Annotated in this window: 48 protein-coding genes and 1 pseudogene; 25 read left to right on the top strand and 24 right to left on the bottom strand. The window is 63.2% G+C overall.

Annotated elements, in window-relative coordinates; genetic code table 11:
* Positions 1–149: 149 nt before the first annotated feature.
* The 4 genes from J2Y48_RS10690 (at position 150) to J2Y48_RS10675 (ending at position 6,253) form a co-directional block, all read left to right on the top strand.
* Entirely contained in the window at positions 150–854 is a 705-nt protein-coding gene (locus J2Y48_RS10690) for an SDR family oxidoreductase (protein ID WP_310416971.1), read from the top strand.
* Positions 855–1,099: 245 nt separating this feature from the next.
* Positions 1,100–1,723, top strand: coding sequence for a DUF922 domain-containing protein (locus tag J2Y48_RS10685; RefSeq protein WP_310417765.1), 624 nt, complete (start codon positions 1,100–1,102; stop codon positions 1,721–1,723).
* Between the two features lie 159 nt (positions 1,724–1,882).
* Entirely contained in the window at positions 1,883–3,064 is a 1,182-nt protein-coding gene (locus J2Y48_RS10680; protein ID WP_310416969.1) for a hypothetical protein, read from the top strand.
* Between the two features lie 309 nt (positions 3,065–3,373).
* Positions 3,374–6,253 (top strand): DNA translocase FtsK, encoded by a 2,880-nt coding sequence (locus J2Y48_RS10675; RefSeq protein WP_405030204.1) that lies wholly within the window; start codon positions 3,374–3,376, stop codon positions 6,251–6,253.
* 122 nt (positions 6,254–6,375) lie between these two features.
* Here the strand turns inward: J2Y48_RS10675 and J2Y48_RS10670 are convergent, their stop codons facing one another.
* From J2Y48_RS10670 to J2Y48_RS10650, 5 genes are all read right to left on the bottom strand, one after another.
* Positions 6,376–7,806 (bottom strand): aldehyde dehydrogenase family protein, encoded by a 1,431-nt coding sequence (locus J2Y48_RS10670; protein ID WP_310416966.1) that lies wholly within the window; start codon positions 7,804–7,806, stop codon positions 6,376–6,378.
* A gap of 146 nt (positions 7,807–7,952) precedes the next feature.
* Positions 7,953–9,449, bottom strand: a complete 1,497-nt coding sequence (locus tag J2Y48_RS10665) for a S10 family serine carboxypeptidase-like protein (RefSeq protein WP_310416962.1) — start codon at positions 9,447–9,449, stop codon at positions 7,953–7,955.
* Positions 9,450–9,590: 141 nt separating this feature from the next.
* Positions 9,591–10,742, bottom strand: a complete 1,152-nt coding sequence (locus J2Y48_RS10660; protein WP_310416959.1) for an aromatic ring-hydroxylating dioxygenase subunit alpha — start codon at positions 10,740–10,742, stop codon at positions 9,591–9,593.
* A 95-nt stretch (positions 10,743–10,837) separates the two neighbouring features.
* Positions 10,838–11,248: a Cu(I)-responsive transcriptional regulator gene (gene cueR, locus J2Y48_RS10655; protein ID WP_310416957.1), complete on the bottom strand. Its 411-nt coding sequence runs from the start codon at positions 11,246–11,248 to the stop codon at positions 10,838–10,840.
* Entirely contained in the window at positions 11,245–13,752 is a 2,508-nt protein-coding gene (locus J2Y48_RS10650; protein ID WP_310416954.1) for a heavy metal translocating P-type ATPase, read from the bottom strand. The genes cueR and J2Y48_RS10650 overlap by 4 nt, the downstream gene beginning before the upstream one ends.
* A gap of 178 nt (positions 13,753–13,930) precedes the next feature.
* Here J2Y48_RS10650 and J2Y48_RS10645 point away from each other — a divergent pair, with 178 nt between their 5' ends.
* On the top strand, positions 13,931–14,671 hold the full coding sequence (locus J2Y48_RS10645) for a membrane-anchored protein (protein ID WP_405030213.1): 741 nt from the start codon (positions 13,931–13,933) through the stop codon (positions 14,669–14,671).
* Positions 14,672–14,702: 31 nt separating this feature from the next.
* Here J2Y48_RS10645 and J2Y48_RS10640 read toward each other — a convergent pair whose 3' ends face one another.
* Positions 14,703–15,653: a glycosyltransferase family 92 protein gene (locus J2Y48_RS10640; RefSeq protein ID WP_310416951.1), complete on the bottom strand. Its 951-nt coding sequence runs from the start codon at positions 15,651–15,653 to the stop codon at positions 14,703–14,705.
* 222 nt (positions 15,654–15,875) lie between these two features.
* Between J2Y48_RS10640 and J2Y48_RS10635 the strand changes: the two genes are divergently transcribed.
* From J2Y48_RS10635 to J2Y48_RS10625, 3 genes are all read left to right on the top strand, one after another.
* Positions 15,876–16,562 (top strand): glycosyltransferase, encoded by a 687-nt coding sequence (locus J2Y48_RS10635; protein ID WP_310416949.1) that lies wholly within the window; start codon positions 15,876–15,878, stop codon positions 16,560–16,562.
* A 14-nt stretch (positions 16,563–16,576) separates the two neighbouring features.
* Positions 16,577–17,440 carry a 3-deoxy-manno-octulosonate cytidylyltransferase gene (locus J2Y48_RS10630; RefSeq protein WP_310416947.1) on the top strand — a complete coding sequence of 288 codons (864 nt, stop codon included), beginning with the start codon at positions 16,577–16,579 and terminating at the stop codon, positions 17,438–17,440.
* Between the two features lie 180 nt (positions 17,441–17,620).
* Entirely contained in the window at positions 17,621–18,358 is a 738-nt protein-coding gene (locus J2Y48_RS10625; protein WP_310416945.1) for an SDR family oxidoreductase, read from the top strand.
* Between the two features lie 80 nt (positions 18,359–18,438).
* Here the strand turns inward: J2Y48_RS10625 and J2Y48_RS10620 are convergent, their stop codons facing one another.
* Complete coding sequence (locus tag J2Y48_RS10620) at positions 18,439–19,020, bottom strand: helix-turn-helix domain-containing protein (RefSeq protein WP_310416942.1); 582 nt, start codon at positions 19,018–19,020, stop codon at positions 18,439–18,441.
* Between the two features lie 184 nt (positions 19,021–19,204).
* Here J2Y48_RS10620 and J2Y48_RS10615 point away from each other — a divergent pair, with 184 nt between their 5' ends.
* The 4 genes from J2Y48_RS10615 (at position 19,205) to J2Y48_RS10600 (ending at position 24,833) form a co-directional block, all read left to right on the top strand.
* Complete coding sequence (locus tag J2Y48_RS10615; RefSeq protein ID WP_310416939.1) at positions 19,205–20,716, top strand: aldehyde dehydrogenase family protein; 1,512 nt, start codon at positions 19,205–19,207, stop codon at positions 20,714–20,716.
* Between the two features lie 15 nt (positions 20,717–20,731).
* Positions 20,732–23,188, top strand: coding sequence for an FAD-dependent oxidoreductase (locus J2Y48_RS10610; RefSeq protein WP_310416937.1), 2,457 nt, complete (start codon positions 20,732–20,734; stop codon positions 23,186–23,188).
* Between the two features lie 71 nt (positions 23,189–23,259).
* Positions 23,260–23,415, top strand: a complete 156-nt coding sequence (locus tag J2Y48_RS10605) for a hypothetical protein (protein WP_310416934.1) — start codon at positions 23,260–23,262, stop codon at positions 23,413–23,415.
* A 5-nt stretch (positions 23,416–23,420) separates the two neighbouring features.
* Positions 23,421–24,833, top strand: coding sequence for a cytosine permease (locus J2Y48_RS10600; protein ID WP_310416932.1), 1,413 nt, complete (start codon positions 23,421–23,423; stop codon positions 24,831–24,833).
* A gap of 357 nt (positions 24,834–25,190) precedes the next feature.
* Here the strand turns inward: J2Y48_RS10600 and J2Y48_RS10595 are convergent, their stop codons facing one another.
* Positions 25,191–25,898 carry a GntR family transcriptional regulator gene (locus tag J2Y48_RS10595; RefSeq protein ID WP_310416929.1) on the bottom strand — a complete coding sequence of 236 codons (708 nt, stop codon included), beginning with the start codon at positions 25,896–25,898 and terminating at the stop codon, positions 25,191–25,193.
* A gap of 110 nt (positions 25,899–26,008) precedes the next feature.
* Between J2Y48_RS10595 and J2Y48_RS10590 the strand changes: the two genes are divergently transcribed.
* The 4 genes from J2Y48_RS10590 to J2Y48_RS10575 are packed head-to-tail and all read left to right on the top strand — an operon-like array spanning position 26,009 to position 29,396.
* On the top strand, positions 26,009–27,007 hold the full coding sequence (locus tag J2Y48_RS10590; RefSeq protein ID WP_310416926.1) for an ABC transporter substrate-binding protein: 999 nt from the start codon (positions 26,009–26,011) through the stop codon (positions 27,005–27,007).
* On the top strand, positions 27,004–27,819 hold the full coding sequence (locus J2Y48_RS10585; RefSeq protein ID WP_310416924.1) for an ABC transporter ATP-binding protein: 816 nt from the start codon (positions 27,004–27,006) through the stop codon (positions 27,817–27,819). Before J2Y48_RS10590 ends, J2Y48_RS10585 begins: the two co-directional genes overlap by 4 nt.
* Positions 27,809–28,675, top strand: coding sequence for an ABC transporter permease (locus J2Y48_RS10580; RefSeq protein ID WP_310416919.1), 867 nt, complete (start codon positions 27,809–27,811; stop codon positions 28,673–28,675). Before J2Y48_RS10585 ends, J2Y48_RS10580 begins: the two co-directional genes overlap by 11 nt.
* Positions 28,676–28,697: 22 nt before the next feature.
* Positions 28,698–29,396 carry a fumarylacetoacetate hydrolase family protein gene (locus J2Y48_RS10575; protein ID WP_310416916.1) on the top strand — a complete coding sequence of 233 codons (699 nt, stop codon included), beginning with the start codon at positions 28,698–28,700 and terminating at the stop codon, positions 29,394–29,396.
* Positions 29,397–29,532: 136 nt separating this feature from the next.
* Here J2Y48_RS10575 and J2Y48_RS10570 read toward each other — a convergent pair whose 3' ends face one another.
* The 8 genes from J2Y48_RS10570 to J2Y48_RS10535 form a co-directional block, all read right to left on the bottom strand.
* A complete protein-coding gene (locus tag J2Y48_RS10570) occupies positions 29,533–31,056 on the bottom strand; it encodes a trimethylamine methyltransferase family protein (protein ID WP_310416913.1) in 1,524 nt (507 codons plus the stop codon).
* An 83-nt stretch (positions 31,057–31,139) separates the two neighbouring features.
* Positions 31,140–32,696, bottom strand: coding sequence for an ABC transporter substrate-binding protein (locus tag J2Y48_RS10565; protein WP_310416910.1), 1,557 nt, complete (start codon positions 32,694–32,696; stop codon positions 31,140–31,142).
* Between the two features lie 44 nt (positions 32,697–32,740).
* Positions 32,741–33,754: an ABC transporter ATP-binding protein gene (locus J2Y48_RS10560; protein WP_310416907.1), complete on the bottom strand. Its 1,014-nt coding sequence runs from the start codon at positions 33,752–33,754 to the stop codon at positions 32,741–32,743.
* Positions 33,751–34,713, bottom strand: a complete 963-nt coding sequence (locus tag J2Y48_RS10555; RefSeq protein ID WP_310416905.1) for an ABC transporter ATP-binding protein — start codon at positions 34,711–34,713, stop codon at positions 33,751–33,753. The genes J2Y48_RS10560 and J2Y48_RS10555 overlap by 4 nt, the downstream gene beginning before the upstream one ends.
* Positions 34,710–35,618 carry an ABC transporter permease gene (locus J2Y48_RS10550; protein WP_310416903.1) on the bottom strand — a complete coding sequence of 303 codons (909 nt, stop codon included), beginning with the start codon at positions 35,616–35,618 and terminating at the stop codon, positions 34,710–34,712. Before J2Y48_RS10550 ends, J2Y48_RS10555 begins: the two co-directional genes overlap by 4 nt.
* A gap of 1 nt (position 35,619) precedes the next feature.
* Positions 35,620–36,564 (bottom strand): ABC transporter permease, encoded by a 945-nt coding sequence (locus J2Y48_RS10545; protein WP_310416900.1) that lies wholly within the window; start codon positions 36,562–36,564, stop codon positions 35,620–35,622.
* Positions 36,565–36,664: 100 nt separating this feature from the next.
* Entirely contained in the window at positions 36,665–38,683 is a 2,019-nt protein-coding gene (locus tag J2Y48_RS10540) for a CocE/NonD family hydrolase (RefSeq protein WP_310416898.1), read from the bottom strand.
* 109 nt (positions 38,684–38,792) lie between these two features.
* Positions 38,793–40,883, bottom strand: coding sequence for an FAD-dependent oxidoreductase (locus J2Y48_RS10535; RefSeq protein WP_310416895.1), 2,091 nt, complete (start codon positions 40,881–40,883; stop codon positions 38,793–38,795).
* A 250-nt stretch (positions 40,884–41,133) separates the two neighbouring features.
* Here J2Y48_RS10535 and J2Y48_RS10530 point away from each other — a divergent pair, with 250 nt between their 5' ends.
* Positions 41,134–41,772, top strand: a complete 639-nt coding sequence (locus J2Y48_RS10530; RefSeq protein ID WP_310416893.1) for a TetR family transcriptional regulator C-terminal domain-containing protein — start codon at positions 41,134–41,136, stop codon at positions 41,770–41,772.
* 73 nt (positions 41,773–41,845) lie between these two features.
* Here the strand turns inward: J2Y48_RS10530 and J2Y48_RS10525 are convergent, their stop codons facing one another.
* The 5 genes from J2Y48_RS10525 to J2Y48_RS10505 all read right to left on the bottom strand — a co-directional run bounded on the left by J2Y48_RS10525 (position 41,846) and on the right by J2Y48_RS10505 (position 46,508).
* The gene (locus J2Y48_RS10525; RefSeq protein ID WP_310416890.1) at positions 41,846–42,829 is read right to left on the bottom strand and encodes a branched-chain amino acid ABC transporter permease; all 984 of its coding nucleotides are present in this window, start codon (positions 42,827–42,829) and stop codon (positions 41,846–41,848) included.
* 1 nt (position 42,830) lies between these two features.
* Positions 42,831–43,718, bottom strand: coding sequence for a branched-chain amino acid ABC transporter permease (locus tag J2Y48_RS10520; protein ID WP_310416887.1), 888 nt, complete (start codon positions 43,716–43,718; stop codon positions 42,831–42,833).
* Between the two features lie 64 nt (positions 43,719–43,782).
* Positions 43,783–44,988 carry an ABC transporter substrate-binding protein gene (locus J2Y48_RS10515; protein WP_310416884.1) on the bottom strand — a complete coding sequence of 402 codons (1,206 nt, stop codon included), beginning with the start codon at positions 44,986–44,988 and terminating at the stop codon, positions 43,783–43,785.
* Between the two features lie 31 nt (positions 44,989–45,019).
* Complete coding sequence (locus tag J2Y48_RS10510) at positions 45,020–45,760, bottom strand: ABC transporter ATP-binding protein (RefSeq protein ID WP_310416881.1); 741 nt, start codon at positions 45,758–45,760, stop codon at positions 45,020–45,022.
* On the bottom strand, positions 45,753–46,508 hold the full coding sequence (locus J2Y48_RS10505) for an ABC transporter ATP-binding protein (protein WP_310416878.1): 756 nt from the start codon (positions 46,506–46,508) through the stop codon (positions 45,753–45,755). Before J2Y48_RS10505 ends, J2Y48_RS10510 begins: the two co-directional genes overlap by 8 nt.
* A gap of 168 nt (positions 46,509–46,676) precedes the next feature.
* Between J2Y48_RS10505 and J2Y48_RS10500 the strand changes: the two genes are divergently transcribed.
* Positions 46,677–47,405 carry an IclR family transcriptional regulator gene (locus J2Y48_RS10500; RefSeq protein ID WP_310416876.1) on the top strand — a complete coding sequence of 243 codons (729 nt, stop codon included), beginning with the start codon at positions 46,677–46,679 and terminating at the stop codon, positions 47,403–47,405.
* 98 nt (positions 47,406–47,503) lie between these two features.
* Here J2Y48_RS10500 and J2Y48_RS10495 read toward each other — a convergent pair whose 3' ends face one another.
* Positions 47,504–47,980, bottom strand: a complete 477-nt coding sequence (locus J2Y48_RS10495; protein ID WP_310416874.1) for a low affinity iron permease family protein — start codon at positions 47,978–47,980, stop codon at positions 47,504–47,506.
* A 182-nt stretch (positions 47,981–48,162) separates the two neighbouring features.
* Between J2Y48_RS10495 and J2Y48_RS10490 the strand changes: the two genes are divergently transcribed.
* The 7 genes from J2Y48_RS10490 (at position 48,163) to gfa (ending at position 55,060) form a co-directional block, all read left to right on the top strand.
* The gene (locus J2Y48_RS10490) at positions 48,163–48,477 is read left to right on the top strand and encodes a low affinity iron permease family protein (protein ID WP_310416871.1); all 315 of its coding nucleotides are present in this window, start codon (positions 48,163–48,165) and stop codon (positions 48,475–48,477) included.
* A gap of 290 nt (positions 48,478–48,767) precedes the next feature.
* Complete coding sequence (locus tag J2Y48_RS10485; RefSeq protein ID WP_310416869.1) at positions 48,768–50,735, top strand: DUF2817 domain-containing protein; 1,968 nt, start codon at positions 48,768–48,770, stop codon at positions 50,733–50,735.
* A gap of 78 nt (positions 50,736–50,813) precedes the next feature.
* Positions 50,814–51,611, top strand: coding sequence for a transporter substrate-binding domain-containing protein (locus J2Y48_RS10480; protein ID WP_310416867.1), 798 nt, complete (start codon positions 50,814–50,816; stop codon positions 51,609–51,611).
* A gap of 117 nt (positions 51,612–51,728) precedes the next feature.
* Positions 51,729–52,436 carry an ABC transporter permease subunit gene (locus J2Y48_RS10475; RefSeq protein WP_310416864.1) on the top strand — a complete coding sequence of 236 codons (708 nt, stop codon included), beginning with the start codon at positions 51,729–51,731 and terminating at the stop codon, positions 52,434–52,436.
* 3 nt (positions 52,437–52,439) lie between these two features.
* Positions 52,440–53,132, top strand: a complete 693-nt coding sequence (locus J2Y48_RS10470; RefSeq protein ID WP_310416862.1) for an ABC transporter permease — start codon at positions 52,440–52,442, stop codon at positions 53,130–53,132.
* A 178-nt stretch (positions 53,133–53,310) separates the two neighbouring features.
* Entirely contained in the window at positions 53,311–54,438 is a 1,128-nt protein-coding gene (locus tag J2Y48_RS10465) for an S-(hydroxymethyl)glutathione dehydrogenase/class III alcohol dehydrogenase (RefSeq protein WP_310416859.1), read from the top strand.
* Between the two features lie 46 nt (positions 54,439–54,484).
* Positions 54,485–55,060: an S-(hydroxymethyl)glutathione synthase gene (gene gfa / locus J2Y48_RS10460; RefSeq protein WP_310416856.1), complete on the top strand. Its 576-nt coding sequence runs from the start codon at positions 54,485–54,487 to the stop codon at positions 55,058–55,060.
* A gap of 330 nt (positions 55,061–55,390) precedes the next feature.
* Here the strand turns inward: gfa and J2Y48_RS10455 are convergent, their stop codons facing one another.
* Complete coding sequence (locus tag J2Y48_RS10455) at positions 55,391–57,397, bottom strand: HutD family protein (protein ID WP_310416853.1); 2,007 nt, start codon at positions 57,395–57,397, stop codon at positions 55,391–55,393.
* An 85-nt stretch (positions 57,398–57,482) separates the two neighbouring features.
* Positions 57,483–57,671 (bottom strand): annotated as a pseudogene (locus tag J2Y48_RS10450) (urocanate hydratase); the annotation flags it as partial.

Here is a 57,671-nt window from a genome sequence, read left to right as displayed (position 1 = left end):
AACGGCGAACGATGGCGGCCATCCAATTGCATTTCTCATGTCAATTGCCTGCGAACCCGGCTCGACCTTAGGTTCGAGAATGGTATCATTGCCGTAAAACAGCGACTTGCACGCGCGTCTGCGTGCCGATCACAAGGAAGGTAAGGCCTATGGCGGTAGAAAAGGTGGCTCTTGTAACGGCGGGCGGCAGTGGCATGGGTGCTGCGACCGCCCGGCGCCTTGCGACCGATGGGTTCCGCGTTGCGATCCTATCCTCTTCGGGCAAGGGCGAAGCGCTCGCAAAGGAACTGAACGGCGTGGGAGTTACAGGCTCCAACCAGTCGAACGACGATCTGAAGCGCTTGGTCGATCTGGCGATGCAGGCCTGGGGGCGGATAGACGTCCTGGTCAACAGCGCCGGTCACGGGCCGCGCGCGCCCATCATCGAGATCACCGACGAGGACTGGCACAAGGGGCTCGACGTCTACCTCATGAACGTCGTCCGCGCCACGCGCCTCGTGACACCGATCATGCAGGCCCAGAAGGGCGGCGCGATCATCAACATTTCCACCGCCTGGGCCTTTGAGCCTGCGGCGATGTTTCCCACCTCGGCCGTCTTCCGGGCCGGGCTTGCCTCCTACAGCAAGATCTTCGCCGACACCTATGCTGCCGAAAACATTCGTATGAACAACGTGCTGCCGGGTTGGATCGACAGCCTGCCGGCAACCGAAGAGCGCCGCGCCGGCGTTCCCATGCAGCGCTATGGCCGCAGCGACGAGATCGCCGCCACCGTCGCATTCCTGGCCTCGGAAGGCGCCGGCTACATCACCGGACAGAACATTCGGGTCGACGGCGGGTTGACACGTTCGGTCTAAGGTCGGAGTCCCCGGCGGGACCTGCAACGCCTTCCTCGGGTTGGCCCCCAGGAGGGCGTTGTCGATCAAGATTGAGTCGGTTCGTGCCTTCCCTCTGTCGTGTGGCAGAAGGCAGACGGTGCCAGGCAGCTTCAGCGCCTCGGCAGCACGAAACCCAGTTGCAGGCAGTTCAGCGTTCATGATGATCCCTGTCGCAGTGCTTGAACGCGGCGCGGCTGGTGGGTAGTTTCCGCGCGAATGATTGTATGTCCTTGGGGGTCCCCTTGAATTCTGCTGTTGTGCGCGTCCTGATTTCTCTTTTGCTTTCAATGCCTGCGGTTGCACGCGCGGAATGGCAGGCGGTCGAACAAGTCCGAACCTACGCCATCAACGGAACCACCGGCATGGAACTCTACCACTCGATCGGCGAGCGGGGGCCGGAGGTCAGAGGCAGTCGGGCCATCGCGTTCACCGATTTCAAGCTGACCTGGTCACGCAAGTATGAACCGAGGAACGGCGGCTGCGTGCTCGCCTCCGCGCGTCCCAACCTAGTCATCACCTACATGCTGCCGAAACCCGCCAAGAAGCTGCCGACGCCGGTCCGCGCCAAATGGGAGACGTTCTTTGCAGGAGTTGAGGCCCATGAACGCGTGCACGGCGACTTCATCAAGGACATGGTGCGCCAAATCGAGGAAGTTTCTGTTGGCTTGGCCGTGGCCGACGATCCGGATTGCAGAAAGATCAGGAAGGAACTCACGCGGCGGCTCGGCCCAATCTCGCAAGCGAAAGGCAAGCGCGACAGCGACTTTGACCGTGCCGAACTGAAGAGCGGAGGCAACGTCCGCCAGTTGGTCGTCGACCTCGTGAACGACGGGCTCGGACCTCTGTAACCACAAAGCGCGTGCGTCCACCCGCTCTCTGGCGGCCGACCTGTGCCCGGTCTCCCGACTCGTCCTGAATACCGATTCCGATTTTTAAAGCAATGAGGTAGCATTGAGCCCGCCTCCTGCCGGAGGCCTCGCGGAATCCGCTGTCACGGGGAGGACATGATGGCCAAGCATGCTCCGCGCGAAAGCGTCCAGTTTGCCGACTATCCCGCCTATCAGGGAGGGCCGTTCTTCGAGCTGCAGGAATGGATGGGGCTTCTGAAAAAGGATGCCCTCAACGCACCCCGACGCGCGCTGATCTACATCGCCATAGCCTGGCTCGTCCCCTTGATCCTTGCCTTGCCCGACAGCCTGCGCCTTCAGCCCTTTGGCGAAACCTACCTCACCGATGTGAGCCTGTGGGGGCGGTTTGTGCTGGCAATCGGCGCACTTGTGCTTGCGGAGCAGCAGGTGGAGGACCGTCTGCGGGTGAAGCTGCGCCATTTCGCGGCTGCGCCGTTGATCGCCCCAGAAGCAATGCCGGCTGCGGCCACAGCCGTAAGCGATGCACTTCGGCTGCGCAGTTCGCGTCTTGCCGAAACCGTCTGCCTTGCGCTTGGATATCTCGCAGCGCTCTCGGCAGTCACGCATCATCTGGAGGGGGGCGGACTTCCATGGGCGGGGACTGCCGGCCACGTTACGCTCGCCGGCTGGTGGGCGCTGCTCGTAAGTCTCCCGCTCTTCTGGTTCCTATTGCTGCGCGGATTCTGGCGGCATTACGTCTGGTCGCGATTGTTGCGCGCAATCGCTTCGCTCGAACTGCGCCTGGTGGCAAACCATCCCGACGGCAAAGGTGGCCTTGCCTTTCTGGCAGACTATCCGAATGCCTATCGGACGTTCATGTTCGGTCTCAGTTGTGCCATAGCAGCCGCCTTCGCCAAGCACATCGCGGCAGAAGCACTTTCGATAAGGACGCTGACCACGATCATGGGGGGCTGGCTCGCGCTGGTGCTCGGTTTCTTTGCCTATCCGCTTTCGGCCTTCAGGGCGCCATTGCAGCGGCTGCGCGAGGCGACAATGCTGGTAGCGGCGACCCAGGCCACGCAACGCCTGCGCCAGGACGAGCGCAAGACGCTGTCGCGCAACATTGTCGCAGATAGCACGGAGGAACCTGCGGCCGACACTGAGATACCCGATCCGGGCAAGCTCTATGAAAGCGCCCGGAAGCTATCTCCGGGGCTCCTGTCCCGCGGCGCCATACTGCCGCTTTCGGCCATGACGCTGTTGCCGTTTGCCATTGTCGGCATCACCCAGATCCCTTTCGACGACGTGCTTTCGCTCGTCAAGAAACTGCTACTTTTGTGAACCCCGGCCGAACCGGCTGTGGTCCAGCCCGAAGCGCACGAAAATTTCACAAACCCCCATGCGCCGTCGGCTCAAGTGCCTGATTTTGAAAATTTAATAACACGCGCCCGGCCGATTTGGCGCCTTGTCCGGCAGGCTTCAGGGGCCTCGTTGGAAAGGGGCTGTTAACCTTTATTTTCTATTCCGGGGGCAGGGGTTTCATGCCTTCCGGTAGTTCCAGCGTTGCAGGTTTCCATGCGTCCTTCCCGTACAAATTTGTCCACCGCTCAAGACGTCTCCGCGACCCATAGCGTTAGCGCGAGCCAAGCCTTGCCAGAAACCGAAGTGACGCTCCCCGGCATGACCGTCACCGGAGAAGTGAAGGCCGGCGCAGATTTGCCAGCCTGGCAGAGCGCGTTCATTCTCGGGCCGAATGTCCGTTTCACGCGAACGCCGGAAAGTGCATATGCGCGCAAGCCTGGCCCGGCGATCGAGCCGACAAAGCCGGAAGAGGCTGTCGATGCCGCCGTCGACGAACTCGCGGTCGCGCAGGAAGTCACTCCTGCGCCGGTGCCGAATGTGGCTTCCGAAAACCTGGACAGCACGGTCATGCGCAAGATCGAAAGTGGGCATGTGCGCGCGCCGTCGACCGAGCCGCGCAGTGCGCTGCCGGAGGCCACCGCTGCGCAGAGCGTCGAAGGCGACAACGGCGCCTTGGCGCTCTACCTGCGCCTCAAGCGCGAGATGACCGAGGCCAGTCGCGAAGTGCGGCAGGCTGCTCCCCAGGGGCCGCATCCGGCCGCTCGCGAAGCGGCGCCGACAGACCCGCTCGCGGCGAAATCCAGCGCCGCCGCCGCCGTCGAGGTCCCGCCGGCTGGGGCATTCGGACTCTGCATTTCAGACTACGCCCTCTGGGAAATCATGAGCCCGGGTGTCGACCTCGCAAACCTCGCGCCGGCCGATCGCGTGACGCTGCCCCAATTCAGTGCAAGCCCTGAATCGCCCGCGTCACTCTACCGCGAGGTGGTGCTCAGGAACCTCAAGAGAGATGCCGCTGCACCGATCGATGCTGTACCAGCCACGCGGGCGACGCGGGCCGATGCGGTCCAGGCCGAACCTGCCAGCACGATGCCACGGTCGATTGCCCCCGGCGTCGTGGCCGCAGCGCGTCCGTCCGCGAGTGTCGCAAGCCATACGGTGCGGCCAAATCCCCTCGCAAACGCGACGGCGGCGAAGGCGCCCGCCCCACAGGCTTTGGCGTCAGCGGTCGCCTCGCGCGCCTCCGTCCCGCCGGGCTCCCGTCTGCACACGGAGGCGGCGCCCGAGGCAGCTGCTGCAGTCACGCAGATCGAGGTTGCCGCAAGTTATGCGTCATACTCGACGCTGCCGTCATTGGCGGCCTTCCAGGCTTCGACCATCAACGTGACGGCGACGGCCGGTGTGTGGCAAATGCCCCCGGTGCTGTCCGCCTTCGCGGCCTTGCCGGACGAAGTCCCGGCGGCCGTTCCTGCTGTTGAAGAGGTCGTGCCTGCGGCGGCTGAACACGGCAACGCGGTCACGCCGGCTGCTGCGGCTCCGGTTGCCAGGCCGGCGCTCACGCCCTCCCGTTCGCTCGCCCGCTCCGGCCTGTTCTTTGCGGTCGACAGCAATCCCGACTATGAATTCCCGCCCGTCGACCTCTTGCAGCAGCCGGCAGGCGAGCAGGCGCACACCATGACGCAGGAAGCGCTGGAGCAGAGCGCCGGCCTGCTCGAAAGCATCCTCGAGGACTTCGGCGTCAAGGGCGAGATCATCGACGTGCGGCCAGGTCCGGTCGTCACCCTCTACGAATTCGAGCCGGCACCCGGCGTCAAGTCCTCGCGCGTCATTGGCCTGTCCGACGATATCGCCCGCTCCATGTCGGCGCTCTCGGCGCGCGTTGCCGTCGTCCCCGGCCGCAATGTCATCGGCATCGAACTTCCGAACGCCGTGCGCGAAACCGTCTATTTCCGTGAACTGATCGAGTGCGAGAGCTACTGGGAGACGAAGTTCAAGCTTGCGGTGTGCCTCGGCAAGACGATCGGCGGCGAGCCGGTTATCGCCGAACTCGCCAAGATGCCGCATCTGCTCGTCGCCGGCACCACAGGTTCGGGCAAGTCGGTGGCGATCAACACGATGATCCTGTCCTTGCTCTACCGGCTGCGGCCGGAGGAATGCCGGCTGATCATGGTCGACCCGAAGATGCTCGAGCTTTCCGTCTATGACGGCATCCCGCACCTTCTGACCCCCGTCGTTACCGATCCGAAGAAGGCCGTGATGGCGCTGAAATGGGCCGTGCGCGAGATGGAGGACCGCTATCGCAAGATGTCGCGCCTCGGCGTGCGAAACATCGACGGCTTCAATGCCCGCGCCGCCACCGCTCGCGCCAATGGTGAAACGGTGATGTGCGACGTGCCGAAGGGGTTCGACCGTTCAACCGGCGAGCCGACCTACGAGCAGGAGGAAATGGACCTCACGCCGATGCCCTACATCGTCGTCATCGTCGATGAGATGGCCGACCTGATGATGGTCGCCGGCAAGGAGATCGAAGGCGCGATCCAGCGGCTGGCGCAGATGGCACGCGCCGCCGGCATCCACCTGATCATGGCGACGCAGCGTCCGTCGGTCGACGTCATCACCGGCACGATCAAGGCCAACTTCCCGACCCGCATCTCCTTCCAGGTCACGTCGAAGATCGACAGCCGCACGATTCTTGGAGAGCAGGGCGCGGAGCATCTGCTGGGGCAGGGCGACATGCTGCACATGATCGGCGGCGGACGCATCGCCCGCGTGCACGGCCCGTTCGTCTCTGACGCCGAGGTCGAGGCCGTCGTCGCCCATCTGAAGACGCAGGGACGGCCGGAATATCTCGGCACCGTCACCGAGGACGCAGACGAGGAGGAAGCAGCCGAGCCGGAAGACACTGCGGTGTTCGACAAATCGGCGATGGGCGAAGAGGACGGCAACGACCTCTATGACAAGGCCGTCAAGGTCGTGCTGCGCGACCGCAAGTGCTCGACCTCCTATATCCAGCGCCGCCTCTCGATCGGCTATAATCGCGCCGCCTCGCTGGTCGAACGGATGGAGCGCGACGGCTTGGTCGGCGCGGCGAACCATGTGGGCAAGCGCGAAATCCTGAACGGCAACCGCGACAGCGTGCCGTCCATGGAGATTGCAGATGACGAGGATTGAGGGGCTTGCCACGGCTTGATCCGTGGTAGTCCACCGCGCCGATCGCCATAGGGGCAGTCAAGGCGTGACGCGAACTGAATGGGCATCCGCCGCCTCGGTGTCGAAGCGGCGGACAATGTCAATCATGCATCCGGGCGATGCACCGTCTTGACCTCAAGGAAGTCCTCGAGCCCGAACATGCCGCCTTCGCGGCCGTTGCCCGACTGCTTGAAGCCGCCGAAGGGGCTGCCGTAGCGGTGCGGCCCGCCATTGATGTGGACCATGCCGGCGCGAAGGCGCGCGGCGACACGCTCGGCGCGATGCGGATCGCCTGTCTGGACATAGGCGGCAAGGCCATAGTTCGTATCGTTGGCGATCGCGATCGCTTCCTCTTCGGTATCGAAGGGGATGATTGCCAGGACCGGACCGAACACCTCTTCACGCGCGATGCGCATGTTGTTGTTGACGTCGGCGAAGATCGTCGGCTTGACGAAGTAGCCGGTCTCGAAGCCTTGCGGCTTGCCCGGGCCGCCAACCAGCACGCGCGCGCCCTCGGCAACACCCGCCTCGATCAGCGCCTGAACGCGGCCGAACTGGATGTGCGAGACGAGCGGCCCGATGTGGCCGCCTTCGTTCTCCGGATTGCCGACCGTGGCGGCCTTGCCTGCTTTCTCCGCGATCGCGACGGCCTTGTCGTAGACCGAACGCTGCACCAGCATCCGGGTCGGCGCATCACAGGACTGGCCGGAGTTGTTGAAGCACTCGGCCACGCTGCCGGCGACGCGATCCTCCAGGTCGGCATCCTCGAAGACTAGGTTCGGCGATTTGCCGCCGAGTTCGAGCGTCACGCGCTTGACGGTCTCGGCCGCATCCTTGCTGACGGCAATGCCGGCGCGGGTGGAGCCGGTAAACGACATCATGTCGATGTCCTTGTGCTTGGAGAGGGCCGCGCCGCATTCGATGCCGTCGCCGTTGACCAGGTTGAAGGTACCGGCCGGGAACCCGGCTTCATGGACCATCTCGGCGTAGAGGAGGGCGTTCAGCGGCGTGAATTCGGAGGGCTTAAGAACGCAGGTGCAGCCGGTCGCAAGGGCCGGCACGACCTTCAGCGCGATCTGGTTGATCGGCCAGTTCCAGGGCGTGATCAGGCCGCAGACACCGATCGGCTCGCGTCGAACGACGTCGCCGTTCGGAAGCACGTCACGGCTCTTCAGGCGCTTCAGAGCATCGATGAAGCCCTGCAGGTGACCGACGCCGACGTCCGCCTGCTGCTCGGTGCTCATGGTGATCGGCGCGCCGAGTTCGAGCGTGATCGTGCGGGCCATCTCGTCGTAACGGCGCTTGTAGATCGAAAGCAGCTTCTCCAGAAGCGCGATGCGCTCGTCCACACTCGTCTGGCTGTAGGTGGCGAATGCCTTTTTGGCCGCGGCAACAGCGCGATCGATATCGGCGGCCGTGCCCATCGAAATCCAGGCGATCGGCTTCTCCGTCGCCGGATTGATGACCTCAAGATCGTTGGCCTTCAGCGGATCGACCCACTTGCCGTCGATGTAGAACTTGCGCTTGTCGAGCATGTTTTCCTCCCGTCGCATTTTTTCCGAATTTCGCCCCACCGAGCCGGTTGGCGAGTCCGCGCGACTGTCGACTCCTCCGCGACAAAGAGCAATAGCTCGACGGAAATTAATTTGATCACATTATTCAAAGTGTGATGGGTTTTCGATCAGTCCTTGTCAGATCCGGCGTAGAAGTTCCGCACATCGGCGGTGAATTTCTGCCGCTCGTCGGGCTCGGTGTAGAACATGTGGCCGCCGCGATAGACCTGAAGGTCCGCTCGTCCGGAGGTGAGCGAAGGCGGCAGGTGATCGATGACATAGCGGCTGGCGCCGTAAGGGGTCAGCGTGTCACTGTAGCCGTGCGCCACCAGGAGCCGAAACGACGGCACCACCGACAAGAGGTCGCGTAGATCCCGCACGGCGCTGACGTCCGAACGCGTGCCATCCCAGTCCCAGCGCCGGTTCACGTCCTTGTTGAGGAGGCGATAGGACAACTCGGTGGAAAAGCGCAGTTCGTCATGGGCGTAGCTCGCGAAGGCCGCGCCATAGGCCCGTGTATACCCGTCCAGAATCGGGTCCGCCCCGCGGTCGTCCGCCGTTTCCGGGTAGGGGTCGTCCATCAGGACGGCGGCATCATAGGGACTCACGAATTTGCCCTCGGCTGCGGCGAGGTTCTTCGTGTAGATGTCACCGACAAAGCCCCTGGCCCGGGCGACGGCCTCCTGCTTGATGCCGGTCATTTGCGCAATGCGTGCGTAGAGGCGGTCGCCGGTCTCTCCCATGGGGGCTGGACCGGCAAGGGAGACGAGATAGTCGCCCATCGCGAATTTTTCCGCCTCGGCTACCGCCTGTTCACTGAAGGTAGCCTTGCGTTCCAGTTCCGCCGCGACCAACGACGGAAATTGCACCGCCGCACCCAACGGATCGTCGGATGAACCCAGGACAAGCCGGCCATCGATGAGCGGCGAGACCATGACGATTCCCGAGACGACGATCCCTTGTTCGTCCTTCAGCGCGGTTGCCACCTTCACCGCGCGAAGTCCGCCATAGCTTTCGCCAAGCAGGTATTTCGGCGAACCGACGCGGCCGTTTCGCTGAATATAGAGCGCTATCGCCTTTGCCAGGCTCTGGGCGTCCTGCCGCACGCCGCAATAGGCAGATTCCGCATCCTTTCCGGCCGCGCGGCTCCACCCCGTGCCTACCGGATCGATCAGAACGAGGTCCGTGAAAGCGAGCCAGCTGTCGGGGTTGTCGACAAGCCGCGGCTGCGTGCCGTTTCGATTGCGCGCATCGAATTCGACGATTCGCGGACCGACCAGCCCGAGATGCAGGTAGGCGGAGGCCGCACCGGGGCCACCGTTGAAAGCGAAGGTGATCGGACGATCTACAGAAGCACCTTCCGCCACGTAGGCGGTGTAGAAGACCTTGGCGTTGGTCTTGCCGTCCTGATCGCGCAGATCGAGCGTGCCCGCGGTGGCGGTATAGGCGAGCTCACCACTGGGGAGCTTCAAGACGTGCCGGGTGACGGCATCGGCGGGCAAAAGGCTCAGGATGCCGCCATTCTGCTCCTGGTTCTGGTCCTCGCCCCGATCCTGCGCGGGCAAGGATGAGGGAACGGCAAAGAAAAGCAGGGCAACGACGGCCAACAGGGATTTAAAACGCAAAGCCGGGCTCCTTTCGCTCGTCTCCCTTTCGGTACCAGTCTAGGGACGGCGCCGGCCTATCGAAATTCAACACTAATTGATCGCAGCGCGACCGGCGAAACGAAATCGGGCAGAGGCCGTGGCGAATCTGGAAATGCGCCGCTATTTCATCTCCATCGCGCCCTGTACCCATTGCTGGAAGCGGTAGACCTCGAATTCCTGCGGCATCAGGGTGCCGCGCTCGAATTTCTCGCTCTTCAACCCGCGCTGGTTCATCTCGCAGGCGTCGCCGTCCTGGCGCATGACCAGGCTGGCAAAGTTCACCACGTTTTCCAGGTTGAATCCCGGCGCCGCAAGCGTCTCGGGCAGGAAGAGCCATTCAGCCTTCAGTTCCGTCCGTTCCGGTCCGAGCGGGCGCAGCGAGACGACCCGGACATAATCGACGTGAGCCACGATGAACATCGTCGGCACCAGGGTGACGAACGTCTGCCCGGCGTCGCGCTGGGCGTCGGTGAGGCCTCCAAATTCCGGACCGCAAGGCTTGCCGTCCATGGTCCAGCTTTTCGCGCCCGCCTTCAGAACCGGATTGTGCCGATCGGTCTCGGGTCGCCAGTCCGGAGCCTCGTTCGGCGCCATGTAGCCCTTGGAGTAGATCGGCACCATCTCCGACAATTCAGGATGGATGCCCGGGCAGTGCAGGCACTCATTGTAATTCTCCCAGAAGATCTTCCAGTTGCAGGCAATTTCCTTGATCCAGGTGTGGCCGGTGACGAGGTTCCGCATCGGCCAGTTGTCGAGCGCGTCCGGGCCGAGATCGGGAGCCGCTGCGAAATCCGGCGGGTCGTCGGCAAGACAGACGAAGAGAAAGCCGCTCCATTCGCGGACATGCACCCGGAAGAGGCCGTGATCCTCTTTTCTGAAGTCGGACGTGGCGGACACGAAGGGCGTGCGCACCAGCTCGCCCGACAAACTGTAGCTCCATTGATGATAGGGGCAGGCAATGAGCTTCGACTTCAGGCTCTTTTCGTCGGAAGGACAAAGCTCGGCGCCGCGGTGGCGGCAGGTGTTGTGGAAGGCGGTGACGTTGCCGTCGCGGTCCTTGACGAGAATGAGGTTCTGCCCGCCGACGGCGAGCCGCCGCATGGTCATCGGCAGCAGGTCGTTGTCCCGCCCGACGTAGATCCAGTGCCGGCGCCAGATCGCCTTCTCTTCGGCTGCGTACCAGCCCGGATCGAAATAGGCGCGTGCGGGAAGAGAGGGCGGGCAGCGATCAAGGAGAGGGGACTCCGGCGGCAGCCCACTGATTTCGTTCATCGTTTACCTCCCCAACAGACATGTCATGGCGAACAAGCTGAAATCCGGAGATAAATCTCATCCGTATTGAATGAACTGTCAATCAATGTTGACTGCTAGTGGCACGCCCTGCCGTCCTCACCCGTCGCCAATCGATCGAGGATGGGGCAGTCCGGCCGGTCATCCCCCTGACAATGGGTCGAAAGGTGCTGCAGCGTCATCACCATCTCCTGCAACTGGCGCATCTTCGCGGTCAACTCGTCGATATGCGTGGCGGCGATGCGCTTGACGTCCGCCGATGCACGGCCGCGGTCCTGCCAGAGCGCCAGCAGGTCGCGGATCTGGGCAATGGAAAAGCCCAGGTCCCGGGCGCGGCGGATGAAGGTGAGGGTGGCGAGATCCTTTGGCCCGTAGGTGCGATAGCCCGAGCCGGTTCGACCGGCCTCGTTGATGAGGCCGATCGCTTCGTAGTGGCGGATCATCTTTGCGGTCACGCCAGTGGCCGCCGCCGCTTCGCCGATGTTCATGCCAAACTCTCCTTGGTCTTGCCGGCGTTCCCGGCCGGACGGAACCGCTTCAACCGGAGTGCATTGCTGACGACGAAGACGCTGGACAGCGCCATCGCGCCTGCCGCGATCGCCGGCGACAACAGGATGCCGAAGGCTGGATAGAGCACACCGGCGGCGACCGGGATTAGCGCAACGTTGTAGCCGAAGGCCCAGAACAGGTTCTGGCGGATGTTGCGCATCGTCGCCCTGGACAGGGCAATGCCGGTGGCAACCCCGCGCATGTCGCCGGCCATCAGCACGATGTCGGCGCTTTCGATCGCGACGTCGGTGCCGGTGCCAATGGCAATGCCGGTGTCGGCTGCGGCAAGCGCCGGGGCGTCGTTGATGCCGTCGCCGACGAACGCGACCTTCTTCCTGCCGCCTTCAGAGAGTGACTTCACCGCGGCGACCTTTCCGTCCGGCAGCACCTCGGCCATCATCTTGTCGATGCCGAGCATGGCGGCGACGGCCTCGGCGGTGCGACGGTTGTCGCCGGTGATCATCGCCACCTCGATGCCCAGCGCCTTCAATTGCGCGATCGCCTCCTTCGTCGTCGGCTTGACCGGATCGGTGACGGCGAAGAGGGCGGCAAGGTTGCCGTCGATGGCCGCATAGAGCGGCGAGGCGCCCTGCGCGGCCAGCCGTTCCGCATCCCTTGCGAACGGCGTGACGTCCAGCCCGAGCATTGCCATGAAGCCAACCGAGCCGGCGTCGACCTTGTGGCCGGAGACGATCGCCGAGATGCCTCGGCCGGAATTTGCCTCGAAGGCTTCCGCAGCCGGGATGTCCAGCCCTTCCGACTTCGCTGCCTGATGGATCGCGAGCGCAATCGGATGCTCGGAACGGACCTCCGCGGCGGCGACCAGCGAAAGCACTTCGTTGCGATTGAAGCCGCCATTGGGGATGATCTCCGTTAGCTCGGGCCGGCCCAGTGTCAGCGTGCCGGTCTTGTCGACGGCGACGACATTGGTCGATTCCAGCGTTTGCAGTGCGGTGCCCTGGCGGAACAGCACGCCGAGCTCGGCCGCGCGGCCGGTGCCGGTGATGATCGAGGTCGGCGTCGCAAGCCCCATCGCGCAGGGGCAGGCGATGATCAGGACGGCGACGGCTGCGACCAACGCATGCGCCAGCGCCGGGCTCGGGCCCAACGCATACCAGAGACCGAAGGTGGCGACTGCGACCACGATGATCACCGGTACGAACCATCCGGTGACACGGTCAACCAGCGCCTGGATCGGCAATTTCGCCGCTTGCGCGTCCTCGACCATACGGATGATCTGCGACAGCACCGTATCGGCGCCGACGCGGGTGGCGCGGAAGGAAAACGATCCGGTCGTGTTCATCGTGCCGCCGGTGACGAGGTCGCCCGCCTTGCGCTCGACCGGCATCGGCTCGCCGGTGATCATGGATTCGTCGACGTAGGAACGGCCCTCCGTCACCTCGCCATCGACCGCGACCTTCTCGCCCGGACGCACCAGCACGATGTCGCCTGGAACGACGGCCTCGAGCGGAACGTCCACCGGCTGTCCGTCCTTCAGGATTCGGGCGGATGTGGCGCGAAGGCCGGCCAGGTGGCGGATCGCTTCGCCGGTGCGCCCCTTGGCGCGCGCTTCCAGGTAACGCCCCGCGAGGATCAGCGTGACGATGACGGCCGCCGCCTCGAAATAGACGTTAGCCGCGCCGCCCGGAAGCAGCCCGGGCGCGAAGGTCGCGACGGTGGAAAAGCTCCAGGCGGCTGCGGTGCCGATCACTACCAGCGCATTCATGTCCGGCGCGCCCCGCAGGAGGCTCGGAACCCCCTTCTTGAAGAAGCGCAAACCCGGTCCCGCCAGCACGAGCGTCGCCAGGACGAACTGGATCACGCGGCTCGTCTGCATGCCAAGTGTTTCATGGATGTAGTGCCCGAAGGCCGGCACCGCATGCGCACCCATCTCGATGACGAAGAGGGGGGTGGTCAGCACGGCAGCGACGATCAGCGCGCGGCGGAGTGCAGCGATCTCGCCGGCGCGGCGGTCCTCGTCGGAAGGTGTATCGGTCGTGGCGGCCTCGCGCACGGCCCGATAACCCGTCTTCTCGATTGCCAGCGCCAGATCGTCGAAGGTTACGGCACCGCGAAGGAAGCGAACCCGGGCGTGCTCGTTCGCAAGATTTGCGCTGGCGTCGATCACGCCGGGCACGGCTTTCAACGCCTTCTCGACGCGACCGATGCAGGACGCGCAGGTCATCCCCTCGACCGGAAACTCCAGCGTCTCCTCGGCAACGCCATAGCCCGCCGCACGGACCGCTTCGGCGACGGCCGACACGTCCGGCTTGCCGGTGAACGTCACGTCGGCCTTCTCGTTCGCGAGATTGACCGCCGCCCCCGCAACGCCCGGCACGTTTTCGATTGCCTTCTCGACCCGACGGACACACGAGGCACATGTCATGTCCTCGATGGAGAGCTTGATCGTCTGCCGGTCTTCCGGCTCGTTGACTGTGAGCATGATGCACGCTCCTTTCTTTGCCCAGATCGTGCACCTTCCCATGATGTCAAGGTCAAGAGATTTTTTTCCGAGTTCGCTTTCGGCTTACCCGCTGCAATTCCCATGGCACATGTGTTCGCCGGCCCATGCACGCACATTGACAGTGGCACGCAATGCGGGATTAATTTTAGCCGGGCGGATTACGGATGGGTGGATCAGCGTGACGTTCACGGACATCAAGACCCGGCTCTATCGCCGGATCAAGTACAACCTGCTTCGGCCGCGCCCGCCGCTGGCATCTGCGCCCTTCGATGGCCCAGTGGTCGTGGTCGGGTCCGCGCCCACTTCGAACAGACCGGCCGGTTTCGACGAGCGTTTTCGGGTGATCACCGTCAACGGATCCCAGATGGTGACGGCAAAGTGGGGGATGGAAAAGCCCGACATCACCTTCATGATGTTCAACCAGGTTCGCGGAGACAACACGAATGCGTTGGAGGTCAGGCGCGTTCTGAAGGGCCAGCGCACCGGCGCGCTCTATGTCCTGCTCTGGCGCGAGGGGCTCCACTCGTTGCGGGAGGGGTTGCAAGCCTTTGACTACCAGTATGATGACCTGCGCCTTATCGACCGCTATCAGCGCATGGCCCTTCTCGATCGCCTGTGCGGCTTGAAGAGCGACGAGTTGGACCGGGAATACAAGTGCTCGAACGGCATTTATGCAGCTCTGTTCGCCCTCTATAACGGCGCGCGGGCGGTGATCCTGACCGGAATCAGCCCGCAAGCGAACGGCCATGTCTATAACCAGGAAAATTTGCCGCGCTTCCACAAGGACATGGATCAGAAGGCTCTCCAGGCCCTTCGCGACCGTCGCTATCCCATCTTCACCGCCGACCCGGATGTCGCCGAATTAAGCGGAATACCGCTTTGGAACGGAGAGGGCTGACAGTCGGCCACCAGATCGCTTGGCGTCCTCCTTATTGCTGCACCACGCTTTCCCCACCGGTGAGGTCATCGTCGTGCAGTTTAATGCCATGGGTGGCGATGAAATCGACCATGGCGCGATCCTCCACCTCGGACTGCTCGATGTTCTGCATCGTAATCCTGATCTTTTCCGCGAACCGTTCGGCGGAAACAACATAATTGGAGCCACGCGCCATCTTTGCGGCCAACTCCTCCTCGGACTTGCTGTAGTAGTGATTGAGCTGGAGGTAGGCGTTGGAATAAAACTGCCGTTCCTTGCGCCCGCGTCGGCTGGTCCGAAAGCCCGCATCGTTCATCGTCAGGTCGCCGAACTGTCGCGTCTTGAACTGATGGATCGTCACCTCCACGACCTCGCAGGGATCCACGATGCATTTGAAATTGCTGGAGTGTTCCTGCCGTGCGAGCGGATCGGCGCACCGTCTCGTGTAGTTTTTGACGACAGGTCCGACGGGCCTAGTCTTGTGCCCGCTGGTTCCGAACATGTGCCAGGGGAGCGAGACGTTGGGGAAATCGCCGGTCGCGACGAGAGCGTCCTCGATCGTCGCCCCCTTTCGCGGCAACAGGAACTCGTCGGCGTCGATAAACGCCATCCGGCGAAAGCGGCCGCCGAAGTTGAGAATGGCATGCGCGAAGGCGTGCACCTGCCCATCGATGAGTTGGTCCGTCTTGCCCGACACGATCCGGCCGGCCCAGGGCACGATGGTCAACTCCTGAGGCTTCAGGATGCGGTGGAGAATGTCACAGGTCTCATCCGTCGATTCATTGTCATAGACAATGAAATGGCAAACACCGACGGCCCTGTGGAAGCGGACCCATTCTTCGATGTAGTGCCCCTCGTTCTTGATGCAGACGGCAATGGCAATTCCCCTTCGTCCGGGATCGGGCGCCGGCGGTGTAATGGAAAGTGCCTTGATGCCGCTTCTGTTTCTGCCAAACCAGCGCATTTCGCCTCCATCGGCCAGCGCGCACACGGGCGAGGTCGGTACTATACGGCCCGGCAGACCTCCGGGCCAGACCTAGTGCCGCCCGCCACGCGGCCGCTTCGCATTGACATCACTCCAGTCCTCATGCACACCTAAAAGCGGTTACAGTATCGGAATTCGAATTAAGGGCAGTAGATGAACTAAGTGAAGCGCCACAGGCGGAAGAAAGCGGAAGGTATCGGCATGAAAGACGACCTTATACGCATTTTTATCGGCTTCGATTCCAAAGAAATTGTCGCTTATCACGTCCTTTGTCAAAGCATAGTTGAACATTCCAGCGCCCCGGTGGCGTTTTTTCCGATCGTCCTCAACAATCTCGGCGGTATTTTCAACCGCGAACGCAATCCGTTGCAGTCGACGGAGTTTTCCTTTTCCCGATTCCTTGTCCCTTACCTGAGCAACTACGAGGGCTGGAGCATCTTCATGGATTGCGACATGCTTGCCCGTGCGGATATCGCCAAGCTCTGGTCCCTTCGGGATGACAGATATGCTGCTATGTGTGTCAAGCATGACTACGTCCCGAAGGTCGAGACGAAGTTTCTCGGCCAGACGCAAACGAAATATGAAAAAAAGAACTGGTCGAGCATGATCCTGTTCAACAACGCCAGATGCGAGGCGTTGACACGGGACTACGTCAACACCGCCACCGGGCTCCAGTTGCACCAGTTCAAGTGGCTCGCAAACGATGAGCAGATCGGCGCGATCCCGGTCGTTTGGAACTATCTGGTCAACGAGTACGAGTACCGCGAGGACGCCAACCTCGTCCATTTCACCGATGGCGGCCCCTATTTCGACGAGTACCGTAACGACGACTATGCGCCGGAATGGTTTGCGATGCGCGATCGTGTCGTTTCGGTGCAGCAGAAGTAGCCGGGATCGCCGTCGTGGAAACGCCGGGCCAGCCCGCGGACCAGGGCCTGCCTCCGCCGGGGGCGGCCGCGGGACTGACGCGGCCGGAAGAGTGGAGCCAGCTCCTTTCGTCCTACTCCCATATCGTGCTTGTCGCCAACAGCGCCGCGGTGGACGTCGCGGCACTGCGCACCCAATATCCGCCCACGGCTCTGTTCGTGTTCTTCAACCGGGTGTTCAAGGTGTTGGATCAGCCTTTCCGCGGACATGCCCTGCTTGTTTCGCGAGGGCAACCGCGCGGGTCGAATATCGTCTACCGCGGTGAAGTGGAGGAGGTCCTGTCCTTCTTCGAAACGGCTGATTTTCTCGGCATCATGAACATCAGGCTCAATGCGGAGGAGAGGCTCAATACGGCGGCGGACTTCAAGAACGCCCCGACCGGCCATCTGGACCTGCTCGGGCACTTCGATGATTTCTATACCGCCGGCAAGACGCCGACGAGCGGCTTTGCTGTCACCGTATGGTTGAGCGAACTGAGGCTGGCCTCCATGATCACACTGGCCGGCTTTTCGGCCAGACGGACCGAGCAGTGGCGGGTCGTGTCCGTCCACGACTGGACCTTCGAGCAGGTCTTTCTTCGCCTGATGGCGCGGCTTGGCCGAATTGCCATCCATGGCGGTGTGGGCGTCAACGCCTATCGCGCGCTCGCCGAGCGTTTTCCCGAGATTCCTCCGGCAGAAATTGCACTCACCGCGTCCGAAGTGCTGTCGGAACGGCTCTCCAACACCGACAGCGAAGTCGACAAGCTCATCTCGCTGACAAGCTTCATCCGCGCGGCGGACAATCTGCTGCGAGGGCTCAAGCCAGGGTTTTTGAAACGACGGTCGAATCGCAGCTGACCGATTTCCCGCCAAGCGGCAATCACCGAGGATAGCCGCTTTCCGGTGCAACAAGGAACGGCTGGACTGGAGAACGGCACCACCGCCCCTGTGCCATAGTGCTCAAAAAGCCTGATGGAATAGCGCCGGGACTCGGATTTTCGTCCGCGCTCGTCTATTCTACATACAGGATGCGCGACGATGAACTTGACGGACAACACCATCCTGATCACCGGTGGCGCGAGCGGAATTGGTTTCGCTCTGGCCAAAAGGCTTTCACAGCGCGGCAACCGGGTCATTATTTGCGGGCGGCGCCAGGCGGCCCTTGCAAAGGCGCAGGCGGCTGTGCCTGCATTGGTGACGCAGGTCTGCGACGTCGCTGATTCTGGAAGCAGGCAGGCTATGGTGAAGTGGCTGAACAGCCATCAGCCCACCCTTAATGTGTTGATCAACAATGCCGGCGTTCAGCACCGCCGCTCGTTTTGGGAGAGCGGCGCATTCGCCAGTCTCGATCAAGAGGTTGCCATCAACTTCACGGCTCCGATCCACTTGATCAGCGAGCTTCTGCCGCTCTTGCACCGACAGCGAGACGCCGTAATCGCCAACGTCAGCTCGGGGCTGGCATTCGTACCAATCGCTGAACTACCCGTTTACAGCGCCACAAAAGCCGCTCTTCACTCCTTGACGCTCTCCCTGCGTCATCAATTGAAGGAAAGCGGCATCAAGGTCGTAGAGATTGTCCCTCCCATTGTCGACACGGACCTCGGTGGCGGCAGGCGTAGCGCCCGAGCCGCACAGCAATATATGATGTCCGCTGATGATTTCGCCGCAGAAGTCCTCTGCCAACTGGAAGCAGACAAGAACGAAGTGCTGGTTGGCACGTCGGTCAATACCCGCACGCAGGGCGAGGCGATGTTCGAGCGCATGAACAGCCATTGAGCGGCATGCATGCGTTGACACCGAAACGAGATGTCGCCGGGAAGCGGGTCGAGCCTGGATACCTCTGACGAGGTGGCCGGTCAGAGCATGGGTGGCGTGCAGGCGCAGGCGACGACCGCGACGGTGCGTCCGATATTACGCAGGGTGTAGGGTTGGCGTCCGATCAGCTGATAGCCGCCCCCGCGCCGCAGCACACGCGTCACATCGCCGACCGTCACTTCGATCGTTCCAGTCAGCACGACCGCCGCCGTCTCGCCGTCATGGGCGATGGGCTCATCGCCGGTTCCCGCTCCCGGCTGGTAGCGCTCGATGAACATCTGCAGGTTCTTGTCGCGCCGCTCGGCGGCCATCACCCGCAGGTCGGCCTCGCCGCGCGCGACCACCGCCAGATCGTCATGGTTGTAGAACAGCACGTTCTGCTGTGACGAGGGCAGGGTAAAGAAATCGGCCATCGAGATCGGCACGGCCGAGAGAATCCGGTGCAGCGAAGCGAGCGAAGGGGAGTGCGCCTCCTGCTCGATCAGCGAGATGGTCGAGTTCGTGACGCCCGCCCGTTTTGCCAGTTCCCGCTGCGACAGACCCGCGCGCTTGCGCACCGCGCGCAACCTCGCGCCGATGTCAAGATCGCTGGCATCAACAGCGCTCGCCTCATCCTTTGCCAAAGCCGGTCTCCGCTCCATCCTGCCACTCTCCTGCATGCAACGCCCACCGCGGAATGGTGTTGAAGGCGATATGCGCAATGCAACCGGGCGCGTCAATGGCAACGGCACGCACGTGGGCGCTTGACTGTTCAAAATTTCGTGACATGTTTGTAAAAAAATCAAACACTATCTCTGGGAGGGACCTTTGAGCGCCATTGAAACCTTAGGCAAGCTTTCAGGCAAGCTTTTCCTCGGCGGCCAGTTCGTGGCGAGCACTGCCAGCGAGCGGCTCGACGTGATCGACCCGGCCACCGAGGATCGGATCGCTGAAATCGCGGACGCGACCGATGCCGAGGTGGATGCCGCGATCGAGGCGGCGCTGGTCGCCGGAAAAGACTGGAATGCGATCGACATGCGCAGCCGCGCCGTGGTCATGCACGAGATCGCTGCCGTGATGCGCCGCGACAAGGGGCTCTATGCCGAATACCTGACACGGGAAGAGGGGAAGCCCTACAAGGAAGCCCTCGATGAAGTGTCTTGGTGCGCGACCGCGATGGACTACTATGCCGAAGTCGCGCGTCATGAGGCCGGCCGCATCGCCGGCACGACGGTCCCGGGCCAGTTTCATTTCGCGGTGAAGGAGCCGCTTGGCACCGTCGTCATCATCCTGCCGTTCAACTATCCGCTCGTGCTCCTTTGCTGGGAGGCGGCGGCCGCGTTGGCCGCGGGCAATGCGGTAATCGTGAAGCCGCATGAGCAAACCAGCATCACCACGTTGAAATTCATGGAGCTGTTCGGCCCGCTGCCGGCGGGGCTGATGCAATGCGTGACAGGCGGTCCGCGGGTGGCGCAGCGGCTGATCGCCAGCCGGAAGACGCATGGTGTGGCCTACACCGGTTCCGTTTCCGTGGGGCAGGCCGTGGCACGCACCTGCGCGGAAACCTTCAAGCCCTGTCTGATCGAGGCCTCGGGCAACGACCCATTCATCGTCATGCCCTCGGCGCCGCTGGAAATCGCGGCGCGGGGAGCGGCGTTCGCGGCCTATCTCAATTGTGGGCAGGTCTGCACTTCGGCCGAGCGGTTCTATGTCCATGAGGCGGTGCATGATCAGTTCGTCGAGCTTCTGGTGCATGAGGCGAGAAAGTTGCGCATTGGCAATGGGCTGGAGGAAGTCGACATGGGACCGATGGCCACCCGTCGCCAGCGGGAGCGTTTCGAGGCGCTCATGGCCAGTGCCCGAAAGCAGGGGGCAAAGGTAGCGACGGGCGGCGGGCGTCCGGCCGGCCAGAACAAGGGCTGGTTCGTGGAACCGTCGGTGCTGACCGAGGTCACGCCCGATATGTCGATCCTGCAGGAGGAATCCTTCGGCCCGGTCGCGCCAATCTGCCGGGTGAAGAGCTTCGACGAGGCGATCGAACTGGCCAACCGTTCGGATTTCGGCCTGGGCGCCAACCTCTACAGTTGCGATACCGACGAGACCTTCCGGGCGGTTCGAGAGATCCAGTCGGGCATCCTCTGGATCAATGCACCACTCCTCGACAATGACGCGCTGCCCTTCGGAGGACGTAAGCTTTCCGGTAATGGCCGGCAGCTTGGTCCAGAGGGGCTGAACCAGTTCCAGAACACGAAGTTCGTGATGATCGATCCGAGCGCAAGCAGACAGGACTTCTGGTGGTTTCCCTATGCTAGCGCGGAAAGCTATCCGGGCACACGCTGAGTTAAGGAGGGGACGATGGCATCGGAATTCCCGGATCGAGCTGAAGCGGTGATCGTCGGCGGAGGGGTGGCCGGCTGTTCGGTCGCCTACCACCTGACAAAGCTCGGCATCACCGACGTGGTGCTCTGCGAGCGCAAGCAACTGACGAGCGGCACCACCTGGCACGCAGCGGGTCTTGTGACCCAACTGCGTGCGACGCGCCGCATGACGGAACTCGCCAAGTACACGGGCGAATTGTTCGGCGAGTTGGAAGCCGAAACGGGGCAGGCGACCGGCTTCAAGCGGAATGGCTCGCTCCGCGTCGCCAATACGCCCGCTCGCTATGAGGAATTGGCCCGCGGCGCATCGATGGGCCGGAATTTCGGCCTGCCGGTGGAGGCGGTGACGCCGGGAGACATCAAGGAGCGCTGGGACCCCATCAGCACCGAGGGCATCGTCGGAGGCTTCTGGTTTCCTCATGACGGGCAAGTGAACCCCGCCGATGTCACCCAGGCCTATGCCCGCGGCGCGCGAATGCGCGGGGCGCGGATCTTCGAGAACACCGGCGTCACGAAAATCCTGGTCGAGAACGGCAAGGCCGCGGGGGTGATGACCGACAAGGGGCTTATCCGCGCAAAGACTGTCGTCCTGTGCGGAGGGATGTGGTCGCGCGACCTGGCGGCCGAGGCGGGCGTCACCATTCCCCTGCATGCGGCCGAGCATTTCTACATCGTTACAGAGCCGGTCGCAGGGCTGCCGCGCAACCTGCCGGTGCTCTTCCTGGGCGACGAGTGGACCTACTACAAGGAGGACGCGGGCAAGCTGCTTGTCGGCTTCTTCGAGCCGAACGCCAAGCCGTGGGGCCAGAAGGGTATTTCGGAGGATTTCTGCTTCGGCACCTTGCCCGAAGACATCGAACACATCGCCCCGTATCTTGACATGGCGACGCGGCGTGTGCCGGTGCTGGAACGCACGGGCATCCAGCTGTTTTTCAACGGCCCCGAGAGCTTCACGCCCGATGACCGCTATCTGCTAGGCGAGACGCCGGAGGTGCCGGGACTGTTCTGCGCGACAGGCTTCAACTCCATCGGCATCCTCTCCTCGGGCGGGGTCGGCAAGGCGCTGGCGGACTGGATCCGCGACCGTCGTCCGCCGATGGAACTGATGGATGTCGACGTGCGTCGGATGCAGGCCTTCCAGTCCAACCGGAAGTACCTGGAAGACCGAACGACCGAGACCCTGGGCCTGCTCTTCGACATGCACTGGCCGAACCGCCAGTTCGAGACGGCACGCGGCGTGCGGCGCAGCCCGTTTCATGACCGGCTGGCCGCGATGGGCGCCTTCATGACCGAGGCAGCCGGTTGGGAGCGCCCCGGCTTTTTCGGCGCGCCGGGCACGGTGCCGAGCATCGGCTACTCCTATGGCAGGCAGAGCTGGTTTGACACCTGCGGCGAGGAGTGCCGCAACACGGCAGAGAACGTGACGCTGTTCGATCACAGCTGTTTCATCAAGTATCTGATTGAAGGGCGCGACGCGCAGCGGGCCCTGAACCGCATCTGCGCCAATGACATCGACGTTCCGCCGGGCCGCGTCGTCTATACCCAGTGGCTGAACGAGGTCGGCGGGATCGAGGCCGACGTGACGGTCACGCGGCTGTCGGAAAGCGCGTTCCTGGTGGTCACCATCGCCGTGTCGCAGCGTCGCGACATGGCCTGGCTGAAGCGACAGATGCCCGGCGATGCCCATGTCTTCGTGCAGGACGTGACCTCTGGCATGCCGATGCTGGCGCTGATGGGGCCAAAATCACGGGCGCTGCTGGAGAAGCTCACGCCGGCGGACCTGTCGGATGCAGGCTTTCCGTTCGGTACCAGCCGTGAAATCGACCTCGGCTATGCCCGCGTCCGGGCGAGCCGTTTGACCTACGTCGGCGAACTCGGCTGGGAGCTTTACATGCCCGCCGAATTTGCCGGCCATGTCTTCGAGAAGCTGGCCGAGGCCGGCGAAGGGCTGGGCCTAAAGATGGGCGGCTTCTTTGCCATCAACTCGCTGCGCATGGAAAAAGGTTATCGCCACTGGGGCCATGACATCGGCGAGGAGGATACGCCGTTGCAGGCCGGTCTCGGCTTTGCCGTGGCCTTCGACAAGCCGGGCGGTTTCATCGGGCGGGAGGCGCTGCTGCGTCAGCGTGAAAGGGGGCCGGTTGAGCGGCGGCTGGTCCAGCTTCGCCTCGAGACCGACGGTATCCCGCCGCATCTCTACCACAACGAGCCGATCCTGCGGGATGGCGAAATCGTCGGCTCCGTGACGTCGGGCGCCTATGGTCACCGGATCGGCGCCTCGCTTGGGATGGGCTACGTCACCCGACCGGGCGGCTTCGACGCCGAGTGGCTCGAAACCGGTCACTGGCAGGTGGAGATCGCCTGGAAGCGCTATCCGGCCCGGCTGCAACTGCGCCCTTGGTACGACCCGCGGGGGGAACGGCTGCGCGGGTGACAACATTCGCCTACCTCCCGGCTCGCTGAACCGGGAGCCAACAAAACGAGGGAACAATGGGAGGGAAGGAAATGGCGCAGGAAAGACTCCACCCGGAAGTGGAAAGACGACTGGCCCTGCTTGAGAGCGAGCAGAACCAGGGGGACGACTATGATGGCTCGGCCTGGCTTGCCCTGATTGGGTTGGGGATCGTGCTGCCGATCATCGCGCTCTGGCTGGCGAGGTAAGGGCGATGAGCAACACGACCGAAGCCGTCCTGATCGAGGCGGACAAGAGCGCCTGGCCGCTGCTGCCGGGCGAACGCACCTGGAGCGCCTGGCAGCTGGGCATCTCACTGGCCACGGCCGCCGCCGCGACGTGGTGCTACATCATTGGCGAGTATGTCGGCTACTACCTGAAATTCCGCGAAGGCTTCTTCACCCTTTTCGCCGGCAGCATGATCGGCATGCTGATCGTGGCGCTGGCCGCCGTGCCGGTGAGCATCCGGTTCGGTGTGGACTCCATCGCCTCGTCGAAACCGCAGTTCGGTTCGCGCGGCTGGGTGATCCCCGCGGCGATGCAATTCGTCTCGATCGTCGGCTGGAATTCACTCCTGCTGATCTTCTTCGCCAAATCGACCAAGCAGCTTCTGCTAGCGCTGGGATTGGCCAGCGATGGCTCCGGCAGCTTCCTCGTGTCGGCGACAGTGCTGCTGGCTTCGGCGCTGGTGTTCCTCTTCCTGCTCAAGGGTTCGTCCGGGGTCGAAAAAGTGGCCAAGATCCTCGTGGCGCATGTTTTTGTCGGTTTCTGGATGCTCTACATCCTGCTGACCCAACGCTGGGACGATCTTCAGGCGGCAACTCCGGCGTATGCCTCCGACCAGCCGCTGTGGAACTACACCACCGGGGTTGAGATCGGCATCGTTTCGCTGCTGTCGTGGTGGCCCTATATCGGTGCGATGGTACGAATGGTTCCGAATGGTCGCAAAGCGGCGCTGCCGATCATGGTCGGCATGGGCGCACCGGTCCCCCTCCTTTCTGCAATCGGCATTGCTGGGATCCTCGTTCTTCAGGTTTCCGATCCCGCCGAATGGATGCGGACGGTCGGAGGACCGGTCTACGGGGTGATCGCGCTGCTGTTCGTGGCCGCGGCCAATCTCGGAACTGCGGTGGCCGGCGTCTACTCGTCGTCGATCGGGCTTCGGCATTTTCCGGCGCTTCAGAACCTTCGCTGGCCGGCACTGCTGTTGATCTCGATCGCGCCGGTCGGAATCGTCGGACTGTTCATCCCGGACCTGTTCTTCGCCAATTTCGGCACGTTTCTGGCCTTTATCGGGCTCGGCTTTGCGCCCCTCTGTGGGATCCAGATCACCGACTACTACTTCCTGAGGAAGCGCAGTATCGACGTGCGGGGACTGATGGAAAGCGGACCGCACAGTGTCTATCGCTTCTGGGGCGGGTTCAATCCAGCGTCGATCATCGCGATGGGTGCCGGGATCCTGACCTATCTCTACCTGCTGAACCCGATCACCTATGCCAGCCGTTGGCCGTATGAGTATGTGACCGCGTCGTTGCCAACCGCCATTGTTGCGGGAGGTGTCTACGCATTGGTCACCACTCTGGTGGTGCGCCGCTCAGGCAAGGGCGGCTACCGGTACAAGTCATGACCGGGAATTTGAACCGCTAGAAGAATGGTCTCTGCTAGCGCGTGTTCGGCTATTCGGAGCGGATTCGGTAAACTGTAATTCTACACACCCCAGTTTTCCGGAACCGCTCCGAATATGCCCGCCAAACACCGACGCGGAAGGCCCGCCTCACCGGAGTGAGGCGAGCCTACGACTGCTCGAAAAAGATACCCGACGGAGGCGGACCCCAGGGAGAAAAGCGACGCCCCCAGCCGTGGGGCTCAGCCTTCGCCCATTCCTTCGGCCGGCTTGGCGGCGCTTCCTTCGCGCACCTTCCGCTCAATGTGGCCACCGTCTCCCTTTGAAGATGCACCTCGGCGGCGACCGAGGACGCTCCATTCAGGCGGAGTTTGCCGGCGCCGCGAGCCCGTGGAAGTACTGCTCCACTACCCGCATCGTCTTTCGATAGTGAGCGTCGAGGAGGGATGTTGCCTCGGCTGCGTCACCCTCCATGGCGGCCTTGGCGATCGCCTCATGTTCGCGATTGTAGTCTGTGCGGGCGTTGCGTGACGTGGCCGCGACCGCCCGGTATCGATCTGACTGCTCGCGCAAATCGTCGCAGATCGCCAGGATCTTCGGCGAGCCGCAACGCGAGATCAGGGCGCGGTGAAAGCGATGGTGGTAGACCTCCCATTCCGCGTTCCTGAGGGTGCGAGCCTCATCGTGAAACCGGGGGATGCGAAGCAGCCTGTGCAGGCTCACGACGATCTCGTCGCGCCACTCCTCGGTGCCATTGGCGATCGAGCGCCGCAGCGCCTCGATTTCTATCATGCAGCGTGCTTCGAGAAGGTCAGTCCACACATCCAGAGAAATCTGCGAGACCGAAAACCCCCTGTGGTCCTCCAGGTGGACCAGCCCCTCGGCCACCAGGCGGTTCAGTGCCTCCCGGACGGGATTGATGGCGGTCGTGAACCGCTGCCGCAGGTGCTCGATGCGCAGCCTGCTCCCCGGGGGTAGCGAGCCTTGCAGGATGTCCTTGCGCAGTTCGAGCGCGATCTGGCTGGCCGCCGTCAGCTTGTGGAACTCGTCGTCCTTGGATTTCCGCATTCTCGTTTCCTAGCCCATGACACGCATAGCGCACGGTTGACATTCCGGGCAATATGGAATTTTACTTCGCTTCGAACAAAAAATCCATCATTTGACGAGGAGAAAAAATCATGGATTGTTTTAAGCGTTGGGTGGCAGGAGCTTTGCTCAGCGTGATGGCGGGCCATGTGGCCTATGCTGGAGATATCGTCGTCGCGGTTCCGAATCCCTCCGCGATCCTGCTGCTGCCGATCGTGGCTGCCCAGGGTGAGGGATACTTTGCCGAGGAAGGCGTCAACGTCTCGATCGAAGCGCTGAACGGTTCGGGGGCGGTCATTCAGGCTCTCGCCTCGGGCCAAGCGCAAATCGGCAACCCGGGCGCCGGCCCGCTCCTGCTGGCGCGTGACCGCGGTGTCGAGATCACCAACATCTACCGGCTCAACCCGCTCAGCTCGTTCGCCATCGTGGTGCCGGAAGGCGCCGGGATCGCGTCGGCCGAAGGCTTGCGCGGCAAGACCATCGGGGTTGGTACCGCTGACGGCTCCGAGACGGCATTCGCCCGCTCAATCCTGAACGAGGCCGGCCTGCAGGAAGGCACCGACTATACCTTCCTCGTCGTTGGTGATGGCGGTCAGGCTGCCGCGGGCTTCCTGCGCGGCGACATCGATGCCTATGCGGCCGCGACCAACGACGCGGCGATCCTCAACGCTCGCGGCGTCAAGCTCGAAAATATCACGCCTGCAAAGTACAAGACCTTCTTCGGCAACGCGCTGGCTGCAATGAACAGCTACCTTGGGGAGAATCGCAAGGATGTCGAAGGCTTCGGGCGTGCGGTGGTGAAAGGCGCCAAGTGGGCGGCCGACCCTGCAAACCGCGAAGCTCTCCTGGCGCATATCGGTGCCGAGAACCCGCAGGAGGTCGAAGACAAGGCGTTTGCCAATGCCCTGATCGACCAGATCATCATTCGTCAGACGCCGTTCGATCCGGCAAAGGGGCATGGCTACCAGGATCATGAAGCCTGGGTTGCGTGGCAGGACAGCCTCGTCGCCTCCGGCGAACTCGCAAAACCGCTTGATGACCTGTCGGCGGTCTACACCAACGACTTCATAAATTTCTGGAACGGCAAATGATCAATCCCCGTCCAGCGGACAGTCTGGACAAAGGTGCGGGGGCTTCGGCCCCCGCAGTCTACAGAGTCCGCAATCTCCGCAAGACCTTCGCCCGCCACAGCGTCACTGCCCTAGAGAATACGAGCTTTGACCTGCCGCGCGGCAGCTTTACGGCTGTGATTGGCGCATCCGGATGCGGCAAGTCCACCCTTCTGAAGATCATGGCGGGTTTGGTGTCCCCATCCGAAGGCTCGGTCATGCTTGCGGGCAAACCGGTGCTTGGCACCCGGTCGGATATCGGCATGATGTTCCAGCACGCAGTGCTCCTGCCCTGGAAGACCACCATTGAAAACATCCTCATGCCGATCGAAATCCAGCGGGGCAAATCGGCGGCGAAGGCGAAGCGAGCCGATGCCGAAGCTCTAATGGATCTGGTCGGTCTCAAGGGGTTCGAGGACGCCTATCCCTCCGGCGGCATGCAGCAGCGCGCCTCCATTTGCCGCATGCTCATCACCGAGCCGGAAATCCTGCTCCTCGACGAGCCCTTTTCGGCGCTCGACGAGCTGGTGCGCGAGCACATGAACATGGAACTTCAGCGCATCTGCCTGGCACGGCAAGCGACAGCGTTCCTGATCACCCACTCGATTCCCGAGGCGGTGCTGCTCTCCGATACCATCTTTGTGATGGGCTCGCGGCCGGGCCGCATCCTCGAAGAGGTCAAGATCGACCTTCCGCGCCCGCGCACCCTCGACATGATGCTGGAACCGCGCTTCGCCGAGCTTGTTGCCTACATCCGCAACCGTCTCGACCTGGGGGTGAACCATGGCAATTGAGGTCACCCGCGCGCCGGCATCGGTCGCGCTGGCAGAAGAGTTCCCCTCGACGGTCTGGAAGGAGGAGGATTCTCTCATCGACCGTATCCCGCGGCCGGTCGCTATCGTCGGTCTCGGGCTTGCCATTGTCGCCATATGGCACTTTGTGACCATGTCCGGCGTGATCAACGCCATCATTCTGCCGACGCCCGCGATGGTGTGGACGCAGATTGCGACTGTCGGCCTCAACCTGGCGACGGGCGGCTACATGCTTGCTGCCCTGTGGATCACGGCGCAGGAAGTGCTGATCGGCTTCGTCATCGCCGCCGTTCTGGGCACCGCGCTTGGCACGCTGGTCGGTGAGACCAAATTCGGCGCCCGGGCCGTCATGCCGTACCTCGTTGCCATCGACACCATGCCCAAGATCGCCTTCGCGCCGCTGTTCGTCGCATGGCTGGGTTTCGGGCTGGAGAGCAAGATCGCTTTGGCGACCTTCGTGTCGGTGTTCCCGATCATCGTCGGCACCGCTTCCGGCCTGCAGGCCGCCGAAGAGAACGCCCATATGCTCTTCCGCACCATGGGAGCCTCACGCCTCCAGAGCCTGCTGAAGATGAAGTTCCCGTTCGGCCTGCCGCAGATTTTCACGGGCCTGAAGATCGCGGCGCTCAGCGTCATGGCCGGCGCGATCACTGCGGAGTTCCTCGGCGGCGGCAAGGGCTTTGGCGAACTTATCCGCGTTGCGGCCTCCCAACTCGACACCGCCCGCGTCTTCGCGCTGATCATCTATCTCAGCCTCGTCGGCCTGACGATGTATGGGGCAGTGATGTTGGCGGAACGCAAAATCGTCTTCTGGCAACGTCGCCAGTCGAGTGAATAATACAGAAGTGGATACCAACACTATGTCACAGCGTCTGTTTGCCGATCCCCAGTTTCCGGCCGTTCCGGTCGTGGGTGAAGACAATCTCTACCCGGTGCACCGCATCTTCTGCGTTGGCCGCAATTACGTCGAACACGCCAAGGAAATGGGTGTCGAGGTGGACCGGGAGGCTCCGTTCTACTTCCTCAAGCACCCGCTTTCCCTCGTTCCGAACGGCGCGTCGATCCCCTATCCCCCGGGCACCGGGAACTACCATCACGAGATGGAATTCGTGGTCGCCATTGGCAAGCCGCTGTTCAAGGCCTCTAGGGAAGAGGCCCTGAACGCCGTCTTCGGCTACGCAACCGGGCTCGACATGACCCGCCGCGACCTGCAATTGAAGGCGCGCGAAAAGGGGCGCCCATGGGATTTCGGCAAGGACTTCGAAAACTCTGCCGTCCTCTCCGCGATCACCCGCGTGGACGCGTTCGGCGCGATCGGCGACCAGTCGATCTGGCTCGAGGTCGATGGCCATGTGCGGCAGAAGGCATCGCTTGCCGATCTGGTGTGGAAGGTGCCTGAGCTTCTTGCCGACCTCTCCAACTACTATCATCTCCAGCCCGGCGATGTGATCTACACCGGCACGCCAGCCGGGGTGGGCGCCGTCGTTGCCGGCCAGACGCTGCGCGGCGGTGTCGACGGGCTTGACGAAGTCAGGCTCGCTATCGGTCCCGCTGAGTAGGGCCTACGAGGCCCGCGTTTCACATCATGTGGGAGCTGGCTCGAGCCGGCTCCTGCAATACGAAAGCGCGAGGCGCGGCTTAGCTCCATCTGAGGGGCGCAAACGCTTGCAGCGCCTGCCTTGCTGCCGCTGTGCGCTACCGTTCGATTTCCTCCTTGCGCCTGGCAACGAACGCTTCCAGCTCCTCGTCGATCGCCGGGTCGAGCGGCGGCTGCTCGTAGGTTCGCAGCAGTTCTTTCCAGACCGCGTTGGCGCGATCGGTGCCCGTGCGCGCGCCGCTTTCGGACCAGTTCTCGAAATTGCGCCAATCCGAAAGCATCGGCTCGTAGAAGGCATTCTCGAACCGCGCCAGGGTGTGGCTGGTTCCAAAGAAGTGACCGCCGGGGCCGACCTCACTGATGGTGTCGATCGCGAGACTGCCCTCATCGACAGCAATGGGATCAAGAAAGCTGCGCATCATCTGCAACATCTCCGCATCGAGCACGAGCTTTTCGAAGGAAGCGGTCAATCCACCTTCAAGCCAGCCCGCGGCGTGCTCGATCAGGTGAACGCCGCCCATGACGGTACTCCACAGAGACATGCCGCTTTCATAGGCCGCTTGAACGTCGACCGCGTTCGATGCCGTCACGTTGGAAGAGCGGAACGGTACGCCGTAGCGGCGTGCCAATTGACCCGAGGCGATCTGCGCCTTGGCGTATTCGGGCGTTCCGAAAGCGGGTGAGCCAGTGCGCATGTCCACGTTTGAGGTGAAACCGCCATACAGCACCGGTGTGCCTGGATTGACGATTTGGGCAAGCGCGATCAGTGCCAGTGCCTCGGCGTTCTGCTGAGTGAGAGCGCCCGCTATCGTCACCGGACTCATCGCACCGGAAAGGGTGAAAGGGGTCAGCGCGATCGGCTGGCCCGCGCGCGACATGGCGACCAGACCCTCCCCCATCGGAATGTCGAGCCTGAGCGGCGAGTTGGAGTTGATGATCGTCAGCGCCGCCGGATTCTTCTTCAGCTCTTCGCGGGATTGCCGAAGCGTGATCGAGAGCATGTCGATCGCGTCCTCGACACGGTAGCCGCCCAGCGCCCAGCATTGCCAGTTCTTGTCGGTCAGCCGGATTGCGGCGAGATAGAAATCGAGGTGGCGGCTGTCCGGTGGCAGGTCGGTCGGCTCGCAGGGGCAGCCCCCTTCCTGGTGAATGACATTAAGGCTATGGACCAGCCGGATGTAGTCGCACATATCGGCGTAGTTGCCGGCGCGGCGGCCGCGATCGATGTCGCTGACAAAGGCGGGGCCACCGGTGGCCGCGAAGATCAGACTGCCATCTCCCACCCTCAGGTTTTTCGCGGGATTTCGCGCCTGCAAGGTGAACGTTGATGGTGCGGTTCGGATCGTCTCCTCGATCATGGCGGGATCGAAGCGGACACGGTGGGTCGCTTCATCCACAACCGCACCCGCGTCCGTCAGGAGCCGCCTGCTTTCGTCGTGCATGATCTCCATGCCCGTATCGCGCAGTAGGGCGAGTGATGCGAGATGGATGGCCTCGACTTCATCTGCGCTCATCACCTGAATCGGCGGGTAACGGTTTGCCACGTTGGCGAAGGGCAACTGCCTGACGCTCGAACCTGCAGCCAGGCGACGTTCGCGCCTGTTCACCGAACTGCGTGCCATGATCGTATTCCTTGTCATTCGTCACGTTGGATAGCCCTTCCCGCGTCCGAAGATGCGCTCGACGCGGGAAGAGCGTCTGATCGTCAGGCTTTGGCGAATCGGGTCACATCGAGATAGCCGTCAGCCAGGATGCAGGGCTTCAGCCCATCGCGGGCAACAGCCGCAAAGGTTTCGTGCGTGATGAAGACGAAACCACCCGATTCCTCCATCAGGTCCTGCATTTTGCGATAGATGGCACCGCGTTTTTCCTGGTCGGTTTCGGCCATGCCTTCCTGATAGAGCGTCTCGAATTCGGGGCTATCGAACTGCGACCAGTTGTAGACCCCGATCTGCGATGGCCGGAACCAGGTCAGGTTTTCAGAGGGATCGACACCACCGGCGAAGTTCATCAAGACCAGTTCGAGGGTCTTCCAGGTGTCGCCCGAGCTCTTGTCGCCAAGCGTCCAGTACACGCCATCGTCATAGGATTTGATTTCGACGGTAATGCCGACCGCACCGAGCAACGCCTGGATGATCTGGCAGGTCAACTGGCTGGTTTTGTCGTTCTGGGCGGCCAACTCGATGGTGAGGCCGGATACGCCCGCCTCATCGAGCAGGGCTTGCGCCTTGGCGGCATCGGCAGGGTAGAGGATCGCTTCTCGATGGCCGATCATCGCCGGCGGGACAACTCCGGTCGCAGATGCGGCGAGCCCGGAATAGGATCCCTCCATGATCTGGCTGACATCGATCGCATATTGGATCGCACGGCGAACTTTTTCCTCGGCGAATTTCGGATTGTTGACATTGATCGCGAGCCAGGAGAGGCGGTTGCCGTCCATCTGAATCAGCGACGTCTTTTCCGGCACCTTGTCCTTGTAGGTCGCAAGCGTGTTGAGGCTGATCTTTGAGTAGTCGATCGCTTTGGACTCATAGGCGAGTGCTGCGGCCTCGTCGTCGGTGATGATCTGGAACTGCACCTTCGGGAAGGCCGGCGGCGCGCCCTTCCAGGCCGGGTTGAGCTTCAGCGACAGGCTTTGCTTGGGCACCCACTTGTCGATCAGGTAAGGACCCGCACTGGCGGGGACTTCGGTCGTAAACTTGCCGCCGGCGGCCTCGACGGCCTTCTTGCAGACAATGTGCCCCATGTAATAGGGCAGGGTGGTCACCCAGAAGGGAGCAGAGGGCGACTTGAGATGGATGACGCCCGACCTCTCGCCCGTGACCTCGACCTCCTTCAGTGCGTCGAAGGCATAAGCCCATGCCGAGGCGTTGTCCGGATTGGCGACCCGCTCGAATGAGTACTTCACGTCTTCGGCAGTGACAGGACCGAAATCGCCGGTCCACACGAGCCAGTCGTGCAGCTTGAACTCGATCTCGGTCGGAGACTTCTGTTTCAGCTCGCTCGCTGCATGGGGTTGCCACTTCACGCCCTCGCGGACGTCTTCCAGCCTGTTAAGCGAGACGAACAGGCAGCGGCCGATTTCCTCCTCGAGAAGGCCGTTCTGGAAGGCCGGGTCCAGCACCTCGATGTCGGATGCACCGCGGATGACGAGCGTATCGCCCTCGACCGCATAGGAAAGGCCCGGACGCATGGCGATTGCCGCGGCGCCGGCAGCGGCGCCGGCCAGAAAATACCGTCTGTTGATCGAAATCCCATTCATGATCGTCTTCCCTCTGGTTTGTTGTTTGCTCGTTCTTGGACCTGCTACCTGGATACGACGTGAAGGCCGCGCACTGCCGCTGCCGACGCCGCTGGCAGCGGAAAGTGGCAAGCGACCTGACGATGGCCAGGCTCATCGGCGAGTGTAGGTGCCTCCACGCGGCAACGCGCCTGGGCGAAGGGGCATCGCGTATGGAACTCGCAGCCTTCCGGCCGTGCCGCGATACTGGGAACCTCGCCGAGCACAGGCGGCTCCGTCCGCCGCTTCGCCGGATCCGGCACCGGCTCGGAATCGAGGAGAGCCCTCGTGTAGGGATGCTTCGGCGCACGAAAGATTTCGGATGCCGGACCGCTTTCCACGACGCGGCCCAAATAGAGGATGACGATGCGATCGGCGATATGGCGTGCGACCGAAAGGTTGTGGGTGATCACCAGGAAAGCCGTGCGGTGCTGCTCGCGAAGTTCGAGGAAGAGATTGAGCACGCCGCCCTGGACCGAGACGTCGAGGCCGGCGGTCGGCTCGTCGGCGACGATCAGCTTGGGGATCACCGAGAGTGCGCGCGCGACCGCGGCACGGCGCGCCTGCCCGCCACTCAGCGCATGGGGGAAGCGCGACAGGAAGCGTTCGGACAGCCCCACCTGCTGTGCAAGCGCGACAAGGTCCTCCATGCGGGTAGAGCCCGAGCGGGCGATGCGGCGTGGCTCGGCGATCATGGCGCCGATCCGTTGTCGTGGATTGAACGAACTCAGCGGATCCTGGAAGAGCAGGGCCGCCTGGCGGCGCACCGCACGGAAGCTTTTCGCGGAAAAATCCGCAAGCGCGGCGCCTTCGAGTGTGATCCTGCCGGACGACGGCTTGACCAGGCCAAGAAGCGCGCGGCCGAAAGTCGTCTTTCCCGAGCCACTCTCGCCGACCATGCAGACGATCTCGCCCGACCGTATGGCAAGCGATACGTCGAGCAGGATTGACAGAGGCTTGACGCGTGCGAACGGCAGCCATTTCGCCGGCACGTCAACCGAGAGCTTGGTGGCTTCGATCAGGGCCGGCGTTGCACTCATGGCTTGCTCCTGTGGCAGCGGGCATGGTGCCGGGGATCAGCGGACGCGCTGACCCATGGCGGTGAGAGCGTCAGGCATCGCTCTTCGGTGAAGCGGCAGCGCCCGGCAAAATCGCAGCCTGTCCCGCCCGGGCGAGGCACCTCGCCGGCGATGACCGGCAGTCTGCCGACGCCGGTCGGGATCAGGGCCGGTTCGCAGGCAAAGAGCGCCTGGGTGTAGGGATGGCGAGGGTCACTGAAGATCGTTTCTACCGCGCCTTCCTCGACGATCTGGCCCGCATACATCACCGCGACGCGATCGCAGATTTCCGCGATCACACCCAGATGATGCGAGATGATGAGTATAGAGACGCCGGCGGTTTTTCTGAGCGACCTCATCAGGTGGAGGATCTGGGCCTCCATCGTCACATCGAGCGCGGTCGTAGGCTCGTCGGCGACCAAGAGTGCCGGCCTCATCAAAAGCGCCGCGGCGATCGCCACCCGCTGGAGCATGCCGCCGGAAAGCTGAAAGGGATAGGCGTCGAGCTTGCCCATCGGGTCGGGAATGCCGACTTGCTTCAAGGCCGCGATGATGCGTTCCCGCTTGGTGGCGACGGTCTGGTCACGATCGCGCCACAGCAGGTCGACGAGTTGCTTTCCGAGCGTGTGGATCGGGCTGAACGCTGCCATCGGGTTCTGGAAGATCATCGCCGCCGACGGGCCGCGAAGCACGGAAAGCGTTGTGCGGTCGGCATCCAGAATGGTGTTGCCGGCAAGGACGAACCGGTCGCCGCGCACACGCGCGGCTTTCGGCAACAGGCCGAGGATGGAATGCGCCAGCGTGGACTTGCCGGAGCCGCTTTCGCCAATGATGCCGACGATCTCGCCCGGTCCGACCGTCAGGTCGACACCGACCACGGCCGGAACCACGCCCCCATAGCTCACCGAAACGTTGTGTATTTCGAGAACCGGGGCGCTCATGGCTTGCGCTCTGGATTGAGCTTCGGGTCGAGCGCGTCGCGCAGCGCCTCACCAAAGAATGTGAAGCCGATCGTCGCCAGGATCAGCGGGACGCCGCCGGCAACTACCGGCACCGCGCTGTTGCGGATGACGGCGAAGCCGTCGCTCAGAATGTTGCCCCAGCTCGGGATCTGCGGCTTCACGCCAAGGCCGAGGAAGGAAAGTCCCGCTTCCAGCGTGATGACCGTCGAGATGTCGAGACAGGCAAGGATGAGCAACGGCCCGATAACGTTAGGCAGCAGGTGGCGGAACAGGATGCGCGGCGTCCCGGCGTTCATCGCCTGCTCGGCCTTGATGAAGTCGCGGGTTTTCAGGCTGAGCGTCTGCGCACGCACGAGCCGCGCATAGGAGGGGACCGAATAGAGCACGATGACGAGAATGACGGTGGAAACGCCGGGGCCGAGCAGCACGACGATGGCGAGCCCCAACATGATCATCGGCAGTGAACTGATGCTGTCGAAGACGAGGATCAGGAGACCGTCCAGCCAGCGCGGACCATAGCCAGCGATCATGCCGAGCGGCAGGGCGAGCGCGATCGCCACCGAAAGCGACGTCAGCGCGACGGTCATCGCCGTGCGCGTGCCGACGATCACGCGCGAGAGGAGGTCGCGGCCGAGCTGGTCCGTGCCGAGGAGATGGGCCAGTGACGGGTCGGCCAGCCGCGCCTTCACATTGATCGCCGTGGGATTGTAGGGGACGACATATGGCGCAAGGATCGCCATGCCCACGATCAGCACAACCAGGATCACGCCGATCGCGCCAAGTGGCGTCGACATGACATGCGCGATCGTGTGCCCGACGCGCCTCAGTGCGCCTGGTTCGGGCGCGACAGTCTCGTTCGTTGTTGCACTCGCGACGGTCGCCATGTCACAAACCGCTCCTGACACGGGGATCGAGCCATGCGGTGACGGCATCGGCGAGGATCATGCAGATCACGTAGAGACCCGACGTGAAGAGCACGGTTCCCATCACGAGCGGAAAGTTGCGCGACATGACGGCATCGTAGGTCATCTTGCCGAGCCCGGGCCTGGTGAAGACAATCTCGGCGAAGACGGAGCCGGTCAAAAGACCGCCGAATCCGACGGCGATGACGGACAGAATGGCCAGCAGTGCCTGTTTCAGCGCATAGGCATAGATGATCCGGGTTTCCGGAACGCCGTAGGAGCGCAGTGTGCGCACGTAGTCCTCGCCCATCGCCTCGATCATCGCCGCCCGCACGAGCCGCGAGACGTAGCCGACCCATCCCAATCCGACCGCAAAGGAGGGCAGGATGAGGGAGCGTGCTTGAGCGCCAATGTCGCCGGGCTCGCCGGCTCCGATAGCCGGGAGCCAATTGAGCCAGACGGCAAAAACCAGAAGCGAATAGAGCGCGACGACGAAGGAAGGCACGGCGACGAAGGCAATCGAGACGAGGCCGATCAACCAGTCGCCCCATTTGCCGTGATGGACAACGGCAACACAGCCCAGCAGGATGCCGAATGCTACCGCCCAGATGAAACTCGCAAACGCCAGCATCACCGTATAGGGCAGCACTTCGAGGATCATGGTGAGAACGGGGCGGCGGCTCCAGACGTCCTGTCCAAGATCGCCATGCGCAAGGCGCCCCAGGAACGCGGCGAGCTGTTCCAGGACCGGTCGGTCGAGCCCCATCAGCTCCCGGAAAGCCTCCCGCATCTCGGGCGTCGAGCGCGGCCCCAGCGCCACCACCGTCGGGTCGCCCGGGATCATGTGCATCATCGAGAACAACAGGATCGCGACGATCAGCAAGATGACGAAAGCAAGGGCTGTGCGGCGGAGCAGGAAGGTGATCATCGCGACCCGCCTCGGCAGTTGGCGACCGTCATCAACAGCCGATGGCGTCGGCCGGGCGGTCGGGTCTGGCCCGCGTCATGCGCACTTGCGCCGGCAGGCATTACAAATGGTCGCGGTCGATCCATTCGTCTCCCTCCCGTTCGAACATGAGTTGGCCCCGCTCATGCACCTCGAGCCGCCATTCCAGCCGGAATTGCGTGGCCGTCGATGTAACCACGACCCGCGATCTTGTTTCCGCGTCCGCATCCGCGCTGCGGTAGCCCAGCACCCACCCGGTATCCAGGCGCGCGGATAGGGGATCGTCCTCCGTGATCGACATTTCGTCCACGACCCTGGCCCAGGTTTCGTTGGCGCGGTCGGTCAGCAATTGCCGGCCGTGGTTGCTGGAGAGCGTCAGCGTTTCCCTGCGCTTGCCGGCATCAACCGCAAGCAGCCGCGAATGGGACTCGTCCTCCAAGACGTCCATCGGCACCGGCGGCGAGATCTCCGCCTCGTCAAAGATCTCGCCGCCGTCTCCCGGTTGTGGTGCACGTACCGGAAGGACGAGCCGACAGGCACCGGGCTCGAACGAAAATGTCGGCAGGCCCGGCTGCGGCCAGAGTACCGGCCAATGCTGGTTCGACAAAGCAAGGCGCAGGCGGTTGCCTTTACCGAAGCGACGGCCGCAATGGTTAAGCTCGAGACGTGCCCTGACCGGGTGCGCGGCCCTGATCGGTAGCGGATGCTCGCGGTTGTCGCGCTGGGCCAGGTTGAGCGCCCCCCAGCTCACGAGGGTCGATGTCCCGTCGGGCAGCACCTCGCAAAGTCGGGCGGTGAGCGTGCCGAAGGGCAGGTCGGAGGCAAGCGTGAACTCCAGCACCGGCGCGCCGAGCAGGTCCAGGTCCTCGGCAAGCGGCGCGCTGTCGAAGCACAGACCCAGTCCGTCCTCGCGACGCTGGTCGCCGGCCATATCCGGCACTTCCCCGCCATAGCCGCCATAGCGGCCGCAGTCACGCCCGGCCGTGACCGGCGAGCGCAGCCGCATCGTGTCGCCGATCGCGGGCACAGCGTCGAGTCGGCCGCTGTTGAGGAAGAGAACCTGCGCTGTGACATTGGGCGAGGGCCAGGACGGATCGCGTACCCAGCGGCCCGGATGATCGGGATAGACATGTGCAGGTCGGTGCGGATCTTTGAGGTAGGTCGTGTAGGCGGGCTCGTCCATGATGCCGGTGTCGACGCCCTCGAGCCAATGCCGCCACCAGCGGATCGCTTCGCCAAGGTAGCCGATCGCCGGGCCGGGTTCCCCAAGGAAGGGATAGGCATGGGTCCAAGGCCCGATCAGCCCCTTGCGAGGGCCAGAAAGCCCTTCCATCAGCCGGGGCACGGCATTGAAATAGGTGTCGTCCCAGCCGCTGATGGCATAGACGGGGATGTCGATCTTGGAAAAGTCCTCGCAGACAGAACCGCGCTTCCAGTAGGCGTCGCGGCGCTGGTGGCGCAGCCAGACGGAGGACCAGCAGCTTGTCGCCTCCAGCCGCTCCCGCCACATCGATCGCCAGCGTTCGCCGACGATTTGCGGGTCCGGCGGCAAGGCGCCAAGGCCGAGGATGAACGACGACCACATGCCATCCTCGGTCAGAAGATTGCCGCCGAAGTAGTGCACGTCATCGGCATAGCGATCGTCGGAGCAGCACAGTGCGATGATGGCCTTCAAGGCTGGCGGTCGGCGCGCGGCAACCTGCAGTGCATTGAATCCGCCCCAGGATATGCCCGTCATGCCGACCGCGCCGGTGCACCAGGGCTGGCGCGCGAGCCAGGCGATGATCTCGCAGGCGTCGTCCTGCTCCTGTTCGGTGTATTCGTCGGTCAGCACCCCTTCCGAGTCTCCGGATCCGCGGATGTCGACGCGGCAGCAGGCGAAGCCGTGGCCGGCAACATAGGGGTGCATCTTCATGTCGCGGAACACGGTCCCGTCACGGCGACGATAGGGGATGAGTTCCAGGATCGCCGGAACCGGACGCTCCTCTGCATCCCGCGGCAGCCAGATGGTGGCAGCAAGACGCGTCCCGTCCCTCATGGTGATGAAGACCGGGTCGAGGGTGCGGACGCGGCGGGGGAACGTGTCGACGACCCTGGTCATGGGACACCCTTTCCGGTGTCGCGCGGCTCAGGCCCATCGGCTTCCGCCTCGTCGTGCGGCGTCCATTCGTAGCGCGACATGCCGGCGGCGGCCACCATCATGGATGCTCCTATTCGGCCGCCTCGGCCGGTTCGCAATCGGTGATCGGCGTATCGCGCAGATAGGGTCGGCGGCTGCCGTTCTGCCCCAGTTCGCGCGCGGCCTTGTGGCCGCTATGCACCGCATGGGTGATCGCTCCGGGCGCGAGCGCATCGCCGATTATGGTGATGCTCCTGATGCCGGCTGCATCCAGATCCGCGCGCCGGGCCTCGATTGCTTCCTGCAACTCGTTGCGCGGCGTGCGCAGTCCGACGATCAGGACGGAGCGACATTGCACCCTCGTCTCCTCGCCGGTGAAGAGGTGGACAAGCGTTGCGGTTTCGCCGTCGAAGTCCTTCAGCGTCTGTAGTGTCGTGACCGGGACGTTGCGGCGCGAGAGCGCCCGGTGCACGAGCGGTAGCTCGTTCGTCATGATTGTCCAGGCCGAGGCCTGGCCCGCCGGCGTAACGTAGGCGACGTCGATCCCCCTGGCGGCGAGGTGCTCGGTCAGAACGCCGCCACAGTAGTAGTTGTCGAAGTCGAAGACGAGCGTCGGTCCCTGCGGCCACCGGCCGGCCGCGATGTCGTCGGGCGTGTAGACCTCCGGGTGCGCCAATCGGCCGACCGGGATCTCCATCGAGGAATAGAGCATCCGGGTCCAACGGGCACCGGTCGCAAGCACGAGATGATCGGGAGCGAGGTCGATGATCTCGTCCACGCCGAGCCGGCTTTCGAGGTACATCGAGACGTTCGGCATCTCGTTCAGCCGCCCGAGGCGATAGTCGACGACGCGGTTCCAGGCGGCAAGGCCGGGCAGGGTCTTCTCAAAGGTGAGCCGGCCGCCCCAGCTGGAGCCGGCATCGGCGAGCGTCACGTCGTGACCCTGTCGGGCTGCGGTCAACGCGCATTCGAGGCCGGCAGGACCGCCCCCGACGATCAGAACCTTCTCGTGCCGTTGTGCCGGCGCAACCCGTTCGGGATGCCAGCCGCGGCGCCATTCCTCGCCGGCGGTGGGGTTCTGCGTGCAGCGCACCGGAACGCCGTCGTGCCAGCTGGAGATGCAGATATTGCAGCCGATGCACTCGCGGATCTGCTCGATCCGGCCCTCGCGGATCTTGGCGGGCAGGAAGGGGTCGGCGATCGAGGGGCGTGCGCCACCGATGAAATCGAGCACGCCGCGGCGGACTTGCGACACCATGGTGTCGGGTGAGGTGAAGCGGCCGACGCCGACCACCGGCTTGTCGGTCATCACCTTGACGAAGTCGATCACCGGCTCGTGGCTGCCCTCGCCGGTGAACCTGGAGGCGGAACAGTCCGTCGGGCTCGAATCCATCTTTACGTCGAAGAGATCGGTGTGGTCGGACAGCAGGCGGACGAGTTCGTGCGCCTCGGATTGTTCGTGGGTGCCCGGACGGCCGCGCAGTTCCTCCAGGCTGACGCGCAGCGCCACGCCGCAATCCCTGCCGACGGCATCGCGGGTAACATCCAGCATTTCGCGGACGAAGCGGACGCGGTTCTCGATGCTGCCACCGTATTCGTCGGTGCGATGATTGTACTCTGGCAGCAGGAACTCGTAGCCCAGATAGCCCATGCCGGCATAGACGTAGATGATGTCGAAGCCGGCGGTGCGCGCCTTTCGGGCGCCTTCTGCCTGCCAATCCAGTACGGCCCTGATGTCGGCCTTGTCCATGCTGCGCGGGCGAAGATTGCCCATGAAGCCGACATGGGTCGCCATCCAGGGGATGCCGGACGGCGACAGTGGCGGCAGGCGGCTGGCCCGGTTCATCACCGATGCGCCGCCGTGCCACAGCTCGACGCCGGCGAGCGCACCGTGTCGATGCACGGCCTCGGTCATCAGCGCATGCGCGCGGATGTCGTTTCTGTCCCACATCGTCGCCATCGGCAGCGGCGCGTCGTCGGAGCTCGGATCGATGGAACAGGCGCCGGTGCAGACAACGCCCCAGCCGCCTTCGGCCTTGGTCTCACGGAAGGCTGCGCGCACCCTCGGCAGCGCATTGGTCATGCCGCTTGCGTGCGGCACTTGGTAGAAGCGGTTCGGCGCCGTTACCGGACCGATCCGAACAGGTTCGAACAGCACATCGTAGCGAGAATCCCGCGCCATGTTTCAGTCCTCGTTCCCCGCCTGCCATTTTTCCGGCAGGTCATTGAGGGCAAGGATAGGCATGGAACATTGGATTTCGCAACCGAAATTATAAGATCGTATAACATCGCTTGAAAAGCGTTCATTTTCATGTATTTAATGTAATCGTCATGAGCGTCAGCCGCGAGGCGAACGCGAAAAATTCGGCGGTGACGCCTTGGCAAAGGGCGGTCAGACCAAGCAAGAGCAGCAGGCACAAAGGTAGACGCGATTGGCACGCCGCGAACAGACGAAGGGCAGGGCGCGTTATCGTCGGGAAACGCCCGAGGACCGCCGCCGGCAGCTCGGCGAGGCGGCCCTTCGCTGCATCGTCAAGCACGGCAATGCCGGCGTCTCGGTGCGCCAGATCGCCGCCGAGGCGGGCGTCACGCAAGGGCTGATCACCCATCATTTCGGCGAAATCAACGAGTTGGTCGCCTATGCCTTCGACATCATGTCGGCCGGGCTTCTGCAGGCGCTCCTGTCGGCCGTCGACGAGGCGGAACCAACCCCGCGGAAGCGGCTGGACGCTTTTATCGAAGCGTCGTTCTCGCCCATGCTGTTCGACCGCGACGTGCTCGGCGTTTGGGTGGTCTTCTGGGGACTGATCCTTCATTCGCCGCGGATGAGCGCCTCGCAGCAGGGCGAATATTCCGACTATGTTGCCACTATCGAAAGGCTGCTCGGTGACCTGGCGGCATCCGAAGGTTTCGCGATCGGCGACATCCGGCTGACGGCCGTTGCCTTCACCGCGCTGCTCGATGGCCTCTGGCTCGCATGGTGCTTGAACCCCTCTTCCTTCAAACCCGAGGAGGGCGTCCAGATTTGCCGCAACTGGGTGGAAGGCTTGCGCCGTGGCGCCTATGCCTGAAGGATCGATGGCTGGGCACCGGCGAAGCGTCGCGTCGTTCGAGCGGGCCCCGATGGACTGAAGATGGGCCGCCTTAAAGCGGCTTCTTGATCCATTTGGACAATACGCCGACAATGCCTTCGCGGAATAGCAGCACGGCTATGACAAAGACGACGCCTTGCACCACCGTGACCCAGGCACCGAGGCTGGCCAGATAGTTCTGCATCGTGATTATGATCGCGGCGCCGACCATCGGCCCGAATATGGTGCCCATACCACCGAGCAGCGTCATGAGCACGACCTCGCCCGACATCCCCCAGTAGACATCCGTCAGCGATGCCAACTGGACGACGATTGCCTTGGTAGCGCCCGCGAGGCCGGCCAAAGTGGCCGACAACACGAAGACCGCCAGCTTGTAGTGATCGGCGCGGTAGCCGAGCGACACGGCCCTGGGCTCGTTGTCCCGGATAGCCTTCAACACCTGCCCGAACGGCGAGTGGACGATGCGATAGATCAGAAGCACGCCGAGCAGGAATATTGCGGCCACGACATAATAGAGCGTCATCGTGTCGGATAGATCCAGGAAGCCGAACAGATATCCTTGTGGCACCGCCTGGATACCGTCTTCGCCGCCGGTAAAGGGAGCCTGCAGCGCGAAGAAATAGGTCATCTGGGCGAAGGCCAGCGTGACCATCGCAAAGTAAATGCCCTGGCGGCGGATGGCGAGCGCGCCGAATACAAGACCGAGGGCGGCCGCGGTCGTTGTGCCGGCCAGAATGGCGAGTTCCGGCGAAAGGTCCCAGACTTTAGCGGCGTGTGCCGAAACATAGCTCGCCATGCCGAAGTAGGCGGCGTGGCCAAACGACAGGAGACCGCCATAGCCCAAAAGCAGGTTGAAGGCGGAAGCAAACAACGCGAAGCAGAGAAGCTTCATCAGGAAGAACGGGTAAAACAGGCTCGGCGCGATCAGGAGCAGGCCCGCAAGAGCGAGAAAGACCGTCATGTGCAGGCGCTTATTGCGGGTGGGCCGATCGACAAGGATGGCGTCGGCGCTCACAGGTTCTGCCTTGGCGCTCATGTCAGCCCTCCTTACCGAACAACCCGGCCGGCTTCACGAGCAGCACGAGGGCCATGATGACGAAGATGACCGTTGCGGCGGCCTCCGGATAGAAGACCTTGGTCAGGCCTTCGATGAGGCCGAGCGCAAAGCCGGTGACGATGGCGCCGAGGATGGAGCCCATGCCGCCAATGACGACGACCGCGAAGACGACGATGATGAGGTTTGAGCCCATCATCGGATTAACCGCGTAGATTGGTGCGGCCAGCACGCCGGCAAAGCCGGCAAGCGCGACGCCAAATCCGTAGGTGAGCGTGACAAGCAGCGGCACGTTGATGCCGAACGCCTGCACGAGCGTCGGATTTTCCGTGGCGGCGCGAAGATAGGCGCCAAGTCTGGTTTTTTCAATTATGAACCAGGTGGCGAGGCAGACGACGAGCGAGGCAACGACGACCCAGCCCCGATACAGCGGCAGGAACATGAAGCCGAGATTGACGCCGCCGGAAAGTTGCGGCGGGATGGCGTAAGCAAGGCCCGACACCCCGTAGCCGTTGCGGAACAAGCCCTCGATTATGAGAGCCAGGCCGAAGGTCAAAAGCAGCCCATAAAGATGGTCGAGCTTGTAGAGCCGGGAAATCATCGTCCGTTCGATGACCATGCCGATGGCCCCGACGATCAGCGGCGCCAAGACCAGGGCCGGCCAGTAACCGATGCCGAGATAGGTGAGCAGCATCCAGCCGACGAATGCGCCCATCATGTATTGGGCGCCGTGGGTGAAATTGATGATGTTGAGAAGTCCGAAGATGACGGCGAGGCCGAGGCTCAGGGTTGCGTAGAACGCACCATTGATGAAGCCGAGCAGCAACTGACCGTAGAGTGCAGCGGACGGAATACTGAAAATTTCAGCCATCGGATCGTGTTCCGGAAAGAGCAAGGCCCGGGAGCGGATGCCCCCGGGCAGGGGGGGCTCGACGTTACTGGACGAGGCTGCAGCCGCCATCGGCCAGCGGGCGGAAAGCTTCCGCCGCCGGAATGGTAGCGACCGTCTTGTAGAGATCCCACTCGGCTGTGGACTCTTCGGGCTTTTTGACCTCGAACAGATACATGTCGTGGACATGGCGGCCGTCGGCGCGGACTTCACCCTTGCCGAACAGCGGATCCTCGGACGGGGTCTCCTTCATCTTGGCCATGACGGCAGCGGTATCCTTGCCCTTGGTGGCCTCGACCGCCTTCAGGTAGTGCAGGACGGAGGCGTAGACGCCGGCATGTACCATGGTCGGCATGGCGCCGCCGTGCCGCTCGGCGAAGCGCTTGGAAAACTCCCGCGTGCCGTCGTTCTGGTCCCAATAGAAGGCTTCTGTCAGTACCAGGCCCTGGGCCGTGTTCAGCCCGAGTGCCTTGACGTCGGTGACGAAGGTCAGCAGGCCAGCGAGCTTCTGTCCGCCCTGGACGATGCCGAATTCGGCCGCCTGCTTGATGGCGTTGGTGGTGTCGGCCCCGGCATTTGCCAGGCCGATGACCTTGGCGCCCGAGCCTTGCGCCTGCAACAGGAAGGACGAGAAGTCCTGCCCCGGGAATGGGTGGCGGACGTTGCCGAGCACCTTGCCGCCGGATTTCTCGACCACTGCGCCGGTGTCACGCTCGAGCGCATGACCGAAGGCATAGTCGGCGGTCAGGAAGAACCAGGAGTCGCCGCCCGCCTTGACCATGGCGCTGCCGGTGCCGTTGGCCAGGGCCCAGGTGTCATAGGTCCAGTGGACGGTGTTGGGCGAACAGGCCTTGCCGGTGAGGTCGGACGAGCCCGCGCCGGAGTTCATGAAGATCTTGTTCTTTTCCTTGGTGATCTCGGCGACCGCAAGCGCCACCGACGACGTCGGGACGTCGAGGATGACGTCGACGCCATCCTGGTCATACCACTGGCGGGCGATGCTCGAGCCGATGTCCGGCTTGTTCTGGTGATCGGCGGAGATCACCTCGACATTGATGCCCTTGTCCGCCGCCTTGAAATCCTCGACCGCCATCTTCGCGGCGACGACCGAGCCCTCGCCCGAAAGGTCGGCATAGGTGCCGGAGCGGTCGTTCAGCACGCCGAGCTTCACGTCGATCTTGTCCTGGGCGAGCGCGCTTCCAGACATCAAAGCCGCCGCGGCTGCGGCCAGGATTAGTTTTCCGATCTTCATTTTTCCTCACTCCCTGTGTTAAACGAAGATTTCAGACGCCAAGATAGCGATGAAGCTTGCCCATGTTGGCCTCCAACTGCGCGTTGGCGATCTCGTCGACGACGCGTCCCTGCTCGACGATGTAGTGGCGATCGGCAACGGTTGCGGCGGCATGGAAATTCTGCTCGACCAGAATGATGGTGAAGCCCATCGACTTCAGCTTCTGGATCATGCGGCCGATCTGCTGGACGATGACGGGCGCAAGGCCCTCTGTCGGCTCGTCCAGAAGCAGCAGGCGTGCGCCGGTGCGCAGGATGCGGCCGATCGCCAGCATCTGCTGTTCGCCGCCCGAAAGCTTTGTGCCCTGGCTGTGCAGCCGTTCCTTCAGGTTCGGAAAGAGTTCGAAGATCTGATCGAGCGTGAAGCCGCCTGGCGCCACGACCGGCGGCAGCATCAGGTTTTCCCTGACATCGAGGCTCGAAAAAATGCCGCGTTCCTCCGGGCACCAGGCAATGCCCTTTTTGGCAATGTGGCGCGACGCAAGGCCGACGAGTTCGCTGTCCTTGAAGCGGATGGAGCCGCGGCGCTTCTCGATCACGCCCATGATCGCCTTGAGCGTGGTCGTCTTTCCCGCACCATTGCGGCCGAGCAAGGTGACCACCTCGCCGGCGCGTACGTCGAACGCCATGCCGTGGAGCACATGCGATTCGCCGTACCAGGCGTTGAGGTCGCGAACGGCGAGCAGTGTATCCGTGGCTGCCGAGGCAGGTTGAGTCGCAGCAGCGCTATGCATGGCCGGCACCGATATAGGCTTCGAGAACGCGCGGATCCTTCGAGACGGTCGCGTAGGTACCCTCCGCGAGGACCTTGCCGCGGGCGAGCACCGTGATGAAATCGGACAGGGTCGAGACGACCGACAGGTTGTGCTCGACCATCAGCACGGTCCGGTCCTGCGAGACGCGACGGATCACCTGGGTGATCCGATCAACATCGTCTGCGGCCATGCCGGCCATCGGCTCGTCGAGCAGCATCATTTCCGGGTCGAGCGCCAACGTGGTGGCGATCTCCAGCGCGCGTTTGCGACCGTAGGACAGTTCGCCGGCCATCGTGCCCATGAAATCGGCCAACCCCACGGTTTCGACCAGCTCACTGGCGCGGTGGTTCAGGCTATCCAGCACCCGTTCAGATCGCCAGAACGCGAAGGAATCCCGCCGTCCCCGCTGCAGGGCGATGCGGACGTTTTCAAGCACGCTCATGCGGGGGAAGACGGCGGAAATCTGAAACGAGCGTATCAGGCCGAGCCGGGCGATGTCGGCGGGCTTCCGACGGGTTATGTCCTGGCCGTTGTAGGTGATCGTTCCGCGGGTCGGGTTCAGAAACTTGGTCAGCAGGTTGAAGCAGGTGGTCTTGCCCGCGCCATTCGGCCCGATCAGGGCATGGATCGTGCCCCGTCGGACTTTTATGTCCACGCCGTCTACTGCGATGAAGCCTTTGAATTCCTTCGTCAGACCACTGGAAGACAGGATTATGTCTTCGGCCATGCATCCTCCCGATTTTCCCCTCCAGGGTCTTGCGCCCTTGTATGCCAACGCTATGGGGCGGCGCTGCCGGTGTCAAACAAATTCAGTATCAGGTGCAAAAGTTCACGTACTTGAACTATTGCACCGTCGAACCAAAAGTGTCATAGAGCGCCTTCCTGCGGAGGTTCCATGCGCGTCAGACAGATCGACAATGTCCTCGACTTGTTCGAGATCTATGCACGGGAGCGGTCGCCGCTGACGCTCACGGCATTGTCCCAGGCGCTGGGGATACCAAAGTCCAGCACCTTCAATATCATCGAGACGCTGGTGAGCCGGGGCTTCCTCTACGAGACGAAACCGAGGGGCGGCTACTACCCAACGCAACGACTGCTCGCGCTGGCCCGCGCGACGATGGACGGAGATCCGCTGACGGCGCGCATCCACGGCCAGTTGCAGGCGCTCGCAGCGGCGACGGGCGAGACGACCGTGCTGTCGGCGCGCGAGCAGAATGACGTCGTCTACGTCGACGTGGTGGAGTCCACCGCCCCGATTCGCTATTTCGCCAAGGTCGGCGAGCGACGGCCGATCCACATGACCTCAAGCGGTAAGGCTATCCTCATTAGCTACGGACCGTCGGAACGGGCCGGGATCCTGCAAGGATTGCGCTATTTTCCCGATCAGCAGCTGACCAAGGACGAAGGCCAACTGGCCGCGGAACTTGATGCATCGATCGTTCGCGGTTGGTGCGAGGATATTGCGGAATCGACGCCCGACGTCATGGGACTTGGTGTCCCCGTTGAGACAGGAGGGCGCCGCTTCGGGCTTGCGGTTGCCGGCCCCGTTTACCGCATGCAGAACAATCGGGAAGCGCTGGTAGCGCATCTTCGCGCCGCCGCCAGCCTTATTGGCGGCATATGAAGAGCGTCGTTGCGTAGCCCGTATCTGAACGTCGAACCGCGGCCGCATGGCGACGCGATAGCCCGGCATGGTGTTGTGGCATGTAGGAGAGCTGGCCATCAGCCCTCGTTTGTCCGCGCACCGTTCGCTTTTCCTGCATCTTCAGGCGGCGGCTCTGGCCTATCCTTAAGCGCTTCGGGGATGTCGATTGGGTCGACGTCCTTGCCCGCTTCCATCCGCTCCGCGCGGTCCGCGAGCACGCGGCTGAGGTTGCGGAGCTCGTTTTCCTCCAGGCGCTCGACGCCGACGAAACGGTTCTCTGCAGCCTTGCTGGTAAGTATCAATTCGTCCAGCTTGGCCTGCATCGCCTTGCCATCTCGGTTCTGCGTGTTCTGCAAAATGAAGACCATCAGGAAAGTGATGATGGTGGTAGAGGTGTTTATCACGAGCTGCCAGGTGTCCGAGTAACCGAACAGCGGTCCCGTGACCGCCCACACCACGACGCTCGTGAGCGCGAGCATGAAGGTGCCGGGTCTACCGCAGAACTCGGAGACGTGGTTTGCGAAGGTGGTGAATAGGTGGCGGAGGCCCTGCATCGTCATTCTCCATGGACAATGCCGGAAAAACTTCCGTTCCGCGGAAAAGTTTCGACCTGCAGAGGGAACGTACCTGCAGACTTCCGCGCCGGCGCCGGAGCGTGCCTGCCCGTATTCCAGGCAATCAGGTGGAACTAGAACGCTTGGTACGGATTGCGGCTCCACAATGGATGGAGGGCGCGATGCAGTGGCAATCCCTTTTGACGCAATTGGGCACTTGGACAGCTCGTCCATCGGCTTTCGTGATCGTTACCATTTATACGTTCGGATGGCTGGTCTTCAGCCCTGAGACGCTGAGGTGGCATGGTGTTGCCACGCTCGCCACGTGGTCGATGACGCTGTTGATCCAGCGCGCTGAGCACCGAGACACACAGGCCATTCACGCAAAGCTTGATGAACTGCTGCTCGCGCACGGCAAGGCGCGAGATGATATCACGCACATGGACGAGAAGGAGCCAGAGGAGATCGAAAGCTTCCGCGACGTCCAAAAGGATTGACTGAATACGCGCCCGCGGCAGCACCGTATCGGCCGACCCCCTGGTGAGGTGCCGGTCGACGACAGGAGAACGATCCTACACCTTCCGGATGGAAAAAGCGCCGCGGCTTGCGGGGCGCCCGGTAGTTGATCGCTTGTAGTCCCGGAGAAACCGCCCTCCCCATAGATTTTACGGGTCGCCGCCAAAAATGTATAGACATATATGGGGAGCTCCTATAACCATTAAAAAAACGGGAACTCCTAAACAAGGCAAAAATGCCTGTTCAGCTTTTTAACTTGGGACAGCTTCGCATGCATCAAATGCCCCCCGTGACGACTTACTCGGTTGACTATGCGACCCTGCGCGCGCGCTTCCTCGCCGCTGCACAGAAGGCCGGTGCTGAACTTCACGAGTACTCTCATCCCCTGAACGGCCCGGGTGGCGAGCATCTGGCCACCGACGTCGCTTTTCTCGGCCGCCGCGACGCGTCGAAACTGATGGTGCTGATTTCGGGTACTCACGGCGTGGAAGGCCAGTTCGGCTCGGCCTGCCAGTCGACCTGGCTTGCCGAAAACTGTCCGTGGCGTCTTCCCGACGACACGGCGGTCCTCGTCATCCACCTGATCAATCCCTGGGGTACGGCCTGGTCGCGCCGCGTCAACGAAGACAATGTCGACCTCAATCGCAATTTCATCGACTGGCAGGCTGGTCCTCCCAAGAACGCCCGCTATGTCGACCTCCACCCCGCGCTCGTCTGCCACGAGTGGGAAGGGCCGGATCGCAGCAAGGCCGACGAGGCGCTCGCCGCGGCGATGAAGGCGAATGGCGGCTATGCCGGCCTCGCGCCGATCATCGAGGCCGGTCAGTACGAATTCTCTGACGGCCTGTTCTATGGTGGCAACGGCCCGGTCTGGTCGAACCGCACGCTGAACGACATTCTGGCGACCTTCGCGCAGCAGGCGTCGGACGTCGTGGTCTTCGACCTGCACACCGGCGCCGGCCCTTATGGCTATCCGGCGCTGCTGTCGGTGGCCGAGAACGATCATGCCGGCCTGGCATGGGGCAGTGGCATCTTTGGCCCGGCGCTGTCCGTCGTCGTCACCGGCGAAAACGCCACCACCGACACCGGCATTGCCGCGACGGCGACCGGATATGTCTCCGCAGCCGTCCGCAAGGCGATGCCGAAGGCCCGGGTTCTGCCGCTCGTCGTCGAATGCGGGACGCTGGAAGGCAAAGTGATGTCGGATGCGGTGCAAGCCGACAACTGGTTGCACCTGTTCGGCAAGGTCGACAGTCCGCTCGGCCAGAAGATCAAGGCGACGCTGCGATCGGGCTTCATCCCCGAAGATCCGGACTGGCAACGCAACTGTCTTAGCGCAAGTCTAGGCTATTTCGATCGTGCCTTCGCCGACCTGAAGCGGGTCGGCGGCGCAGGCGAAGAGAAGCCGGTCGTCGCCGCTGCCGCTGCTGCCGCCACCGTCGCGCACCCGGCTCCTGCCGAGCCGAAGGCCGGTGAGAGGCCTGCGGTCGAGGTGCGCGATATCCGCAAGCGCTTCGGCCCGCTTACAGTGCTGAACGGCGTTAGCGTCTCGGCGCAGCCCGGTGAGGTCGTGTCGATGATCGGCTCGTCCGGCTCCGGCAAGAGCACCTTCCTGCGTTGCATCAACCTGCTCGAGCAGCCGAACGACGGCCGCATCATCATCGATGGCGAAGAAATCAAGATGAAGAAGACCGCCGACGGGGGTGCGATGCCCGCCGACATGCGGCAGGTCGAACGCATCCGCGCCCGCGTCGGCATGGTGTTCCAGAACTTCAATCTCTGGCCGCACATGACCGTGGTCGAAAATATCATCGAGGCGCCGCTGCATGTTCTGAAGGAAAGCCGAGCCGACGCGATCGAACATGCCCACGCGCTGCTGAAGAAGGTCGGTTTGTCCGACAAGCACGCCCAGTATCCCGGCCAATTGTCCGGCGGCCAGCAGCAGCGCGCGGCCATCGCCCGCACGCTGGCCATGCGTCCCAAGGTCATCCTGCTCGACGAGCCGACCTCGGCGCTTGACCCGGAACTGGTCGGCGAGGTGCTGCGCGTCATCCGTCAACTGGCGGAAGAGGGCAATACCATGATCCTCGTCACGCACGAGATGCAGTTTGCGCGTGAGGTGTCCCACAAGATTCTATTTCTCCACCAGGGAAAGGTGGAGGAAGAAGGTCCGCCGGCGGAATTGTTCGCCAATCCGCGGTCGGAGCGTCTGCGCCAGTTTCTGGCCCGTACGCTCTGAGGTCGGCGCGCTTTCAAGCATCCGGGTGAGGAGCCCGGTCAATGTGAAGGCATGAGTTTTCAAAAGGGGAGTGAGTACATGAAACTGAAAGTCTTGTCGCTGGTCGCGTTCCTTGCCGCAGGCATGGGCAGCGCGTACGCAGCCGAAGGGGAACTGTCGATCGGCACCGAAGGCGCCTATCCGCCGTGGAGCATGGCCGACGCAAACGGCAACGTTACCGGCTTCGACGCCGATGTCGGCAACCTGCTCTGCGCCAAGCTGGAGCTGAAGTGCCACTTCGTCGTCCAGGCCTTCGACGGCCTCATCCCGGCGCTGAAGGCCAAGCGCTTCGACATCATCATCTCGGGTATGTCGATCACCGAGGATCGCAAAAAGGAGATCAGCTTCTCCAACGGTTACGCGGAACTGGCCAACGTGTTTGTTGCGCCGAAGAATTCCGACCTCGCCGGCATCCATGATTTCGACACGCTGATCAAGGCGCTCGACGGCAAGAAGGTCGGCGTCCAGGCCGGCACGACCCACGCCCACTACCTCGAGAAGAACGCCCCGACCGCCGATCTGAAGACCTACGAAACGCTCGACCAGATGCAGATCGACCTGGCCAGCGGCCGTATCGAAACCGCGTTCTCCGACGCTTCGGCGCTGGAGGATTTCCTCGCCAAGCCCGACGGCAAGGACTTCCAGCTGGTCGACGTCAAGATTGCCAGCTCCTCCGACGCGACGCTCGGCGAAGGTATCGGCGTCGGCATCGCCCAGGAAAACACCGAGCTGAAGGCGAAGATCGACAAGGCGCTGTGCGAACTGGTCAACGACGGCTCGATCGGCAAGGCCAGCGAGACCTGGTTCAAGACGGACATCTCCCGTCCCTGCAAGTAAGCGACTGCGACTGGTCCCGCGCGTTCAAGGCGCACGCCCAACCGGGCGTGCCGCCGGCGGGTCGCGCGGGGCCGTCACCTTGATTTTTCCGGGCATGAAGCAGGCGTAGGCGATCTGATGGAATTCGGTCTTTGGCAAGTTTGGGAAGGCGGCTGGGTCGGCGCCATCCTGCGAGGCGCGGCAATCACGATCGCCGTGGGCACGGCCGCCATGCTGGCCGGCCTGGTCGTCGGCATCGCCTGCGGCCTCATCAAATGGGGGCGGGTCTTCCCGCTCAACTTTATCGTCGACGCCTATACCTCGGTGGTGCGCGGCGTGCCGGAACTGCTGATCATCTATTTGCTGTTCTTCTCCTCGGTGGAGTTCGTCACCAGGGTCGCGACCGCTTTCGGCTACGCGGGGCTCGCCGACAGCGGCTATGCCTTCATCATCGCAGTGATCGCCATCGGCGCGATTTCAGGCGCCTATTCGACCGAAGTGGTTCGTGGCGCATTGGCGGCAATTCCCAATGGCCACATCGAGGCTGCCCGGGCGCTCGGGCTTTCCGGTTGGCGCATTTTCCGCCGGATCATCATGCCGCAGATGCTGCGGATCGCGGTTCCGGGCATGAACAACGTCTGGCAGGTCACCATCAAGGATACCGCGCTCGTCTCGGTGGTCGGGCTGCAGGAACTGATGCGCGCCGCCTTCATCGGAGCCGGATCCACACGGCACCCCTTCATCTTCTATCTCATCGCGGCAGTCGTTTATCTGATGATCACGCTCGTCAGCCAGGCGGGTTTCGATCGGGCCGAGCGCCTCCTCAAGGTCCGTTCAAGGAAGTAACCGATGGAACTCGAACTCATCCAACGCGCGGTTCCGGTCCTGCTCAAAGGGCTGTCGGTCACCGCCTTCCTGTCGGCCGTTTCCGTTCTGATCGGCTTCCACCTGGGGCTCGGACTGGCGCTGATGCGGTTGTCGGAGAACCGCTTCCTGTCTGGCTTTGCGAAATATTACAGCATGGTGTTTCGCGGCACCCCGCTGCTCGTCCAACTCTTCCTTTTCTATTACGGCCTTGGCCAACTGTCCTTCATCAAGAACAGCGAGATGTTCTGGTGGGTGATCAGCGACGGCACGCGTTGCGCGACCATGGCGCTGGCGCTGAACACCGCTGCCTACACGTCGGAAATCCTGCGGGGCGGGCTGATGTCGGTTCCGGCCGGGTTGGTCGAGGCGGCACAGGCCAGCGGCATGTCGCGGTTCCTGCGCTTCCGCCGCATCCAGTTTCCGCTGGCGATCCGCCAGGCCCTTCCGGCCTACGGCAACGAGCTCGTGCTGACCGTCAAGGGCACCAGCCTGGCCTCGACGATCACCGTGCTGGAAATCACCGGTTACGCCAAACGGCTGATGAGCCAGACGTATGCGATCTTCGAGGTTTTCGCCATCGCAGGCGCGCTGTATCTTATCATCAACCTTGTGCTGATCAGCCTCGTCAGGATGCTGGAAGCCCGCCTGATGCGTTATCAGACACGATCGCGTTGAGTTTGCCGCGGCCTGGATCGCCGCGGCTCGGTTTCGGGGCGATCCTCGTCCCGCCGTCTGATCCCTGTCCGTGCCAGCATTGACGCGGAGCAAACATCGATTTCACTCATCCGCCAGCCGGATGCTCTTTCGTGCGCCTGTTCGGCCGCACCCATTTAGACATGAAAGGACCAGAACCATGGACGTACGCGCCGCCGTCGCCGTTCAGGCGGGCAAGCCGCTGGAAGTGATGACCGTACAGCTCGAGGGCCCGCGCGCCGGCGAGGTGCTGATCGAGGTCAAGGCCACCGGCATCTGCCACACCGACGACTTCACGCTGTCGGGCGCCGATCCGGAAGGGCTGTTCCCGGCGATCCTCGGCCATGAGGGCGCCGGCATCGTCGTCGACGTCGGCCCCGGCGTCACCTCGGTGAAGAAGGGCGATCACGTCATCCCGCTCTACACGCCGGAATGCCGCGAGTGCTATTCCTGCCTCAGCCGCAAGACCAACCTCTGCACGGCGATCCGCTCGACCCAGGGCCAGGGCCTGATGCCCGACGGCACCTCGCGGTTCTCGATCGGCAAGGACAAGATCCACCACTACATGGGCTGCTCGACGTTTGCCAACTACACGGTGCTGCCGGAGATCGCCGTCGCCAAGGTCAATCCCGACGCCCCCTTCGACAAGATTTGCTACATCGGCTGCGGCGTCACCACCGGCATCGGCGCGGTGATCAACACCGCCAAGGTCGAGATCGGCTCGACGGCGATCGTCTTCGGCCTCGGCGGCATCGGCCTCAACGTGCTGCAGGGGCTGCGGCTCGCCGGCGCCGACATGATCATCGGCGTCGACATCAATCCCGACCGCAAGGCCTGGGGCGAGAAGTTCGGCATGACCCACTTCGTCAATGCCAAGGAGGTCGGTGACGACATCGTGCCCCATCTCGTCAACATGACGAAGCGCAACGGCGACCTGATCGGCGGCGCCGACTACACCTTCGACTGCACCGGCAACACCAAGGTGATGCGCCAGGCGCTCGAATCGGCGCATCGCGGCTGGGGCAAGTCGGTGATCATCGGCGTCGCCGGCGCCGGCCAGGAAATCTCGACGCGTCCGTTCCAGCTGGTCACCGGCCGCAACTGGATGGGCACCGCGTTCGGCGGCGCGCGCGGCCGCACCGACGTGCCGAAGATCGTCGACTGGTACATGGACGGCAAGATCCAGATCGACCCGATGATCACCCACACCATGCCGCTCGAAGACATCAACAAGGGTTTTGAGCTGATGCATTCGGGCGAGAGCATTCGCGGCGTGGTGGTCTACTGACACGCGCCGGCGCCGTTCGCAATTGTTGCAAGGAGGAGGAAGAGCAATGGCAAGTCAGGTATCGATACACCCCGCCGTCGATGGCGGGGTGAAGAAGGGACGGGCGGATTTCGGCGGCGGGACGCTCGTTTGCGCCTGCGCCGACCGGCCGGTGAAAGTCGCTGTCAAGGGCGCTATCGCCCACAACCACGCCTGCGGCTGCACCAAGTGCTGGAAGCCGGAAGGCGCCGCCTTCTCGGTGGTCGCCGTCACGGCGCATGACAACATCACCGTGCTGGAGAACGGCGACAAGCTGGAGATTGTCGATCCCAACGCGCTGATCCGCCGCCACGCCTGCAAGGAGTGCGGCGTGCACATGTACGGCCCGGTCGAGCGCGAGCATGCCTTCCAGGGCCTCGACTTCATCCACCCGGAACGCTTCGAGGAGAGCGGCTGGCCGGAGCCGACCTTCGCCGCCTTCGTGTCCTCCATCATCGAGTCCGGCACCAAGCCGTCCGACATGGACGGCGTTCGCGCCCGCCTCAAGGACCTGGGGCTCGAACCCTATGACTGCCTGTCGCCGGCGCTGATGGACTACGTGGCGAGCTGGGTCGCCAGGAAGTCAGGCGTCCTCAAGGACTGAAGCACACCGGCGCCGGGTTCCGGCGCCGCCTGCCCACATGCAAACGCCGCGCTTCCTGTGAGGGGAGCGCGGCGTTTGCCTTTTGGGAGAATTGTCTGTTTTTGGAGCGAGGCTCCATGTTCCGTCACCCCGGACTTGATCCGGGGTCCAGCAGCGCCGCTCCGTGGCGCTGGAGTCGCGCTCAAGGACTTGAGTGCGCTGGGTGCCGGGTCGAGCCCGGCATGACGGAGAAGAGAAAAAGCGCACTTCGCACAGCGAAAGGTCAGTGTTCAGCAGTGACGCCGCGCTTTCTTTCGGAAGGCGCGGCGTTTTGATTTTCAGCGCGGGTCTTTAGTCGATCACCTTGCCGGGGTTGAGGATGGCCGCGGTGTCGAGGTCGGCCTTGATCTGCCGCATCAGCGCCAGCTTCACCGGATCGGCGGTGTCGCGCAGCGAATGCACCCGCTTGGCGCCGATACCGTGCTCGGCCGAGAAGGAGCCGCCGATGGCGACGATGTCGCGGTAGAGCACCGCTTCGACGGCGGCCAGTTTCTCCGGTGTCATGTCCGCGCCCGCGGCATTCAGGACGAGATGCAGGTTGCCGTCGGCGAGATGGCCGAACAGATAGGGATCAAGGGCAGGATCGATGGCTTTCAGTTCGGCGACGCAGCGGGTCGCATAGGCGTCGATTTCCGAAAGCGGCACGGACACGTCATAGGAGGGGGCGGCCGGATGCTGGCGATAGATGAGGTCGGTGTCCTCGCGCAGCCGCCACAGGTCTGCCTCCTGCGCGCCCGACGTGGCGACGACTGCCGAGGTTTCCGGATATTTTTCCACGACCTGCTCGTAGAGGCGCTCGAGTTCCACCTGCAACTGTTCTTCGTCGGCGCCGCCGAGCGAGATCAACAGGTTGATCGGATGGTCAGGGGCGAAACCGGTGGCCGACCATTGATGGTGGCCGGCGGTCAGGCGGTAGTAGGAGTTCCAGATCGCCTCGGCCGCGCGCAGGTGACCGGAGCGGACGTCGAAGGCGAAGCGGGCGGTGTCGAGCGCCGCTTCGACCGAGGGCAGGCCGAACAGGACCGTCGCGGTCGCCGCCGGCAACGGCTCCAGCTTGACGGCGATGCGGGTGACGATGCCGAGCGTGCCCTCGGCGCCGATGAACAGATGCTTGAGATCATAGCCGGCGGAATTCTTCACCACCCGGGTCAGATCCGAATAGATCGAGCCGTCGGGGAGCACCGCTTCCATTCCGAGCACGCGATGGCGCATGACGCCGTAGCGGAAGGCGGTGATGCCGCCGGCATTGGTGGACACCATGCCGCCGATCGTCGCCGAGCCGCGTGACGGCAGGTCGATGCCGGGTTCGAGGCGGTGTTCGGCGGCCGCTGTCTGCAAGGACTGCAGCGTCACCCCGGCTTCGACGACGGCGACGCGCTCGACGGGCGAGAGCCGCTCGATGCGGTTCAGGCGCGCGGTCGACAGCACCAGTTCGCCGGGCGTGGAGAGCCCGCCGCCGACGAGGCCCGTTCGTCCGCCATGGGTGACGATGGCCACGCCATGCGCCGCGCAAGCCTTCACGATGGCCGCGACCTCCTGTGTCGAGCCGGGCAGGGCGACGGCGGTGGTGCCGAGATTGCCGGCGGTGACGCCGTAGTCGATGTTGGCGATCGCGTCCCCAGTCTTCAGGTTCGCTGCGCCGACAATGGAACGGAGCTCGTCGAGAAAGGCGGCAGAGAGTTCGCTCGTGTCGCCGCGTTTGGCCTCGCAGGCGCGGATCTCGACGACGAAGAGTTCGGCGGGCGCCACGCTGGAGAGGAGGATGTCGCCGGGCGACGCCGCGATTGCGCTATCGAGCGCAGAGAGCCGGACTTCGCGATCGCCGACCGTCAGCGTCACGTCGCCCCGGTGGCAAAGGATGATGGTGACAGTCGCATCGCTGTTGAGGCGTGCCGAGCCGGAAAGCTGCAGCCTGGCGACCGTGTGGGAAAAGGTGCCGCGCCGCGCCATCACGTTGAGGTCGGTGATCGTGCCGCCGAGCAGGGTTGCCGACGTCGCCGCATCGGCCGGGAAGGGTAGCGGCGCGTCGGCGCCGGTCAGGCGCACTGGCGAACGGCCCTCGATATCAAGCGCCATGCCGTCGCCGCTGAGGATCGAAAGGGTGCGGTCGATGCCGGGGAAGGAGGAAAACGGGCCATCGCTGGCGACGGTGGCCATGCTGATCCGCCAGTCGAAGTCGGCGACGGTGGCACCGGCTGGAAAGACGGCGATCTCGACGGTCTCGCCGCCGCCATTCTTCCACGGCATGCGCTTGTAGTCGGTCGCGCTTCTCAGGATGGTCCAGTTCGGATCACTCATGATCTTTTCACCGTAGATGCCACATTTCGCAGACACAGAAGGTCGATGCCGCGCATCCTTTCGGAATGCGCGGCATCGAGGTCGATTAGTTGCCGAGGATGCCCGGCAGGCGCAGGCCCTTTTCGCGGGCGCAGTCGAGCGCGATGTCATAGCCGGCATCGGCATGACGCATGACGCCCGTGGCCGGGTCGTTCCACAGCACCCGCTCGATGCGGCGGGCCGCATCTTCCGAGCCGTCGCAGCAGATGACGACGCCGGAATGCTGCGAGAAGCC

Origin of the sequence: Mycoplana sp. BE70 (assembly GCF_031455855.1) — a bacterium.
Classification (GTDB): Bacteria; Pseudomonadota; Alphaproteobacteria; order Rhizobiales; family Rhizobiaceae; genus Mycoplana.
The sequence above is the reverse complement of the archived record's forward strand: the minus strand, read 5'-3'. Positions and strand labels throughout refer to the sequence as shown.

Bases quoted from the DNA above. Each gene is read 5' to 3' on its own strand.
- J2Y48_RS10470 (WP_310416862.1), top strand. From the start codon at position 52,440: ATGGAACTCGAACTCATCCAACGCGCGGTTCCGGTCCTGCTCAAAGGG.
- J2Y48_RS10525 (WP_310416890.1), bottom strand. From the start codon at position 42,829: ATGAGCGCCAAGGCAGAACCTGTGAGCGCCGACGCCATCCTTGTCGAT.
- J2Y48_RS10540 (WP_310416898.1), bottom strand. From the start codon at position 38,683: ATGACCAGGGTCGTCGACACGTTCCCCCGCCGCGTCCGCACCCTCGAC.
- J2Y48_RS10625 (WP_310416945.1), top strand. From the start codon at position 17,621: ATGAACTTGACGGACAACACCATCCTGATCACCGGTGGCGCGAGCGGA.
- J2Y48_RS10585 (WP_310416924.1), top strand. From the start codon at position 27,004: ATGATCAATCCCCGTCCAGCGGACAGTCTGGACAAAGGTGCGGGGGCT.
- J2Y48_RS10610 (WP_310416937.1), top strand. From the start codon at position 20,732: ATGGCATCGGAATTCCCGGATCGAGCTGAAGCGGTGATCGTCGGCGGA.
- J2Y48_RS10535 (WP_310416895.1), bottom strand. From the start codon at position 40,883: ATGGCGCGGGATTCTCGCTACGATGTGCTGTTCGAACCTGTTCGGATC.
- J2Y48_RS10580 (WP_310416919.1), top strand. From the start codon at position 27,809: ATGGCAATTGAGGTCACCCGCGCGCCGGCATCGGTCGCGCTGGCAGAA.
- J2Y48_RS10475 (WP_310416864.1), top strand. From the start codon at position 51,729: ATGGAATTCGGTCTTTGGCAAGTTTGGGAAGGCGGCTGGGTCGGCGCC.
- J2Y48_RS10595 (WP_310416929.1), bottom strand. From the start codon at position 25,898: ATGCGGAAATCCAAGGACGACGAGTTCCACAAGCTGACGGCGGCCAGC.
- J2Y48_RS10690 (WP_310416971.1), top strand. From the start codon at position 150: ATGGCGGTAGAAAAGGTGGCTCTTGTAACGGCGGGCGGCAGTGGCATG.
- J2Y48_RS10510 (WP_310416881.1), bottom strand. From the start codon at position 45,760: ATGCATAGCGCTGCTGCGACTCAACCTGCCTCGGCAGCCACGGATACA.
- gfa (WP_310416856.1), top strand. From the start codon at position 54,485: ATGGCAAGTCAGGTATCGATACACCCCGCCGTCGATGGCGGGGTGAAG.
- J2Y48_RS10640 (WP_310416951.1), bottom strand. From the start codon at position 15,653: ATGCGCTGGTTTGGCAGAAACAGAAGCGGCATCAAGGCACTTTCCATT.
- J2Y48_RS10545 (WP_310416900.1), bottom strand. From the start codon at position 36,564: ATGATCACCTTCCTGCTCCGCCGCACAGCCCTTGCTTTCGTCATCTTG.
- J2Y48_RS10680 (WP_310416969.1), top strand. From the start codon at position 1,883: ATGGCCAAGCATGCTCCGCGCGAAAGCGTCCAGTTTGCCGACTATCCC.
- J2Y48_RS10480 (WP_310416867.1), top strand. From the start codon at position 50,814: ATGAAACTGAAAGTCTTGTCGCTGGTCGCGTTCCTTGCCGCAGGCATG.
- J2Y48_RS10670 (WP_310416966.1), bottom strand. From the start codon at position 7,806: ATGCTCGACAAGCGCAAGTTCTACATCGACGGCAAGTGGGTCGATCCG.
- J2Y48_RS10505 (WP_310416878.1), bottom strand. From the start codon at position 46,508: ATGGCCGAAGACATAATCCTGTCTTCCAGTGGTCTGACGAAGGAATTC.
- cueR (WP_310416957.1), bottom strand. From the start codon at position 11,248: ATGAACATCGGCGAAGCGGCGGCGGCCACTGGCGTGACCGCAAAGATG.
- J2Y48_RS10515 (WP_310416884.1), bottom strand. From the start codon at position 44,988: ATGAAGATCGGAAAACTAATCCTGGCCGCAGCCGCGGCGGCTTTGATG.
- J2Y48_RS10590 (WP_310416926.1), top strand. From the start codon at position 26,009: ATGGATTGTTTTAAGCGTTGGGTGGCAGGAGCTTTGCTCAGCGTGATG.
- J2Y48_RS10555 (WP_310416905.1), bottom strand. From the start codon at position 34,713: ATGAGCGCCCCGGTTCTCGAAATACACAACGTTTCGGTGAGCTATGGG.
- J2Y48_RS10550 (WP_310416903.1), bottom strand. From the start codon at position 35,618: ATGGCGACCGTCGCGAGTGCAACAACGAACGAGACTGTCGCGCCCGAA.
- J2Y48_RS10495 (WP_310416874.1), bottom strand. From the start codon at position 47,980: ATGCAGGGCCTCCGCCACCTATTCACCACCTTCGCAAACCACGTCTCC.
- J2Y48_RS10500 (WP_310416876.1), top strand. From the start codon at position 46,677: ATGCGCGTCAGACAGATCGACAATGTCCTCGACTTGTTCGAGATCTAT.
- J2Y48_RS10685 (WP_310417765.1), top strand. From the start codon at position 1,100: ATGTCCTTGGGGGTCCCCTTGAATTCTGCTGTTGTGCGCGTCCTGATT.
- J2Y48_RS10565 (WP_310416910.1), bottom strand. From the start codon at position 32,696: ATGAATGGGATTTCGATCAACAGACGGTATTTTCTGGCCGGCGCCGCT.
- J2Y48_RS10465 (WP_310416859.1), top strand. From the start codon at position 53,311: ATGGACGTACGCGCCGCCGTCGCCGTTCAGGCGGGCAAGCCGCTGGAA.
- J2Y48_RS10650 (WP_310416954.1), bottom strand. From the start codon at position 13,752: ATGCTCACAGTCAACGAGCCGGAAGACCGGCAGACGATCAAGCTCTCC.
- J2Y48_RS10455 (WP_310416853.1), bottom strand. From the start codon at position 57,397: ATGAGTGATCCGAACTGGACCATCCTGAGAAGCGCGACCGACTACAAG.
- J2Y48_RS10605 (WP_310416934.1), top strand. From the start codon at position 23,260: ATGGCGCAGGAAAGACTCCACCCGGAAGTGGAAAGACGACTGGCCCTG.
- J2Y48_RS10490 (WP_310416871.1), top strand. From the start codon at position 48,163: ATGCAGTGGCAATCCCTTTTGACGCAATTGGGCACTTGGACAGCTCGT.
- J2Y48_RS10570 (WP_310416913.1), bottom strand. From the start codon at position 31,056: ATGGCACGCAGTTCGGTGAACAGGCGCGAACGTCGCCTGGCTGCAGGT.
- J2Y48_RS10520 (WP_310416887.1), bottom strand. From the start codon at position 43,718: ATGGCTGAAATTTTCAGTATTCCGTCCGCTGCACTCTACGGTCAGTTG.
- J2Y48_RS10485 (WP_310416869.1), top strand. From the start codon at position 48,768: ATGCATCAAATGCCCCCCGTGACGACTTACTCGGTTGACTATGCGACC.
- J2Y48_RS10660 (WP_310416959.1), bottom strand. From the start codon at position 10,742: ATGAACGAAATCAGTGGGCTGCCGCCGGAGTCCCCTCTCCTTGATCGC.
- J2Y48_RS10560 (WP_310416907.1), bottom strand. From the start codon at position 33,754: ATGAGTGCAACGCCGGCCCTGATCGAAGCCACCAAGCTCTCGGTTGAC.
- J2Y48_RS10600 (WP_310416932.1), top strand. From the start codon at position 23,421: ATGAGCAACACGACCGAAGCCGTCCTGATCGAGGCGGACAAGAGCGCC.
- J2Y48_RS10635 (WP_310416949.1), top strand. From the start codon at position 15,876: ATGAAAGACGACCTTATACGCATTTTTATCGGCTTCGATTCCAAAGAA.
- J2Y48_RS10575 (WP_310416916.1), top strand. From the start codon at position 28,698: ATGTCACAGCGTCTGTTTGCCGATCCCCAGTTTCCGGCCGTTCCGGTC.